Annotated in this window: 49 protein-coding genes, 4 tRNA genes, 1 pseudogene and 1 riboswitch (2 of these 55 only partly in view); of the genes and pseudogenes, 12 read left to right on the forward strand and 42 right to left on the reverse strand. The window is 57.8% G+C overall.

What is annotated here, in order from left to right:
- The 15 genes and pseudogenes from ACKXGA_RS06625 to ACKXGA_RS06695 form a co-directional block, all read right to left on the reverse strand.
- A protein-coding gene (locus ACKXGA_RS06625) for a cobalt-precorrin 5A hydrolase (RefSeq protein WP_423730327.1) crosses the window boundary here: on the reverse strand, positions 1-501 show its 5' portion. Its footprint begins 498 nt before the window's first position; 501 of the gene's 999 nt are visible here — the first part of the coding sequence; it begins with the start codon at positions 499-501; its stop codon lies beyond the left edge, outside the window.
- Positions 498-1259, reverse strand: a complete 762-nt coding sequence (gene cobM / locus ACKXGA_RS06630; protein WP_423730328.1) for a precorrin-4 C(11)-methyltransferase — start codon at positions 1257-1259, stop codon at positions 498-500. The genes ACKXGA_RS06625 and cobM overlap by 4 nt, the downstream gene beginning before the upstream one ends.
- Before the next feature lies 1 nt (position 1260).
- Complete coding sequence (gene cbiD, locus ACKXGA_RS06635; protein ID WP_423730391.1) at positions 1261-2571, reverse strand: cobalt-precorrin-5B (C(1))-methyltransferase CbiD; 1311 nt, start codon at positions 2569-2571, stop codon at positions 1261-1263.
- Between the two features lie 111 nt (positions 2572-2682).
- A pseudogene (locus ACKXGA_RS06640) lies at positions 2683-3177 on the reverse strand (ABC transporter ATP-binding protein); the annotation flags it as partial.
- Entirely contained in the window at positions 3174-4190 is a 1017-nt protein-coding gene (locus ACKXGA_RS06645) for a FecCD family ABC transporter permease (protein WP_423730329.1), read from the reverse strand. The gene ACKXGA_RS06645 and the pseudogene ACKXGA_RS06640, both read right to left, overlap by 4 nt.
- A gap of 3 nt (positions 4191-4193) precedes the next feature.
- Entirely contained in the window at positions 4194-5330 is a 1137-nt protein-coding gene (locus ACKXGA_RS06650) for an ABC transporter substrate-binding protein (RefSeq protein WP_423730330.1), read from the reverse strand.
- Positions 5330-6181, reverse strand: coding sequence for an iron transporter (locus ACKXGA_RS06655; protein WP_423730331.1), 852 nt, complete (start codon positions 6179-6181; stop codon positions 5330-5332). Before ACKXGA_RS06655 ends, ACKXGA_RS06650 begins: the two co-directional genes overlap by 1 nt.
- Positions 6182-6299: 118 nt before the next feature.
- Positions 6300-7535 (reverse strand): sirohydrochlorin cobaltochelatase, encoded by a 1236-nt coding sequence (locus tag ACKXGA_RS06660; protein ID WP_097773372.1) that lies wholly within the window; start codon positions 7533-7535, stop codon positions 6300-6302.
- 178 nt (positions 7536-7713) lie between these two features.
- A riboswitch (cobalamin riboswitch) is annotated at positions 7714-7932 on the reverse strand.
- Positions 7933-7970: 38 nt separating this feature from the next.
- Positions 7971-9242: a glycerate kinase type-2 family protein gene (locus ACKXGA_RS06665; protein WP_423730332.1), complete on the reverse strand. Its 1272-nt coding sequence runs from the start codon at positions 9240-9242 to the stop codon at positions 7971-7973.
- Positions 9243-9353: 111 nt separating this feature from the next.
- Positions 9354-9428: transfer RNA gene (locus tag ACKXGA_RS06670), tRNA-Pro, on the reverse strand.
- Positions 9429-9500: 72 nt separating this feature from the next.
- Positions 9501-10280 carry a ComF family protein gene (locus ACKXGA_RS06675; protein ID WP_423730333.1) on the reverse strand — a complete coding sequence of 260 codons (780 nt, stop codon included), beginning with the start codon at positions 10278-10280 and terminating at the stop codon, positions 9501-9503.
- Complete coding sequence (locus ACKXGA_RS06680) at positions 10280-12466, reverse strand: S-layer homology domain-containing protein (RefSeq protein ID WP_423730334.1); 2187 nt, start codon at positions 12464-12466, stop codon at positions 10280-10282. Before ACKXGA_RS06680 ends, ACKXGA_RS06675 begins: the two co-directional genes overlap by 1 nt.
- A 206-nt stretch (positions 12467-12672) precedes the next feature.
- On the reverse strand, positions 12673-13878 hold the full coding sequence (locus ACKXGA_RS06685) for an ABC transporter permease (protein ID WP_423730335.1): 1206 nt from the start codon (positions 13876-13878) through the stop codon (positions 12673-12675).
- On the reverse strand, positions 13875-14624 hold the full coding sequence (locus ACKXGA_RS06690; RefSeq protein ID WP_005935028.1) for an ABC transporter ATP-binding protein: 750 nt from the start codon (positions 14622-14624) through the stop codon (positions 13875-13877). Before ACKXGA_RS06690 ends, ACKXGA_RS06685 begins: the two co-directional genes overlap by 4 nt.
- Before the next feature lie 12 nt (positions 14625-14636).
- Positions 14637-16277, reverse strand: a complete 1641-nt coding sequence (locus tag ACKXGA_RS06695) for an HlyD family efflux transporter periplasmic adaptor subunit (RefSeq protein ID WP_423730392.1) — start codon at positions 16275-16277, stop codon at positions 14637-14639.
- A 239-nt stretch (positions 16278-16516) separates the two neighbouring features.
- Between ACKXGA_RS06695 and ACKXGA_RS06700 the strand changes: the two genes are divergently transcribed.
- Together ACKXGA_RS06700 and ACKXGA_RS06705 are read left to right on the forward strand one after the other, a co-directional pair.
- The gene (locus ACKXGA_RS06700) at positions 16517-17068 is read left to right on the forward strand and encodes a biotin transporter BioY (protein ID WP_035394764.1); all 552 of its coding nucleotides are present in this window, start codon (positions 16517-16519) and stop codon (positions 17066-17068) included.
- Positions 17065-17469: a DUF1284 domain-containing protein gene (locus tag ACKXGA_RS06705; RefSeq protein ID WP_005935032.1), complete on the forward strand. Its 405-nt coding sequence runs from the start codon at positions 17065-17067 to the stop codon at positions 17467-17469. The genes ACKXGA_RS06700 and ACKXGA_RS06705 overlap by 4 nt, the downstream gene beginning before the upstream one ends.
- Before the next feature lie 62 nt (positions 17470-17531).
- Here ACKXGA_RS06705 and ACKXGA_RS06710 read toward each other — a convergent pair whose 3' ends face one another.
- From ACKXGA_RS06710 to ACKXGA_RS06730, 5 genes are all read right to left on the reverse strand, one after another.
- Positions 17532-17894, reverse strand: coding sequence for a NusG domain II-containing protein (locus ACKXGA_RS06710; RefSeq protein WP_097771554.1), 363 nt, complete (start codon positions 17892-17894; stop codon positions 17532-17534).
- A complete protein-coding gene (locus ACKXGA_RS06715; RefSeq protein ID WP_423730336.1) occupies positions 17891-19810 on the reverse strand; it encodes a flavocytochrome c in 1920 nt (639 codons plus the stop codon). The genes ACKXGA_RS06710 and ACKXGA_RS06715 overlap by 4 nt, the downstream gene beginning before the upstream one ends.
- 125 nt (positions 19811-19935) lie before the next feature.
- Positions 19936-20934 carry a GGGtGRT protein gene (locus ACKXGA_RS06720; protein ID WP_097801401.1) on the reverse strand — a complete coding sequence of 333 codons (999 nt, stop codon included), beginning with the start codon at positions 20932-20934 and terminating at the stop codon, positions 19936-19938.
- Positions 20935-20951: 17 nt separating this feature from the next.
- Entirely contained in the window at positions 20952-21653 is a 702-nt protein-coding gene (locus ACKXGA_RS06725; protein ID WP_035394767.1) for an iron-sulfur cluster assembly scaffold protein, read from the reverse strand.
- A 276-nt stretch (positions 21654-21929) separates the two neighbouring features.
- A complete protein-coding gene (locus ACKXGA_RS06730) occupies positions 21930-23150 on the reverse strand; it encodes an MFS transporter (protein WP_423730337.1) in 1221 nt (406 codons plus the stop codon).
- Between the two features lie 259 nt (positions 23151-23409).
- On the opposite strand from ACKXGA_RS06730, the gene hisS reads away from it, so the two are divergent.
- The gene (gene hisS, locus ACKXGA_RS06735; protein ID WP_423730338.1) at positions 23410-24651 is read left to right on the forward strand and encodes a histidine--tRNA ligase; all 1242 of its coding nucleotides are present in this window, start codon (positions 23410-23412) and stop codon (positions 24649-24651) included.
- Between the two features lie 193 nt (positions 24652-24844).
- Here the strand turns inward: hisS and ACKXGA_RS06740 are convergent, their stop codons facing one another.
- From ACKXGA_RS06740 to ACKXGA_RS06750, 3 genes are read right to left on the reverse strand one after another with little or no spacing between them, the layout of a single operon-like run.
- Positions 24845-26341, reverse strand: coding sequence for a carboxypeptidase M32 (locus ACKXGA_RS06740; protein ID WP_423730339.1), 1497 nt, complete (start codon positions 26339-26341; stop codon positions 24845-24847).
- 17 nt (positions 26342-26358) lie between these two features.
- Positions 26359-27021: a metallophosphoesterase family protein gene (locus ACKXGA_RS06745; protein ID WP_317422668.1), complete on the reverse strand. Its 663-nt coding sequence runs from the start codon at positions 27019-27021 to the stop codon at positions 26359-26361.
- A 29-nt stretch (positions 27022-27050) separates the two neighbouring features.
- Positions 27051-28976, reverse strand: coding sequence for a BMP family ABC transporter substrate-binding protein (locus ACKXGA_RS06750; RefSeq protein WP_423730340.1), 1926 nt, complete (start codon positions 28974-28976; stop codon positions 27051-27053).
- 190 nt (positions 28977-29166) lie between these two features.
- On the opposite strand from ACKXGA_RS06750, the gene ACKXGA_RS06755 reads away from it, so the two are divergent.
- The 6 genes from ACKXGA_RS06755 (at position 29167) to ACKXGA_RS06780 (ending at position 31387) form a co-directional block, all read left to right on the forward strand.
- Positions 29167-29730, forward strand: a complete 564-nt coding sequence (locus ACKXGA_RS06755; RefSeq protein WP_005935043.1) for a DUF1643 domain-containing protein — start codon at positions 29167-29169, stop codon at positions 29728-29730.
- Positions 29731-29742: 12 nt separating this feature from the next.
- Positions 29743-30279, forward strand: coding sequence for a phosphatase PAP2 family protein (locus ACKXGA_RS06760; protein ID WP_423730341.1), 537 nt, complete (start codon positions 29743-29745; stop codon positions 30277-30279).
- A 143-nt stretch (positions 30280-30422) separates the two neighbouring features.
- Positions 30423-30496: transfer RNA gene (locus ACKXGA_RS06765), tRNA-Arg, on the forward strand.
- 9 nt (positions 30497-30505) lie between these two features.
- Positions 30506-30579 (forward strand) — tRNA-His (locus ACKXGA_RS06770).
- Between the two features lie 201 nt (positions 30580-30780).
- Positions 30781-30867, forward strand: a tRNA-Leu gene (locus ACKXGA_RS06775).
- Between the two features lie 268 nt (positions 30868-31135).
- Positions 31136-31387 carry a DUF6061 family protein gene (locus ACKXGA_RS06780; RefSeq protein WP_423730342.1) on the forward strand — a complete coding sequence of 84 codons (252 nt, stop codon included), beginning with the start codon at positions 31136-31138 and terminating at the stop codon, positions 31385-31387.
- Between the two features lie 19 nt (positions 31388-31406).
- Here ACKXGA_RS06780 and ACKXGA_RS06785 read toward each other — a convergent pair whose 3' ends face one another.
- Positions 31407-32462, reverse strand: coding sequence for a helix-turn-helix domain-containing protein (locus tag ACKXGA_RS06785; RefSeq protein ID WP_423730343.1), 1056 nt, complete (start codon positions 32460-32462; stop codon positions 31407-31409).
- A gap of 235 nt (positions 32463-32697) precedes the next feature.
- On the opposite strand from ACKXGA_RS06785, the gene ACKXGA_RS06790 reads away from it, so the two are divergent.
- Together ACKXGA_RS06790 and ACKXGA_RS06795 are read left to right on the forward strand one after the other, a co-directional pair.
- Positions 32698-34110 carry an MFS transporter gene (locus tag ACKXGA_RS06790; protein WP_423730344.1) on the forward strand — a complete coding sequence of 471 codons (1413 nt, stop codon included), beginning with the start codon at positions 32698-32700 and terminating at the stop codon, positions 34108-34110.
- Entirely contained in the window at positions 34107-36578 is a 2472-nt protein-coding gene (locus tag ACKXGA_RS06795; protein WP_423730345.1) for a glycoside hydrolase family 2 protein, read from the forward strand. Before ACKXGA_RS06790 ends, ACKXGA_RS06795 begins: the two co-directional genes overlap by 4 nt.
- A gap of 178 nt (positions 36579-36756) precedes the next feature.
- Here the strand turns inward: ACKXGA_RS06795 and ACKXGA_RS06800 are convergent, their stop codons facing one another.
- The 17 genes from ACKXGA_RS06800 to ACKXGA_RS06880 all read right to left on the reverse strand — a co-directional run bounded on the left by ACKXGA_RS06800 (position 36757) and on the right by ACKXGA_RS06880 (position 54593).
- Positions 36757-38481 (reverse strand): recombinase family protein, encoded by a 1725-nt coding sequence (locus ACKXGA_RS06800; RefSeq protein ID WP_423730346.1) that lies wholly within the window; start codon positions 38479-38481, stop codon positions 36757-36759.
- Positions 38478-38942: a hypothetical protein gene (locus ACKXGA_RS06805; RefSeq protein ID WP_423730347.1), complete on the reverse strand. Its 465-nt coding sequence runs from the start codon at positions 38940-38942 to the stop codon at positions 38478-38480. The genes ACKXGA_RS06800 and ACKXGA_RS06805 overlap by 4 nt, the downstream gene beginning before the upstream one ends.
- Positions 38943-39123: 181 nt before the next feature.
- Positions 39124-39534, reverse strand: coding sequence for a hypothetical protein (locus ACKXGA_RS06810; RefSeq protein WP_149794255.1), 411 nt, complete (start codon positions 39532-39534; stop codon positions 39124-39126).
- 90 nt (positions 39535-39624) lie between these two features.
- On the reverse strand, positions 39625-40011 hold the full coding sequence (locus ACKXGA_RS06815; RefSeq protein WP_242702813.1) for a hypothetical protein: 387 nt from the start codon (positions 40009-40011) through the stop codon (positions 39625-39627).
- A 497-nt stretch (positions 40012-40508) separates the two neighbouring features.
- Entirely contained in the window at positions 40509-40778 is a 270-nt protein-coding gene (locus tag ACKXGA_RS06820) for a hypothetical protein (RefSeq protein WP_423730348.1), read from the reverse strand.
- Between the two features lie 137 nt (positions 40779-40915).
- A complete protein-coding gene (locus tag ACKXGA_RS06825; RefSeq protein WP_423730349.1) occupies positions 40916-41881 on the reverse strand; it encodes a hypothetical protein in 966 nt (321 codons plus the stop codon).
- 12 nt (positions 41882-41893) lie between these two features.
- Complete coding sequence (locus tag ACKXGA_RS06830) at positions 41894-43429, reverse strand: relaxase/mobilization nuclease domain-containing protein (RefSeq protein WP_423730350.1); 1536 nt, start codon at positions 43427-43429, stop codon at positions 41894-41896.
- A complete protein-coding gene (locus ACKXGA_RS06835; RefSeq protein ID WP_423730351.1) occupies positions 43401-43835 on the reverse strand; it encodes a plasmid mobilization protein in 435 nt (144 codons plus the stop codon). The genes ACKXGA_RS06830 and ACKXGA_RS06835 overlap by 29 nt, the downstream gene beginning before the upstream one ends.
- 859 nt (positions 43836-44694) lie before the next feature.
- On the reverse strand, positions 44695-45030 hold the full coding sequence (locus tag ACKXGA_RS06840) for a PTS lactose/cellobiose transporter subunit IIA (RefSeq protein ID WP_242985038.1): 336 nt from the start codon (positions 45028-45030) through the stop codon (positions 44695-44697).
- A gap of 35 nt (positions 45031-45065) precedes the next feature.
- Positions 45066-46481 carry a 6-phospho-beta-glucosidase gene (locus tag ACKXGA_RS06845; RefSeq protein WP_117534382.1) on the reverse strand — a complete coding sequence of 472 codons (1416 nt, stop codon included), beginning with the start codon at positions 46479-46481 and terminating at the stop codon, positions 45066-45068.
- A 27-nt stretch (positions 46482-46508) separates the two neighbouring features.
- Complete coding sequence (locus ACKXGA_RS06850; protein WP_117534381.1) at positions 46509-48413, reverse strand: BglG family transcription antiterminator; 1905 nt, start codon at positions 48411-48413, stop codon at positions 46509-46511.
- Positions 48406-49191 carry a ChbG/HpnK family deacetylase gene (locus tag ACKXGA_RS06855; protein WP_097781467.1) on the reverse strand — a complete coding sequence of 262 codons (786 nt, stop codon included), beginning with the start codon at positions 49189-49191 and terminating at the stop codon, positions 48406-48408. The genes ACKXGA_RS06850 and ACKXGA_RS06855 overlap by 8 nt, the downstream gene beginning before the upstream one ends.
- A gap of 189 nt (positions 49192-49380) precedes the next feature.
- Complete coding sequence (locus ACKXGA_RS06860; RefSeq protein WP_274235757.1) at positions 49381-50319, reverse strand: nucleoside hydrolase; 939 nt, start codon at positions 50317-50319, stop codon at positions 49381-49383.
- Between the two features lie 34 nt (positions 50320-50353).
- The gene (locus ACKXGA_RS06865) at positions 50354-51706 is read right to left on the reverse strand and encodes a glycoside hydrolase family 1 protein (protein ID WP_423730352.1); all 1353 of its coding nucleotides are present in this window, start codon (positions 51704-51706) and stop codon (positions 50354-50356) included.
- 13 nt (positions 51707-51719) lie between these two features.
- Complete coding sequence (locus ACKXGA_RS06870) at positions 51720-52913, reverse strand: macrolide family glycosyltransferase (RefSeq protein WP_423730353.1); 1194 nt, start codon at positions 52911-52913, stop codon at positions 51720-51722.
- A gap of 100 nt (positions 52914-53013) precedes the next feature.
- Positions 53014-54279: a PTS sugar transporter subunit IIC gene (locus ACKXGA_RS06875; protein ID WP_117534377.1), complete on the reverse strand. Its 1266-nt coding sequence runs from the start codon at positions 54277-54279 to the stop codon at positions 53014-53016.
- Positions 54280-54284: 5 nt separating this feature from the next.
- Complete coding sequence (locus ACKXGA_RS06880) at positions 54285-54593, reverse strand: PTS sugar transporter subunit IIB (RefSeq protein WP_097781472.1); 309 nt, start codon at positions 54591-54593, stop codon at positions 54285-54287.
- A gap of 428 nt (positions 54594-55021) precedes the next feature.
- Here ACKXGA_RS06880 and ACKXGA_RS06885 point away from each other — a divergent pair, with 428 nt between their 5' ends.
- Complete coding sequence (locus tag ACKXGA_RS06885) at positions 55022-56500, forward strand: recombinase family protein (protein WP_423730354.1); 1479 nt, start codon at positions 55022-55024, stop codon at positions 56498-56500.
- 53 nt (positions 56501-56553) lie between these two features.
- Here the strand turns inward: ACKXGA_RS06885 and ACKXGA_RS06890 are convergent, their stop codons facing one another.
- A protein-coding gene (locus tag ACKXGA_RS06890) for a DUF4368 domain-containing protein (RefSeq protein WP_423730393.1) crosses the window boundary here: on the reverse strand, positions 56554-57400 show its 3' portion. It continues 710 nt past the right edge of the window; 847 of the gene's 1557 nt are visible here — the last part of the coding sequence; its start codon lies beyond the right edge, outside the window — the gene reads right to left on this strand; the stop codon is at positions 56554-56556.

Consider the following 57400-nt stretch of genomic DNA (forward strand, 5'->3'; position numbering starts at 1 on the left):
CCCGGCAATGGGGAATTCCGAGCGGTACCGCACCGGCCCGCCCGCCAGCAGTCTGCTGCTGACGCGCTTGATGCGCCCCGGCTCCAGCACAGCGCAGTTCTGGTGCCTGGCCCACGCATCCACGGCAAACACACCGTTGGCATCGGTGGCCGTGGTAATGACCGGCACCGCACCGCAGACCGCCGCCAGCGCCCGGGCCAGATCGTTGGCCCCGCCCAGATGGCCCGAAAGGATCGGCACCGCAAAATGACCGCACTCGTCCAGCACCACCACGGCAGGGTCCACCGCCTTGTTCCGGCAGTGGGGCGCAATGGCCCGCACCGCAATGCCCACAGCCCCCACAAAGATCAGGGCATCCGCATGGGCGAACTGCTCCGCAGCCCAATCGGCAAGGCCGGGCCCGCCATGGCCGCAGCGGGCCACGGTGCCGGGCAGGGCACTGGCCAGCTTTTGGGCCAGCGCCAGCCCTTTTTCCGTAAAGGCGAGATAGGCGCGGGTCACTGGTCTGCCCCCTTGCGGAACTCCGTCGTAAAGGTTGGGTCGTAGAGCTTGCTCCGCTCATACCGGGTGCCCAGAAACTCCCCCACCACGATGAGCGCTGTTTTGGTGATGCCGTTGGCGCGGGTGCTCCCGGCCAGCGTGCCCACGGTGCAGCGCACCACTTTTTGTTCCGGCCAGCTGGCCTTGTAGACCACGGCGGCAGGGGTCTCCGACGTGTAGGCTCCGCCCGCCAGCAGGGCCTGCTGCACCTTGTCGATGAGGCCGATGGAGAGGAAGATCACCATGGTTGCCCCATGGGCGGCAAGGCTGGCCAGCTGCTCCTTTTCCGGCACCGGGGTGCGCCCCTCCATCCGGGTGATGATCACGGTCTGGCTGATGGTGGGCAGGGTGTACTCGGCGTTCAGCGCCGCCGCCGCCCCGCAAAAGCTGGACACGCCGGGGGTATCATCGTAGGGGATGCCATCCGCATCCAGTGCGTCCATCTGCTCCCGGATGGCCCCATACAGGCAGGGGTCGCCGGTGTGGAGCCGCACGGTGGTCCCGCCTGCGGCATCCACCCGGTGCATCACGTCCAGCACCTGTTCCAGCGTCATCTCAGCGCTGTTGTATACGGCACACTCCGGCTTCGCCAGCCCCAGCAGGGCCGGGTTGACCAGACTGCCCGCATAAATGATGCAGTCGGCTTCCTGCAGCAGGGCCGCGCCCCGCCGGGTGATAAGGTCAGGTGCGCCGGGGCCTGCGCCTACAAAATGTACCATCTCAATGCTCCTTCCATTCGTTCAGCAGTTGTGCGGCAGTATCGGTGGCTCCCAGCGGGCCGTGCTGGTTGGAAAACAGCACAGCCCCCACCCGGAACGCCCCGCAGGCCCGCCGGTCAAGGTGGAGCTGGACTGCCCGCAGCAGGCTTTCCAGCACCGGAGCCCGCAGGCCGGCGCTGTCCAGGAGTTCCAGACAGGCATCGGTGGTGGCAGCGTTCATCAGGGCGGCGCAGACTTCCCGGGAAGCGCCGCAGAGCGCCGCATGGGTGCAGAACAGCTCGGTGCGGCAGTCAGCAGTGTGGGAATGGGTGTTCATAATACCGCCCGCCACCTTGACCAGCTTGCCCACATGGCCCACCAGAAGCACCTCTTCAAAGCGGGCCGCAGCAGCCATATCCAGCGTGTCTCCAATAAAGTTCGAGGTTTTCACCACCGGAACAGCGTGAAACTCCGGGTATCTTTCGTGCAGATAGTCCAGCCCGTAATTGCCGGGTGCCAGAATGAGCCGCCTGGGGCTGCCCGCCCGGAGAGCGGCCTGATTCATTTCCAGCTGGATGGTATCCAGGATCGCCTGCTGGCTCATAGGCTCCACAATGCCGCTGGTTCCCAGCACCGAAAGCCCGCCCTCGACCCCGATGTGGGGGTTGAAGGTGCGCTTTGCCACCTCTTCCCCGCCCTCGATGGAGATGGTCACGGCAAAGCCGCCGGTGTAGCAGGCGCTCTCGGCTTCCCTTTGCAGGGCCTCAGCGATCATCTGCCGGGGCACATGGTTGATGGCAGCTTCCCCCACCGGCTGGTCCAGCCCGGCCTTGGTCACCCGGCCCACGCCCTTGCCGCCGGAGATGCGGATCTCGGTGGTATCGGGCAGCAATTCTACGGCGGCGATCACGGGCAGGCCGGTGGTCACATCCACATCATCCCCGCCGTCCTTCTCAATGGCGCATTCGGCACCGGCTCCGGCGGGGCGGCAGTACAGCGGGGCCACCTCCACCACGATGCCCTTCGGCGTGCGCAGGGCAACGCTCTCCGGGGCATGGCCGGTGAGCAGGAGCCGCGCGGCCCCCGCCGCACCCAGCGCCGCGCAGGTGCCGGTGGTGTACCCGCAGCGGAGCAGCTTCTGTCCACTGCGGACGTAATGTTCAAACTTTGGCCCGGCAGGCTTTTCCGGGCCGAACACGGCCTCGTACTGCTCCTTGGTCAGGCTGTACAGCGCCCGGATGTTCTCCGGGGCAAAGGCCTCCTTTGGGGTCAGCACCCCCGAAACGCTGTGCGGGAACACGCAGACCACCGCATCCGCGATCTTCTGCGCCATGTCCAGCTCGTGCAGGCTGACGATCACGGCCAGCCCCTGCTCATGGGCCAGTTTCTGCAGGATGGTCAGCAGCTCGATCTTTCCCTTGACATCCAGAAAAGAGGTCGGCTCGTCCAGCAGCAGAACTCCGGGCTGCTGGCAGATGGCACGGGCCAGCAGAACGCGCTGGCGCTGGCCGTCGCTGATGCAGTTGAAATCCCGGTCCGCCAGAGGGGCAGCCCCCACCAGCTCCAGCGCATCCCGCACGGCCTGCCGGTCGGCATCGGACAGGATGCCCAGCCGCCCGGTATAGGGGATGCGCCCGGCGGCGGCAAACTCAAAGCAGGAAGTCAGCTCGGTGCGGCGGGTATGGGGCAGCATCAGGGCCAGCTTCCGGGCCCGGGCCGGGCCGGTGTAATCGGTCAGACTGCGGCCATCCAGCAGGACAGCCCCGCCCAGGGGGGCCAGCTGGCCCGCCAGCGTTTTGAGCAGGGTGGATTTGCCCGCGCCGTTTGGCCCGATGAGGGCCAGGATCTGCCCCGGCACCGCCCCCAGCGTGATGCCGGAAGCAAGGGGCGCACCGCCATAGCCGATGGCCAGTTCTTTCGTTTCACAGAGGTATTTCATCGCACACCCTCCTGACCCCGGCGCACCAGCAGCCAGATGACCACCGGTGCACCAAACACTGCCGTTACGGCGCTGATCGAAAGCTCGGTGGGGGCAAACATGCTGCGGGCGATGAGGTCACACAGCAGGCAGAAGGCCGCCCCGCCCAGGCAGCACCCGGGCAGCACCACCAGCGGCCTTGCGCTGCCGAACAGCTGCTTGACCAGATGGGGCACCGCGATGCCCACAAAGGAGATGGGCCCCGCAAAGGCCGTGACACAGGCGGCCAGCAGGCTGGAAAGCAGCACCAGCAGCCGGGAAAAGGCTTTGACATTGATGCCCACGCTCCGGGCGTAGGCCTCCCCCATCTGGTAGGCGGCCATGGGCTTGGAAAGGCAGAACGCTGCCGCCAGAGCGGGCAGCACCACCAGCGCCGCCGCCTGCACATTGCCCCAGGTCATGCCGGAAAAGCTGCCCTGAGACCAGTTGTGGAGGTTGACGATGTTGCTGTCCTGGGCAAAGGCCACCACAAACTCCGTAACGGCCGAGCAGATGTAGCCGATCATTACGCCGCAGATGACAAGGATGCTCATCCGCTGCACCCGCCGGGAAACCGCCAGCACAAAGGCCATGGAGGCCATGGCCCCCGCAAAGGCGGCTGTGATCAGGGTAAGGGAGCTGGTGAGCAGGCCATGGTTCAGAAAAGCCACCATGACCAGTGCCACGGCCAGCTTGGCCCCGCTGGAAATGCCCATGACAAAGGGCCCTGCAATGGGGTTGGCAAAAAAGGTCTGCAGCAGGTAGCCTGCCGCCGAGAGCGCCGCCCCCAGCAGCACCACCATCACGGCCCGGGGCAGGCGCAGCTGGGTGATGATGCCCACGCTCAGAGCGTCCTGCCCGCGGCCGGTCAGGGCCGCCAGCACTGCCCCCGGTGTCAGGGACACACTGCCCCAGAACAGGTTGGCGGCAAACAACACCGCCAGCAGCAGGGCAAGGATGCCGTAAGAAAGGATCAGGCGCTTTTTGCTGGTCATAGGTTACTCTACTTTCCTCAGAAATTGCAGGTCGGCGGGGTCGTTCTCCGTAAAGACACGGTGCAGGTCGAGCACAAAATCGACCAGCGCCGTGCTCTGCTGGAAAAAGCTCTGGGTGGTGCACCAGACACTGCCGCTCTGCACGGCCTTGAACTCGGCCAGCAGGGGGCATTTTGCCACCAGTTCCTCGGTGGTGTGCACCACGCCCTCAATGGTGCTGTTGTAAAGGAGCACATCGGCATCCTTTGCACCGGCGTAAAAATCCTCCAGCGGCAGGTTCATGGTGGAAAGGTTGTTGCCGTTGTCGGTCAGGTCCGCAAAAACATAATCACCGCCCGCCATCTCGATCATCTGGGCCACATAGTCGCCGCCCTTGCGCACATTGGCAAGGTTGTTGGCTGTGATGGAGAAAAAGGCACAGCGCTTGCCGGTGGAAGCCTGCCCGGCCAGCGGTGCAAGGCGCTCCACCTGCCGGGCGAATTCCTGTTCCGCCAGCTCCTCTTTCCCCAGCAGGATGCCCCAGAACTTGAGCCATTCCAGCCGGGCCAGCGGGCCGCTCTCATAGCTGGAGCGCTCCACCAGCACCGGGATGCCGAACCGTTCCAGCTGCTCCTTGACCTCCGGGGTGTGGTAGATCATGGTGTTCTCGATGGCAAGACCGCAGTTGGCCGCAAGGATCTTTTCATAGTCCGGGGCGCTGTACTTGCCCGCATAGGCAATGCGCCCGGCCTCCATGGCGGCTCTGGCCTCATCCAGATACCAGCCCTCCGCCCGGGTGCCGGAAAGAGTCACGCTGTCCAGCCCATCCAGCGCGAGGAACAGATCCATCACCGAGGTGGAGACAAGGTAGATGTTCCGGATGGGCTGACGCAGCACCGTCACGCTCTCGGGCAGGCCTTCCACCTCAGCGGCATCCTCCGGGGTCACAAGGAACTGCTCCCCCGATTCGGTCAGGGTCAGCATGGTATAGCCGCCCTCATAGCAGTCGGCAGTAAACTGTGTGGCGTAATCCAGCGGGCAGGCATGGTCAAAGACCAGTTCTTCTGTGCTGGCGGGCGCTGTCTCGGAGACGGCGCAACCCGACAGGGCCAGTACTGTAACAGGCAGAACGCGCAGGAATTGTTGTCTCGTCAGTTTCATCAGTTCAGCGCAAAGGTCAGCGTATACTCGATCTCATGGGGGGTGCTCATGGCTACGGTATCAGCAGTGACAGCCAGCGGGGTGCCCAGTGCAGAAACAGGGATCTCAAAGGTGGAGTTGCCCTCGGTGTTGGTGGGCAGATACTTCTCACCATCCACGATCATGTAATCATAATTGGGGCTGCTCCACAGGATGACAGCGGTCATTTTGCCATCCGCCACGGTCAGGACGGCAGGGCTTTCCACGGTGGCACGGCCAGAGCCGCCCTCCAGGGTCACATTCACGCTGTATTCACCGTCCGCAGGGGTCTCGGCAGCTTCCTCAGCCTTGGGCTGTGCATTGCGGATGCTCACGGTGTGGTCATACCACTTGCCCTTGGTCCCGAGGAGTGCCAGCTGGAAGTCCTGGTCCACAGCGGCCACGGGGATATCATAGCCGTAGACCTCCTCCGAGGTGCCGTCGGAGTAAGTGACGGTGTCGGTGGTGGGCAGCAGCCAGTCTGCCTTGTTGGCCTCGGCATCGGCAGCCATGCCAACATACAGGTTGACGATCTTCTTGGAGGCCAGACTGACGTGGAAGGTCATCTGCCCGTTCTCCACGGTCAGGGTGCCCATGCCATCGCAGGCTTCGTTGGCGTGGAACATGCCGCTGTCGGTGTCGAACTCAGCCGTGTACACGCCGTCCGGCAGGGCAGCTTCGGTGCTTTCGGAAGCGGCGGCAGCGCTCACGGCAGAAGCGGCTTCCGAGCTGACAGCAGAGGAAGCAGTGGAAGAAGCCCCGCTGCAGCCGGTGAGGACGGCGGCCAGCATCAGAGAAGCAACGGACAGGGAAACAAACTGTTTGCAGTGCATAAACAAAATACCTCAAAAATTCAGAATTTGAAATGGGAGTGTTTCTCCTCATGCGGGGAAGCTCTCCATAAAAAATGCCCGAAAAGATCTCTCCCTTCGGGCATTGGAATGCGGAATATTAGCCGTTCAGGGAATCAATGGCGGCTTTGGTGTGCTCAATGTAGCGCTGCTGGATGTCCTCGATCTCACCCAGACCGGCGATCTGGCACTCCACGGACGCGAAGTCACCGGAGGCCTGGAACTGGCTCAGCCAGGAATCGTCATCCGCACCGGCCATATCGTTGTTGGCGTGGTCACCGGCAACGACCATCAGGGGGCGCAGGATGACCTTGGTGTAACCGGCGGCCTTGACAGCCTCGATGACGTTCTCGCAGGCGGTCTCTTCGGGCTCACCCTCTACCGTGCCGATGAACACGTTGCTGTAGCCCAGGGTCTGCATGGCGGTCTGCATCTGGCTGTAGCTCACTTTTGCAGTGTGGGAGGTGCCGTGGCCCATAAAGACGAAGGCGACCTTCTCCTCAGCAGCGGCCTCCAGGCTGTCGAAACCGGCATCCTTCACAGCAGCAGCGGTAACGGCCTTGGCAACAGCTTCCTTGTCGGCGTTGATGACTGCAGCATCGGCACCAACCTCGCCCAGCAGGGGCTCGGCAACGGCGACGCTCTCGAACTTGTCCTTGTACTCGTCGATCATCTCCATCATCTCGTCGTACTCTGCACCGTGCATCAGGTGGGTGGGCTGGACGACCAGGTTCTTCACGCCGTTGGCCACAGCGCGGTCCAGAGCCTGCTGCATGTTGTCGATCTTCTCGCCGTCGCGGGCCTGAACATGGTTGATGATGATCTGTGCGGTGAAGGCGCGGCGGACAGACCAATCGGGATAAGCGGCCTGCAGCGCATCCTCGATGCCCTTGATATCCTTCACTCGGCTGTCGTTGAAGGAGGTGCCGAAGGAGACCACCAGCAGCTCATTCTCGCCGATGTCGTCCTGATTGCGGCTGTCGTCCTTGGAAGCATCGCCGGTGTCGCGGCCAAAGTAGTCAGGGTCAGCCTCTTCGCCCTCGACCAGCTCCTTCTGGGCATCGGTCAGGGCATCCCATGCGGCCTTGGCGGCCTCACACTGGGCATCGGTGTCATCGGTGCGCTCCTGCACATAGATGGCATCGATCAGGTCTGCAACGTTCTTTGCGGCCAATTCGTCAGCCTCCTCGCCGGAAACCTCGCTGCTGGCAGCAGATCCTGCCGTGCTGGAAGCAGTGGTGCTGCTTGCGGCACCGCCGCAGCCGGTCAGTACACCGGCGCAGAGGGCCAGAGCGGTCAGAGCGGCCGCTGCTTTGTGGATGGTGCGTTTTCTCATTTTTGTTCGTTCCTTTCCTGTTTTTGAACATAATTTTTGCTGAACAGAAGGTACAGGAAAGAGTGCCCGGCAAAACAAAAGGGGCCTTTCTGCTTGCGGGACGGCAAAGCAAAAAGGCCCTTTTCAGTTTTTTCAGGCTTTTTGGGTACAACCAATTCCTCGTGATCTGGGGCTTGCGCCCCCGTACCAACAGCGGGCAGGTTTCCTGGCTGAAAGCTCAACATCCACCGCCGCCTTCCCGGAACATACGTTCCAGTGACCGGTGCAGCTGCACCCTGGCGGTAAACTCCCTTATCACAGTGACGAGATCGTGCGGGATTTGCACCCGCTTCCCTTTTAACATACCTGCCCCCGGCCAGAGCCGCGGGCGGTACGCACCTGCTGTTTTCTATTCAGTTCGCTGTTCAGTATAACATACTCAACGGAGGAATGCAATCACCACTCCGGGGAAACTTCCGGGCTCACAGGCGGTGTTTTTTCCCCGATCAGGGCCACCGCCACATCGTTGACATTGGTGCCCGTTGCCCCGGTGATGATCAGGCCATCCACTGCTTTCAGGGCGTGGTAGGAATCGTTGTTCTGCAAAGCAGCGTATCCGCTCCAGCCCCCGGCCTCCAGCGCGGCAAGGGTATCCCCATCCACATAGCCGCCGGCGGCATCGGTGGGGCCGTCTGTGCCATCGCTGCCCACAGAGAACACCGCCGCGTTCAGCCCGGCAATGGCAGGCGCAGCCGCAAGGGCCAGCTCCTGATTTCTTCCGCCAAGCCCTTTTCCGGTCAGGTGAACGATGGTCTCGCCGCCCGCGATGTAGGCCAGCTTTTTCCCCTGCCCTGCCTGGGTGCGGACAATGGAGCCAAGAAAGCTGCCTGCTTCCCGTGCTTCGCAGCAGAGTTGGTCGGTCAGGAGAACTGGTTCATATCCCAGATTCCGGCAGGCACTGGCCGCGGCACGGCAAAGCTCCCGCACGCTGCCGGTGATCCGGGTGGTCACATTGTCCAGCGTTTTGGGCGTTTCCTGCGCCAGCAGGGCCCGGGCCTGTGCTGAGAGTGCCAGATGATACTTTTCGGCAACGGCAAGCGCCTGGGCGCAGGTGGAGGTATCCGGCACCGCCGGGCCGCTGGCGATCATATCCAGCGGATCCCCCAGAATGTCGCTCAGCACGATGCTGAACACCTGTGCAGGGGCACAGCGCTGCGCGAACCGCCCGCCCTTTACACCGGAAAGCCGCTTGCGGATGGTATTCATCTCCACAATGTCGGCCCCGCTGGCCAGCAGCTGGCTCGTGATGTCCTGCAGCTCTGCCCCGGGAACGAGCGGCTGCTCGAACAGCGCACTGCCGCCACCGGAAAGCAGGAACAGCACCGTATCCCCGGCGGTCAGCCCCTGCACCAGCTCCAGCGCCTTTTGGGTGGCCGCAAAACCGTTTGCATCCGGCACCGGGTGGCCCGCCTCATAGCAGGTCACACCTGGGATCTCACCTTTCACATGGCCGTACTTGGTCACGACCACGCCGCCATCCACCCGGCCCAGCGTTTCAACCGCCGCGTGTGCCATCTGCCAGGCCGCCTTGCCCGCCGCCACCAGAAGCACCCGGCCCTTCCCGGGCCGGAGATCCCGCAGCGCGCGGCGCACCGCCTCATCCGGCAGAACAGCGTTCAGGCTGGAACGAAGGATCACATCCGCATCCAGGCGCAGTGCAGCATTCATAGACTCGCCCTCCTTGCAGCGGTGCCCGCCCCTCCGGGACAGCGCACCGAAAACAGCCGAATAAAAAATCAAGACCGACGATCTCTTTTGAAATCGTCGGTCTTGTTTCAATCCGAGTGGCGAGAATCGAACTCACGGCCTCTTGAACCCCATTCAAGCGCGCTACCAAAACTGCGCTACACCCGGACATCTGATCGAGCTTGTCACTCACAGCTCAATCAGTATACCCGAAGAATGGTGTTTTGTCAAGCACTATTTTCAAATTTCTTCTTCATTTTCGGCAATGGCCGTTGTGCTGCCCACCGGCTGCGGAAACTCCACCGTAGCCAGCGCCACAGCGAACACGCTCTGCGCACCGGCATCCAGCAGAGCCTGCGCGCAGGCCGAGGCCGTGGCTCCGGTGGTCAGAACATCGTCCACCAGAAGGATGCGCTTTCCCTCCACAGCCTCCGGCCGGGCTACCCGGAAGTCACCCGCCACATTGGCCAGCCGCTCGTCAAGGGAAAGTCCTTCCTGCCGCCGGGTGGAGCGGGCACGGGTCAGCGCGTCTGTGACCACCGGCACGCCCACCGCCCGGGCAAGGGGCTGTGCCATCCGCTCCGGCACATTGTAGCCGCGCTTTTTGCTGGAGGCCGGTACTGGAAGGATGCAGTCGTAACCCCTATCAAGGCCCGGCACCGGTTCGGGCAGGGGCTCAGAGCCGCACATTCTGATCTCGCTGCCAAAGAGCAGGCGGGCCATCTCCACGCCCAGTTCCACAGCTGCCCAGGGCGCGCCCTGATATTTCGCCCGCAGCACCGCGCGGCGGACAAGGCCGGTGTATCGGTAGGGCGCGGCTGCCCCATCCAGCCGCCCCAGGTAGTGCTCGGAGCCGCGCAGCCGCATGGAGGGTGCACGGCGCAGCTCTGCCAGCCCATCGGCGCAGTCCGGGCAGGCAGGCTGGTTTCCCAGCACCCGATCACAAAAAGGGCAGCGGCGCGGGTAAAGCACCCAGCGCAGCTGCCGCAGTGTGCGGCTCAGGCCGCTGTAATAAAGCATCAGTCGTTCTTGACCGCAATGATGACGCGGACCTTTTTTCCGGCAGCGCAGCCGAAATTATCGTACCAGCCGGTCAGCTGGTAGCCGTCCGCATCCACCTGAGCCAGCTTGGTGGGGTAATACTGGCCCTTGTACCACAGGTAGACCTGCACATTGTCGGCCATCTCGTAGCGTTCATTGCCCGAGAGCACCGAGGCCGCGCCGACCTTGTCGATCTTCAGGGGCATCAGCTGCATCATGGCCTTGACAGAGCCGGTGGTCTCCTGCCGCACGGCAATGCCGCCCGCCAGCACCGGATACTTGATGGCCGTGGTGTAGCTGGCCACCGCGCCGTTGACGTAGCAGATATAGGTCGCCCCGCCGCCGATGTAATTGAAGATCTGCTTGAAGGGGGTGCCCGTGATCTCCGCGATCTGCTGGAAGCCAATGCTCATCAGGGAGCCGGTGTTGCTGGTCAGCTTCTGCCAGGCCGTGCTCAGGATATCGCCCGAAACGATGCCCCACAGGATCTCGCTGGTGGTTGGCACCAGCAGGTTGGACAGGCGGTCTACCGCCGTGGCACCGGTCACAGTGGTGGTGGTATCCGAGGTAGAGCCAGAGCCATCGGTGCCGCCCGTGGCCGCTCCGGTGGTGGTGCCTGTCGTGGTCCTGGTGCCGGAAGCGGAATCTCCCGCCGCAATGCTGGTGACAAGGCTCTTCAGGTCAGAATAATTCATGGCCAGATTTTTCACATCGTCCAGCACGCCGTAGCTCCACAGGTCGCCGGTTACATCGTTCAGGATGAGCCGGTCGATCTGTCCGGCATCGTTGACGGTATAGTAGCGGACATCGAGGTCACTCAGTGTTACCCCCGATAAGCGGCTGGGACGAACCGTCCCAGCCACACCCTCCGAAGTTGTATCCAGAATCTCTACATCGTCGGCCAGGGCGGCAGCGCCCAGCGCAGTGGCATTGGTATTGATGGTGCCGTTGACGCGGCGGTCATCGATGTGTTCCACGCTCTCGCCCTCCGGGGTGACCTTGATCTCTACCAGCCACCCCTGCGGAAAGTTCAGGCTCTTGTCCACGTTCACAATGCGGGCAATGCCATCGGTGCACATGACGGAGACTTTCTGCAGAACATCCGCGCCGTTCTCTTCCACCAGACTGCGGGTGGCGGTCTGCACGACACCGTAGAACACGCTGTCGGCTTCCTCGCCGGTCACGATCCCGGCAGCCTCATTGTTCATGCCCAGCAGCAGGGTGACGACCTCGCCCACGCCGCCGCCGTTGAGGGAGGACACCTGGGAGGCCACCGCAGAGGAACCCAGCGTATAGCTGGTGCCTGCCACCGTTACACTGGTGGGGGCGCTGGCACTGGGCGAAACTGCCGTGATGCGGCCAGCGGCGCGGCGGGTGTAGACCCACAGCGTCTGTAAACTCTCACTGTAATAATACACGTCGTATTTGTTCAGTTCCGCAGATTCCGACGCTTTATCGTTGCGGTAGACCATCTTGGGAACAAAGGGCAGCTGGACCGTATCGCCCGCCACAAAGGGGCCCTTCAGGCTCTTGAGCATGACGCTGGAGGTATCCACCTGACCGTTGGAGACCGTGAAGCCCAGGCTGCTGCCGTAGGCACTGCCGCTGGCGGTGTTGGCTGTCAGGGCGTTGTAGAACAGCAGGGCGCACTCCTCGTAGTTGAGCACCTCGCCCTGGCTGCGGTCCACCTGATTGCGCAGGCCCAGCTCACTGGCCTTGTTCAGCTGTGCGTTGGGGAAGGAGCCGCTCAGGTCGGTCATCTTATAGCCCATCAGCTTGAGGATGGCCGTGACCGCCTCTTCCAGCGTCACGGCATTGTCGGGCCGGAAAGAGCCGTCGGTGTAGCCGTTCATCCAGCCGTTCTGCACCGCAATGCGGACATAGGGTGCATAGGGCGAAGTGCCGGGCAGGTCGGTGAACAGGGTGCCCACCGTGCCCTGAGAGCCCACGCTCTCGCGGTAGGTGGAGTAGGACACCAGCATCCGGGCCAGCGCACCGCGGGTGACCACAGCGTTCAGAGCAGCCTGCTGGCTGCTGTCCATCGCGTTCAGCGTGATGGACAGCTGGACCGCCGTGTTGGCGTTGCCCGCTGCCGATGCCGGCAGCACCAGCATCGACACGGCAATGCTCACCGCCAGCAGAAATGCAAGGATTCGCTTTTTCATGGAAAATCCTCCTTAAAATAGTTTCTAATGTATTCCGGGTTGCGGCTCCCAGCGTCTGCTTCGTGCAAAGCCTTGCACTTGCATCCTGCTGGCCGCGGCCCCAACAACTCCTCCCTTCATCCGCCACTGGCGGCGGTCGTCGTTGTTGCCCCTATCAGGGGAGCTCCGTAAGGCGCTGGCAAAGCCAGACCGAAGCGGTAAGAGGTTTAATCATATCTCAGCGCTTCAATGGGGTTGAGCCTTGCGGCGCGCTTGGCGGGCAGGTAGCCGAACAGCACACCGATGCCCACTGAGATGCCAAAGGCCACCACGATGGAGTTGAACGAGGGGCTGACGGTCACATCAATGCTGCTGGAGATCATAGGCAGGATGCGGTTTGCCGCCATGGACACGATATAGCCAAGGACGATGCCCAGCACGCCGCCCAGTGCGGAGGTGGTGGCGGCTTCCACCACAAACTGCGACAGGATCACCCGCTCCTTGGCACCCAGTGCCTTGCGGATGCCGATCTCCCGGGTGCGCTCGGTCACCGACACCAGCATGATGTTCATAATGCCGATGCCGCCCACCAGCAGCGAGATGCTGGCAATGCCGGTAAGGATGATGATGACCATGTTGATCATCTCGTTCATCTCCTCCAGCCACTCACTGGCGCTGTAGATGTAATAAGCGTTGTCGCTCTTGAGCAGGTCGTACAGGCCGCTTTCCACCACCGCCTTGGCCTCGTTGGCCCGGCTCTCGTCCGTCATAATTGCAACAAAGTTTTTGGCACTGGACTGGTTTGAGAGCCGCATGGCCGTGGTGTAGGGCAGATAGACGCAGTCATCGTCTGAGCCCTGCTGCATGTTCTTGTCCGTCACCTTGGCGTTCAGCACGCCCACGATCCGGAACTTGTAGGCCCCCAGCTTGATGGTCTGGCCCACCGCGTTGCCGCCGTAGGCCACCCGGTTGAGGTAATCGCCAATGATGCAGACCTGCTTGTTGTCCTTGATGTCCATGTACTGCAGGCCGCGCCCCTGGGCGAGGGTATAGTTTTTCATCTCGGCGTAGTGCTCGTCCACACCGTAAACACTGGTGCCGTAGCGGTAGGTCGTGGTGCCCACCTTGGGGGTGTTGTTGCTGAAATCGATCTGGGGCGAGACTGCGGAGATGAGCTCCTTGTTCTTATCCGCGATCTTATACACATCCTCCACCGAGGCGGTGCGGGAGCCGTAGCCCCAGACCTGAATGGACAGGGCATTCGTGCCCAGCGCCGAAAAGCTGTCCCGCATGCTCTGGGTCATACCGTTGCCCAGACCCACGATGACGATGACCGCCATGACACCGATGATGATGCCCAGCATGGTCAAAAAGGTGCGGAGCTTGTTGCTCCACACGTTCTGGAGGGCCTGACGGAAGGTCTCAATGATCATTTGTTCCCCTCCTGTTCTGCCGGTTCAAAGTTCAGCGTCGGCTGGACGATGGCTTCCGGCGCGCGGGAGTCGCCATCGTAGACCACCTGACCATCCTCCAGCCGGATGATGCGGTCGGCCTGCACGGCAATGGAGTTGTCATGGGTGATGAGCACCACCGTATGGCCCTGTCCATGCAGGTCCTGCAGCATTCCCAGCACCTCGCGGCCGGTGTGGCTGTCCAGCGCGCCGGTGGGCTCATCAGCCAGAATGATCGCCGGGTTGCGCACCAGCGCCCGCGCGATGGATACGCGCTGCTGCTGGCCGCCCGAAAGCTGGTTGGGCTTGTTTTTCAGCTTATCGCCCAGCCCCACCTGCTCCAGCACCTCGCGGGCCCGGCGGTGGCGCTCGGCGCGGGGGATGCCCGCATAGACCAGCGGCACCTCCACGTTTTCCAGCAGGTTCAATTTGGGCAGAAGATTATACTGCTGGAAGATGAACCCCAGCATCTCGTTGCGGATGGAGGCCAACTCGTTCCGGCTCATCTTGCCCACATCCCGGCCGTTCAGCCGGTAGGTGCCCGCCGTGGGCACATCCAGACAGCCGATGATGTTCATGCAGGTGGACTTGCCGGAGCCGGACTGGCCCACAATGGCAACAAACTCGCCTTTTTCTATTTTCATGGTGATGTGGTCGGCAGCTTTTACCGTGGTGTCGCCCATCTGGTAATACTTGCAGACCGCATCAAATTCGATCAGAGCGCTCATTCCATCCTCCCATCAGAAGATCATCATGCTGCTGCCATCGTCATAGTAGTAGCTGTCGCTGCTGACCGAGTTGGGGTCGTAACCAATGGTGTCCCCCTCCTGGATGCCGCTGACGATCTGGGTGTAATCATCATCGCTGACACCGGTCTTGACGGCCACATAGACAAAGCCCTCGGGTGCCTCCATGGTGGTATCCGCCTTGGAAGCGCTGGGGGAATCCTGGGTCACCAGCACATAGCCGCCCCGGACGATGGCCGCATTGGGCACGGTCAGGGCATTGGCAGCCTCAGCCACCACGATCTCAGCGTTGGCGTTCATGCCCGGGCGCAGGCCGTCGGTCTCGTCAATGCGGATGGTCACCGGGTAGGTAGTAGTACCGCCGTTGGAAGCGCCCTTCATGGAGACGCGGGTCACAGTGCCCACATAGTTCTTATCCTGCACGGCATCGGCTGTGATCTGCACTTTCTGGCCCACAGACAGGGAGCTGATCTGCAGTTCGTCCACGTTGATGACCATTTCCAGATAGCTCAGGTCATAGATGACGCAGAGGGTATCGCCGGATTTGACCGCGTCGCCCACCTTGGCATCCTTTTCAATGATGGTGCCGCTGATGGGAGAGGTTACGGTATAGTTGGCCATGGTATCCTGCAGGTTCTGCAGGGAGATCTCAGCGCTGCGCAGGGTCTCAGAGGCCGACTGGATGCTCTCGGTCAGGTCATCGCCGCTCAGCTCGATCAGGATATCGTTCTTGGCAACAGTCTGGCCCTCCTGCACATGGATGGAGGTCACGGTGCCTGCGGCCTGTGCGGTCAGGGTACGCTCTGCCTGATAGCCAAAGGTGGCAGAGCCGATGGAGCTGACCCCGTTGATGGAGGCGGTGGCCGCCTGCGCGGTGGTCAGGCCGCCTGCATTCCGCACGGCAATGGTCACGGTGCGGGTGAGCAGGTTGCCGGTACTCAGTGCATCCGTTCCGGTCACGCTGGTCACGGTGCCGTCCAACTGCTCAAAGGTGCCGTCCAGCGTCACCTGGGCGGTCTGGCCCACGCTGAAATTGGCGGCATCAGCGGCGGGGAATTCCAGCGTCAGCAGCATTTTGGAGCTGTCGCGGATGATGGCGACCTCCTGCCCGCTGGTCACCTCGTCGCCCTTGGCGACCTTCAGGGTGCTCACGGTGCCATCCACTTCGGCACGCACATACTGGCGGTCCACCACCTTGTCATAGCTGCGCTGTGCCTGCTGCATGGCGATCTCGGCCTTTTCAAAATTGGTGGAAGCATCCGAGCTGTCCAGCGTGTAGAGGATGCTCCCCTCATCCAGCACATCGCCCTCCTCAAACTCGCCGGTGAGCACCTTGCCCTCCACCAGAGATTTCACGGTGTAGGTGTTGGCAGGGTTCAGGGTACCGGTGCCGCTCAGGGTGTTGGAGACATCCCGCACTTCAGGGCTGGCTTCCAGATAGCTGGGGTCCACGGCTGTGGTGCTGGCGCTCTTGGGCTTGAGCAGAAACACACCGCCCGCGATCACCACACAGACCACCGGCACGAGCCATTTCCAGTTCTTCTGCAAAAACAGCACCGGGGCCTTGGCAGTCTGTGCCGCAGACGTTTCCGTGCCCGGGTTCTCCGCGCCGTCCTTCTTCTTGTTCCAGATCATCATGTTCCTCCTATCAGATTCAGGCCCGCCGGAGGGCGGCCTGTCAGATTCCTTTCCTATGTATAGGTGTAGTGTATCGCATTTTGCCCGGATACACAAGCGTCCAAATTTCGTTTGAACGCTTTTCAGCAAATTTTCACAGATTGTAAACCTTTGCGCAAATCGCAAGTTGACCTGCCTGCCGCTTTCTGGTTTAATCGGGACGTTGTTTATACCAAATCAGAGGAGGATTTTTTACCATGAATCAGACCAGTAAGTTCTCGGTGCGCGATATCTGCTACGCGGGCCTGTTTGCCGCCGTCATCGCCGTGATGGCACAGATCTCCATCCCCATGCCGCTGGGCGTGCCCATGACCATGCAGACCTTCGCCATCACGCTGGCTGCCGTGGTGCTGGGCTCCAAGCTGTCCGCCATTGCCACGCTCGTTTACCTGCTGCTGGGCGCTGTGGGCGTGCCGGTGCTGGCCAACTTCTCCGGCGGCATCGATAAGTTTGTCGGCCCCACCGGCGGCTTCCTGATCTCCTTTCCCATCATGGCCTACATCATCGGCCTGGGCGTGGAGCACAGGGATGCCTTCAAGGGTGCTTTCCCCGTGGCGGTTGTCGTGGGCACTGTGGTCAACTATATCGTGGGTGTCATCCTGTTCGTGATCGTCGCCCACAGCACCGTGTCCGTGGCTGTTTCTGCCTGCGTTCTTCCCTTCATCCCCACCGCCATCATCAAAGCTGTGCTGGCCTGCGTGCTGGGCCTGAACATCCGGAAGCGGATCCCGGGGGTAAAAAAGGCATGAGCATCGTACTGCGCCCGCATCACCTGCTCTGCACCCAGGGCTACTCCGGCCATGGCTACAGCGAAGCCTTTGTGGAGCACATGAACGATGTCGTTCACCAGCTGCGGGAGGTGCCCGGGACGAAGATCCAGCTCACCTTCTCCACCGACACCCTCTGTTCCTGCTGCCCCAACAAGCTGGGCACCGACCTGTGCGACACACAGGAAAAGGTCAAGCGATACGACCGCAAGACCGTGGAGTATTTCGGGCTGGAGGAAAAGGAATACGACTACCAGGCCCTCATCCGGGAGATCGATGCAAAAGCCACCCCCGAGATGCTGGCCGATATCTGCCGGGACTGCTGCTGGTTCCCCATCAGCGCCTGCTGCAAGAATATCTGCGAAGGCAAATACGTGAAATAACATTTTCCCCTATACAAGAGGCCGCCGTGCAGGAGATGATCCTGCACGGCGGCCTCTTTGTTTTATTCTGTTTCTGCGGCCTGCACCGTTACATAGACCCCGGCGGGGACACAGGCGGCCCAGGCATCCTGCTCGCTCAGCCAGCCGAATTGCTCGCACACATGGTCCGGGCACTGACTGTCGAGGAAGGCAACGGCCCCATCTTTTACCTGCAGATGCACGATGTAATCGCCCACATCATACAGATAATCGTGGTCCTCGTCCAGCGGGATCGTTTCGGTGATGCCGTCGCCGAAATCGACCACGGCCACCAGCGGCTCCGCTTTGGGGGCGTTGGCGCGGTACAGCACGAACAGGAGTGCTGCCGCGGCCAGCACCACGGCCGCAAAGATCAGATTTTTCTGCCAGCTTTTCAGGCGTTTCATGCAGCGTACTTGCTGGCAGCTGCGCCTGCAATGCGGCCAAAGACAGTGAAGTCAGCCACGGCGTTGCCGCCCAGGCGGTTTGCACCGTGGACACCACCGGTCACCTCACCTGCTGCGAACAGGCCGGGGATGACCTCGCCGTTCTCGTTCAGGACTTCGGTGTTGGTGTTGATCTTCAGGCCGCCCATGGTGTGGTGCACGCCTGCGGTGACCTTGATGGCATAGTAGGGAGCGGTATCCAGCTTGTTTGCAAAGCTGGTGCGGCCAAAGTCGGGGTCGTTCTTGGCCTCAACATAGCCGTTCCAGGTGTTCATGGTCTCGGCAAAAGCAGCCTCATCAACGCCCATTGCCTTGCCCAGTTCCTCATAGGTCTCACCGGTCACGGTGTAGCCCTTCTTGATGTAGCCCTGGATGACACTGGAAGCATCCACCATAGCCTGATCCACCACCAGCCAGCTGTAGCTGCCGGTCTGAGCGATCTCGGCAGCGGAAACCACATCACGGGTACCGACTTCATCAATGAAGCGCTTGCCCTCGGCATTGATCAGCACAGCACCGTCGCCGCGCAGGCCCTCGGTGATCAGGGCAGCGGTGTTAGCCTCCACGGTGGGGTGGATCTGGATCTGATCCATATCCACGGTGTCAGCACCGATGGCCTGTGCCATCTTGATGCCCTGGCCCAGGATGCCGGGGGCGTTGGTGGTCATAAAGCCCTTCAGCTCGGGTTTGTACTCAACGACCATATCGAGATTTGCGCCGAAACCGCCGGTGGTCAGCACCACAGCCTTGGCATTGATGGTGATGGTCTCACCGGAAGCACCGGTGGCCTTGATGCCAACAGCAGCGCCGTTGTCATCGGTCAGGATCTCGGTGGCGGTGGTGTTCAGCATCATCTGAACACCAGCCTTCTGGCAATTCTCCTCCAGCAGAGGGATCATGTAGGAACCCACGGAAAGAGTCTTGCCCTCAGCGTCCACCGGGCGGTGGATTCGCTTGACGGATGCGCCGCCGAAGCTGGAAACACTGTGCAGGGTGATGCCCTGCTCACCCAGCCAGTCGATGGCATCAGCGCTGTTGGAGCACAGGGTCTCCACCAGAGCAGGGTCATTGATACCCTTGCCGCCGATCATGGTATCCAGCTCCATCAGCTCAACGCTGTCAAAGTAGCCGGTGGGGTTGGCCTGGTAGGCAGCCCACTGCTCGGCCACGGTAGCAGCCAGAGCGGTGATGGTCTCGTTGTCAGCATACTTTTCAGCAGCGGTCTTCAGGGTCTTTTCGACACCGGCAGACTCGCCGAACTCGTTCTCATCCTGATACACGGTCTTGCCGGCGTTCATGCCGCCGGTAGCGCGCACGGAGTTGCCGCCCACCACGGGCTGGCTCTCCACGACGACAACGCTCTTGCCCTCGCTGGTGGCAGTCAGGGCAGCGGTCATACCTGCGCCGCCTGCGCCCACGATGACGATGTCGGTATCAACGGTAGAGTCCTCAGCAGGCTCAGCGTTGTTCTCCACAGCGGTCTGGAAATCCTCAGGCTTCAGACCAGCAGCGGTAATGGCAGCAGCGGCTGCCTCCTTGATGGCATTGGAGGTGATGGTTGCGGTAGACACGCCGTCCACGGCAATGCTGCCGCTCTCGGCGATCTCGCCGGGCAGCTGCTCGATTGCCTTGGAGCCCACGCCCTCGGTCTCATCGGCACCCTCAGCGGTGCAGCCGGTGATCTTGCCGTCGGTCAGGGTCAGGGTAACGGTAACATCGCCGCCAAAGCCCTTGGCAGTGCCGGTAAAATCGCCGGTAGCACCAGCGCCGGTGGTGGAGGCGGGCTTGCTGCCGCAGCCGTAGCCCAGCAGGCTCACTGCAACGACAGCGGCCATGGCCAGCGCTGCAATGCTCTGTTTCATCTTCGTATTTTTCATGGTTTCTTCTTTTTCCTTCTTAGTTGAAGCAACGTTGCAGGCAGTTAGCCTGCGCGAACATATCTCAGCATAAAAAGGGGGCTGCCCATTCGGAAGGCAGCCCCCTTTGCCGAACTAGGAAAAGATCAGGCGTTGGCCTGTGCAGCAGCAACAGCGCAGGCAACGGTAGCGCCGACCATGGGGTTGTTGCCCATGCCGATCAGGCCCATCATCTCAACGTGTGCGGGCACGGAGGAGGAACCTGCGAACTGAGCATCACCATGGACGCGGCCCAGAGAGTCGGTCAGGCCATAGCTTGCGGGGCCTGCAGCCACGTTATCGGGGTGCAGGGTACGGCCCGTGCCGCCGCCGGAAGCGACGGAGAAGTACTTCTTGCCGTTCTCGATGGCCCACTTCTTATAGGTACCTGCAACCAGGTGCTGGAAGCGGACGGGGTTGGTGGAGTTGCCGGTGATGGAGCACTGAACGTCCTCCTTCTTCATAATGGCAACGCCTTCCATAACGTCGTTTGCGCCGTAGCACTTGACAGCAGCGCGCTCACCCTCAGAGAAGGGGATCTCCTTGACGACGGTCAGGGTCTGGGAGGGGATATCGTACTCGGTCTGCACATAGGTGAAGCCGTTGATACGGGAAATGATGTAAGCTGCATCCTTGCCCAGGCCGTTCAGGATAACACGCAGGGGGGTCTTGCGGACCTTGTTTGCAGTGCGGGCGATACCGATAGCACCCTCAGCAGCAGCAAAGGACTCGTGGCCTGCCAGGAAAGCGAAGCAGGTGGTGTCCTCGCTCAGCAGACGAGCGCCCAGGTTGCCGTGGCCCAGACCGACCTGACGCTGCTCAGCAACAGAGCCGGGGATGGTGAATGCTTCCAGACCTTCGCCGATGGCAGCAGCGCACTCGGCAGCGTCGGTCAGGCCGCGCTTGACGGCGATGGCGGTGCCCAGGGTGTATGCCCAGACAGCGTTATCAAAGCAGATGGGCTGCACGCCGCGCACGATCTTGTCGCAGTCGATGCCCTTAGCGAGGAGCATCTCGTTGCAAGCGTCCAGAGACTCCAGGCCGTTGGCCTTCAGGCATGCCTCGATTTTCGGCATACGGCGATCCATAGATTCAAAAGTTGCCATGAGTTGTTCCTCCTCTCTTATTCCTCACGCGGGTCAATGTACTTGACAGCGCCCTGCTCCTTGCTGAAGCGGCCGTAAGTACCCACGTTCTTCTCGTAAGCCTCGTTGGGGGTCTTGCCGTGACGGATATCCTCCATCATCTTGCCCAGCTTGACGAACTGATAGCCGATGACCTCATCGTTGGCATCCAGAGCCAGCTTGTTGATGTAGCCCTCGGTCAGCTCCAGGTAACGGACACCCTTGGCCTTGGTGGAGAAGATGGTGCCGGTCATGGAGCGCAGGCCCTTGCCCAGGTCATCCAGACCTGCGCCGATGGGCAGACCGTCCTCAGAGAAAGCGGTCTGGCTGCGGCCGTAGACGATCTGCAGGAACAGCTCGCGCATTGCCACGTTGATGGCATCGCACACCAGGTCGGTGTTCAGAGCTTCCAGAATGGTCTTGCCGGGCAGGATCTCGCCAGCCATAGCGGCAGAATGGGTCATGCCGGAGCAGCCGATGGTCTCCACCAGAGCCTCCTCGATGACACCGTTCTTGATGTTCAGAGACAGCTTGCAGGTGCCCTGCTGGGGTGCACACCAGCCCACACCATGGGTGTAGCCGCTGATGTCCTTGATCTCATAGGCCTTGACCCATGCGCCCTCTTCGGGGATGGGAGCCGGACCATGCTTAGGACCTTTGGTGATCGGGCACATATTCTGTACTTGCTGCGAATAGGTCATAATCATACTCTCCTTTTGACAAATTGATGCCATTGGCAGGGGGTGTCCTGCCGTTTGCATTGACCGGCTGCGCCGCTCTCTTCCGCGCCACGCCGGTACTACCACGCATGATTTTATTATAGAGAACCTTGGCGGAATTTGCAAGACGTTTTGCGGATTTTTTCACAAGCATTTTTAACGGTTATATTCCACTAACTAGCACTTTCACCGCTTTCACTGCCCAGTTCGTCACATTTCTATCATATTTGTCAAAAGGAATATCTTGCGCTGTCCGGTTCAGTTTTTTCTGGGCGGTTGTTGGGCCCTGACAGGCCGGAGCGCCCAGATGCACACAAACCCCGCCGCCGCGCCTGCCATGGCCAGCCAGTGCCGCCCGGTGGCAAGACCCCACAGGTTCGCCGCAAAGGGGAAGGCAAGGCTGCCCACGCTCTGTCCCAGCGCCAGAAAGCCGTAGTTTACCCCGGCATGGGGCAGGCCGAACAGGTCGGTGGAGAGGGAAGGCAGCACCGCCGCCAGCGCCGAATAACAGAAGGTGAGCCCTGCGTACACAGCCACAACGAGCCAGCCCTGTGCGAACAGGAAGGCCGCTGAAAGCCCCAGCGACACGCCGAACAGGATCAGGTCAGTGGGGCGGCGGCCGATCCGGTCGCTGAGCAGGGGCATCAGCAAGCGGCCCGCCGCGCTGCCCACGCTGCCCAGCACCACACTCCACAGGGCAGCGCCCTCGTCCAGGCCCCGCTCCATGCCCAGCTTTAAGATGATGGGGCTGAACAGCAGCACCGCCGGGGTGGAACAGCAGACCGCTCCGGCGCAGAGCCAGTACTGTTTTGTTCTGAGCATCTGCAGCGGGGCAAGGTCGAGGGCCGGGGTGCCCTTTCCCCTGCCCTGCTCTTCGGGCTTCTGCTTTGCCGGGGGCGGGTCGGTGAGCAGGGCACTGCCCACAAGGCAGACCGGCAGCGTGAGTGCCCCCAGCGCCCAGAACGCCCCCCGGATCCCCTGCACAGGGCCAAAGCCCTTCAGCGCCGTGCGGACGAATCCGGTCAGGAACGCACCGCTCAGACCCACCGCGCCGCCAATGACCCCCGTGGCAAGGCCCTTGCGCCCGGCGTACCATTTCTGGGCACAGGACTGGATGGACGGGTAGAGAAACGCCGTGCCCAGCCCCGCCGGAATGCTGAACACTGCCCAGAACCATACTCCCTTCTCCCCGGGCAGGAGGGCCGCCGCAAAGAACCCGCCGCAGAGCAGGCCGGTGCCCCACAGCGCCGCGCAGCGCGGGCCTTTTTTATCCTGCAAAAAACCACCGATGACGCATCCCACCCCGAACGCTGCGATCAGGATGCCGAACGCATAGCCCGCGCCGTCCTCGGTCAGGCTGAACTCGTCCATCACCGGCTGCTGGAACACGCCCCACGCCGCAGGCAGGCCCGTCAGGATCTGAATGGCCGCCCCCGCCGCCAGGATCGCCCAGGGGTGTTTTGCTGCAAACTGCTTCATCTGTTTTATCACCTCGTTCTGTCAGTGTGCCCTTTTTCATTGACAAAACGGCATGATTCTTTATAATTAAAGATGTTCAAATTAAAATAACTTCACCCTCTCCGTCAGTGCTGACGCACTGCCACCTCCCCCAAAGGGGGAGGCTCTGGCGGTTCTTTGAAAAGCCTCATCTGGGATTGCCCTTGGCTCTCCCTTTGGGAGAGCTGTCGAGCGAATGCGAGACTGAGAGGGTGAGGATGCTGAGAAAGAGGAACCAACTATGAAATCACAGGCATTGAAGGGTATGCGCGACCTGCTGCCCGCTGAGCAGACCCTGCGCGACTACATCCAGGGCAAGATCCTGGAGACCTACCGTGCTTCCGGCTTTGAGCGCATCTCCACCCCCATGCTGGAGGATATGGAGAACCTGGACAAATCCGATGGCGGCGACAACCTGAACCTCATCTTCAAGGTGATGAAGCGCGGTGACAAGCTGACCAGCGCCCTGGGATCCGGCGACCCCAAGCAGCTCTCCGACATGGGCCTGCGCTATGATCTGACCCTGCCCCTGAGCCGTTTCTACGCTGCCAACAAGGACAAGCTCCCCCACCCCTTCAAGGTCATCCAGACCGACCGCGTGTTCCGCGCCGAGCGCCCCCAGAAGGGCCGCCTGCGCGAATTCGTCCAGTGTGACATCGACATTCTGGGCGACGAGAGCCCCAATGCCGAGGTGGAGCTGATCGACGTGACTGCCCGTGCCCTGCTGGGCATCGGCTTTACCGGCTTCACCGTGAACATCAATGACCGCCGCATCCTGCGCGGAATGCTGGAGAGCATGGGCTTTGCCGCCGACACACTGGACTCTGTCTGCATCACCTTTGACAAGATGGATAAGATCGGTGCCGAGGGCGTGAAGGCCGAGCTGACCGAGAAGCAGCTGCCCGATGCTGCCATCAACGCGCTGGCCGATTTCATTGCCGCCGGTGATGTGACACTGGAGTCCGTAGCTTCCCGCTGCGCCGACCCCGCCATTGCCGATGACCTGAAGTATGTGCTGGCCACCGCAAAGGCCATGGCCAACGGCCGCTTCGATGTGGCCTACTGCCCCAGCCTGGTGCGCGGCCAGGGCTACTACACCGGCATGGTGTTTGAGATCACCTGCCCGCAGTTCAGCGGTGCAGTGGCTGGCGGCGGCCGCTACGACAACATGATCGGCAAGTTCCTGGGCACCAAGGTGCCCGCCGTGGGCTTCTCCATCGGCTTCGAGCGCGTCTGCGGCATCCTGCTGGAGCAGGGCTACCAGATCCCCGGTGCCAAGCAGAAGATCGCCCTGCTCTACAACAGCGACGTGGACTTCCCCGCCGTGCTGGCCAAAGCCGCACAGCTGCGCGATACCTACAACGTCACCGTTCTGCCTCAGGCCAAGAAGCTGGGCAAGCAGCTGGGCCAGCTGGAGGCTTCCGGTTTCGCCGGTGCCGCCTTTATGGACAAGGATGAAGTAAAGATCTTCGCACAGCAGTAACAGACGGGCGGCGGGAAGTTTCCCAAAGCAAGTGTCCGCTGGGGTGGGACCCTGTTGCCGCAGGCAATAGGGCGGGCGATGGAATGGCCCGTTTCACTTGCGCGGGAAAGCTTCCCGCTGCCCTTTGCAACAGCATATATAACAAAGCCCTCTCAGCCGATTGGCCGGGAGGGCTTTGTTTTGCGCAATTCAATTACAAGTTGTACAGTTCCGTATACTTTTTGGTCAGATAATCCAGATAGTAGTGTGCATCGAAGGTGCCGCAGGCGTTTCTGACGACTTCAGCAGGCTCCAGCAGGTGGCCGTACTGGTGCACCTTTTCCCGCAGCCAGCCGGTGACGGCGGAGAGATCCCCGTGGGCCACGCCGCCGTACACATCGAATTCCTGCTCCATATTGTGGAGCATCTGGGCACCGTAGGCATTGCCCAGAGCGTAAGACGGGAAGTAGCCGAAGGAGCCGCCCGACCAGTGGCTGTCCTGCAGGCAGCCCTCGCGGTCATTGGGAACCTCCACGCCCAGATACTCCTTGTACAACTCTGCCCACGCGGCAGGAACCTCCTTTGCCGTCAGGGTGCCCGCAATGAGCTGCTTCTCGATCTCGTACCGCACCATGACGTGCAGGCAGTAGGTCAGCTCATCGGACTCGGTGCGGATGAGGCTGGGCTCCACCTTGTTCACGGCGCGGTAAAACTGCTCCGCAGTCACATTTCCCAGCTGTGCGGGGAAGAATTCCTGCACCTTGGGATAGATGGCCCCGATAAAGGCGCGGGAACGGCCGATGAGGTTCTCGTAGAAGCGGGACTGGCTCTCGTGCACGCCCATGGACACACCGCCGGTCAGGCAGGTGTACTGCAGGTCATCCCGGATGCCCAGCTCATACAGGGCATGGCCGCCCTCGTGGAGAACGGAGTACATCGAGGAGGCCACATTGTGCAGGTCGTAGTTGGTGGTGATGCGGACATCCTTGTTGTTGAACTCCAGCGTAAAGGGGTGTTCGGTCTCACCCAGGCCGCAGTGGCCCCGGTCAAGGCCCATGACCTCCATGAGATAGTCCGCAAACGCCTTCTGCTGCTCGACCGGATATTCCAGATGCAGGAAGCTGTCATCGATCTGGGGCTTCTCGCCGATGGCCCGGATGAGGGGCACCAGGCCCTTGCGCAGGGTGTCAAAGAACACGTCCAGCTGTTGAGTGTCCACGCCCCGCTCATACTCGTTCAGCAGGGCATCGTAGGGCGCTTTTTCCGCATCATAATAGCCCGCGAACTTCCGGTTATACTCCACCAGCTCCTGCAGGATGGGGCAGAAGGAGGCAAAGTCGTTTTCTTCCTTGGCCTTGTGCCAGACATCACTGGCGCGGTTGGTCAGCTCGCTGTATGCCATATACTCCTCGGCGGGGATGCGGGTGAGCTGCCGGCAGCTGCGGCGCAGCTCCTCCACCTCGCGGCGGTGGAGGGTGTCCAGCGTCTCCCGCCGGGCATAGAGCTCCTCCACCAGTGCAAGGGTCTCGGGGGCGGTCATCAGCTTCTGCATCTCACCGGCCAGAATGCTCAGAGCCACACCCCGGCCCTCGGCCGTGTTCTTGGGGGCCACGGTCACAGCGTCCAGATACAGGCTGTTGGAGGCGCAGTTGTAGGCGTACAGCTTCTTCTGCAGGGTCTCCAGCGCCCGCAGCTTCTCATTTTGTTCCATTGGGTGTTTCTCCTTTTTCAGTTTTTGGTGGGAAATGCCGGGTCATTCCAGAAAAAGCGCCTCCGGGCCACCGGGTCCGGGTCCGGGATCTCAAACGTATAGCGCTCCGTTGCATTGATGACCGTGGTCTGGCCGTGGGTGCACACCCGGGGCAGATTGGCATTATAGCTCAGGTGGACATGCCCGTGCACGAACCACTTGGGCTGGTACTCCTCCAGCAGGTCGTTGAAGCAGGCAAAGCCCTTATGGGCCCGGTCATTGCCATCGTTCAGGCCAGCCGCCGGGGAATGGGTCAGCAGCAGGTCGATGCCGCCCGCCCGGTGGGCCTTGAACCAGAGCCGCCGCATCCGGCGGCGCATTTCCTTCTCCGTGTACTGGAAGGTCTCCTCGCAGTTGTAGCGGATGCTGCCGCCCAGACCCATGATGCGCAGCCCTTTCCAGACATACACCTGATCGTCCACACAGATGCAGCCGCCCGGCTCGCCCTCTGTGCGGTAGCAGCCATCGTGGTTGCCATGGACATACAAAATGGGGGCCGCTGTAAAATTTGTTATATATTCGAGGTATTTTTTTGGCAGATCCCCGCAGGAGAGGATCAGATCGACCCCGGCCAGGCGTTCCCGGGAGCAATAGTCCCACAGCGCCTTGGAGGGGGTATCGGAAATTGCAAGTATCTTCACGTCCGCAACACTCCGTTCTGTTGAGCTTTTTACAGCGTCGTCTCTTTCAGGCTGCTCAGGCCGTTGATCTCCAGCAGGCCCAGCGTTCTGACATCCAGCTGATCGTACCGGGGCAGGCTGCCCTCCACGCACTCGCCCAGCCAGTCCATCTCCATCAGTTCCTTGGGGGTGTAGGTGTCTGCGGTGGGTGCCTTGGGGATATGCCCCTGCGCAAAGATGCCCGCCGGGAAGATGGGGAACTCGTTGGCCGCAAGGTTCTTTTCCAGCAGATCGAGCAGCTGCTGCGTGCCCTTGGGCAGGGTCTCGTAGTAATCCAGCCGCTCCGCGTCACTGCGGAAGCCCCACCAGTAGTTGATGGCCTTGCCGCTGGAACCGCTGTCCCAGGTGCCCTCGAAAATGGAGCGGATGATGCCGATATAGAACACTTCCCACTTCCAGACCGGCAGCGCCACCGGCTGGATGCTGCCATCCGGCATCCGGCGGCACAGGCCGTATTCCCTGGCGCTGCCGGTGGGCTCAAAGGGGCTGCAGGCGTAGAACAGCTCGATATCCGGGCAGTCGGAGAAATCCAGCGGCTTTCCCGGCTCCTGCAGGCAGGCCCAGCGCAGCAGGATATGGCTGTTGGGCCGCACGGTGCGCAGGCCCCGGGCAAAAGCATTGACGGCCGCAGGCACACCATAAACGGGGTTGGCCGCCACATAGCCCACCCGGTCGGTCAGATTCAGGATACCCGCCAGCATTCCCAGCAGGTAGTTGGCCTCATAGGTGCGGGGATAATAGGTGCGCACCAACGGATGGGGCGCGTTCAGGCAGCAGTTCAGGAACCGGGTCTTGGGGTGCTGGGCCGCCACCTTGAGGCAGGCGGGCCGCATCCGGATGCTGGTGGTGAACACCACGTCCGCGTTGTCGTGGGCCACCTCTTCCATGATCTGCTCCGCGTCCACCTCGGGGGAGACATTTTCCCGGTTGGTGATGATGAGCCGGTCCGGGAATTCCTTTTTCAGGGCCTCGATCCCCTTTTCGTGGCCCCGCACCCAGGCGCTATTTTTAGCATTGTACTCGTGCAGGAACACCACCTTGAGCTGGCTGGGCTTGCTGAAGATGTTCAGCTTGTTCAGCAGCGGCTCACTGCCGGGCTTTGGCTCCAGCGAAAGCTCCACGGCGTGGGGCTCCGTCAGGATCTTGATCTCATCCCACAGCTTGGCCAGGTTTTCCCGCACCTGGCTGGGGGTGGACTGGCAGGCATCCGAATACCGGTAGACCGAGAGGTACACCAGCAGCGCGTCGCCCGGGGTCAGCCCCAGGGCGGAGCCGCCCAGCGCATAGAACTGCTGGCTGAACATGGTATACAGGGCCGAGAAGTTCAGCCGGTCGTCATCCGACCATACCTCGCTGGCGGCCTTGCAGACCAGCGTCTGTAGCTTTGCATAGCCGCCCAGCCGGGAGAACTGGACATTGTTGATCTTACTCAGCTTATAAAAATCGAGAAACTCGTAGTAGATCTTGTTTTCCAGCGTGTCGTTCCGGGCCGGAACAAGCCGGGTGACCGTGCCCGGAATGGTGACCGCCTCGTAGTATTTGAGGACAGACACCCGCTTGTTGCCCTCCTGCACATAGAACTTGTTCAGGTATTCGTAGGCAATGATGGGGGTGTGGATGCCCTCTTCCAGATGGGCCTCGCAGAGATTCGACCACTTGACGGCAAACTCGGTGTCCTCTTCCAGCAGAGGCATAAAGTTGGCCGCAAAGGCCGTGTGCCGCCCGCTGGTCTTGGTGCCCACAATGCTCTCGGCGGGGATATCCACCAGCCCCAGCGGCTCCTGGGCAACGATGTTCACCCCGTTCAGGATATCATCCAGCACCGCAAGGTACGGCGACTGGCCGCGCGCCACGCAGGCACGGTAGGCACGCTGGCCCGCGCGCAGGGCGCTTCTATAATCTTCTATCATGGCCATAGCAGAACTCCCTTCTTCAATGGCTCCTGTTTTCCTTTCCCGGCCCGCGCCGCCGTGTATGCGGCACAGGTCCAAGAACAGTATAGCATGAAATTCGGATTTATGGGAGACTTTCTCCGGCAAAGGTGTTGATTTACAGAATTTTTTCAGGTACGATAAATAGGAAACCATATTTGTGAGGTACATTTTCATGCAGACTGAACAGCTGCCCCGCCTGGAAGCGGGGGAATACCCCGGCGGCATCTGGTACTACGAGCCCCACACCTACCTGCCCTACCGCTATGTGCTGGGCCGGGTGGGCAGGCACCCGCTGGTATGCATCGGCATCAACCCCAGCACCGCCCAGCCCGGCGCGCTGGACCCCACCTTAAAGAGTGTGGAGCGGCTGGCCAACGCCAACGGCTTTGACAGCTGGATCATGTTCAACGTATATCCCCAGCGCGCCACCGACCCCAACGACATGGACCGGGTGCCGGACCGCGCCCTCTGCGACGAGAACCTGCGCTGGCTGCGGGCCGTTCTGGCCGAGACCGAGCCCACCATGTGGGCCGCATGGGGCACCCTGATCGAAAAGCGGGACTACCTGCCCGGCCTGATGCGGGAGATGGTGGCCCTGACAAGGGAGCGGGACATCCCGTGGGTCACCTTTGGCAAGCGGAGCAAAAAAGGCCATCCCCATCACCCGCTCTACCTGCGCAAAGATTCCACACCCGAGCCGTTTGATGTTGAAAACTATCTGGACACCTGTTTTTGAGGGAGGGATACCATGACCCCGGAACGCTACCAGGCCCTGCTGCGCTGGCTGGAGACCCGCCCCGCCCTGAAAAAGCTGGTGATCGCCCTGAACCGCTGGCTGCCTGCCGTGCCCTTTGCCTGCTACCCTTTGCTGCTGGTGCTGCTGAATGTCCGGTGGTTCCGGCTGCTCTCCGCAAACCGCGCCGCCGCTCTGGATTTTATGCAGCTCATCGCCCGGGCAGTCTTTGTGCCGGCCTTCGTCTTTCTGGGCGGCACGCTCCTGCGGGCCAGGCTGAACTTTCCCCGCCCGTATGAGCAGCCCGGCTTCACGCCGCTGGTGCCCAAAGAGACCCACGGCAAGTCCTTCCCCTCCCGCCACGCCCTGAGCGCCGCCGTGCTGGCCGCCGTGTGGTGCTACTTCTACCCCGCCGCCGGGGCCTGCATGGTGGTGGTGGCCCTGCTCATCTGCGCCCTGCGGGTACTTGCCGGGGCGCACTATGTCCGGGATGTGGCCGCCGGTGCTCTGCTCGGCTTTGCCCTTGGGGCCGCCGGAATGTGGCTGCTGTGACCCCAAAATGCCCCCTGCGCCGGAAAATCCAAAAAAATTTGAAATTCCGCTTGACAGAAGCCTATGCGTATGGTATTATACTTCTCGCAGCGTGTGCCGAACGCACACTGCCGCCAGATAAGTACCCCATGGGATAACAACGTGCGCCCGTAGCTCAGGTGGATAGAGCAACTGCCTTCTAAGCAGTGGGCCGGGGGTTCGAGTCCCTTCGGGCGCATATTATGTGGTGCCTTTAGCGTAGTCGGTTAACGCGCCAGATTGTGGATCTGGAGACCGTGGGTTCGAGTCCCACAAGGCACCCTGCTAGGAATCAGGCCGGAAGCCGAAAGGTTTCCGGTCTGATTTTTTGCCTTTTTCTTCCCATTTTGCAACGCATTTCCGTTGTTTTTTGTTTTCTGCCAAAAAGTACAACTTTTTTTGAAATTGTGCTTGACAATTCCGGATTCCATGGTATAATAACTAACGTTCCGAGCCGAACGGCACACGAACAAAACAGAATATGCGGATATGGCGGAATTGGCAGACGCGTTAGATTCAGGTTCTAATCGGGGCAACTCGGTGGAGGTTCAAGTCCTCTTATCCGCACCAAACCATGAAAATCCGAACCTTTTCTCGATAGGAGAAGGGTTCGGATTTTTTGTTTTCTTCGGAAAGCAAAATGCCGCGGTTGCGCAGCAATGAAAGCCCCAGTGGGGCTTTTAAGCGGCAGAGCGGTCTTGTGTAAGCAAGATGGAGGGGCCTTGCTCCGACAAGCTCCGGCTCCTTCCCGACGGCTGTGTGTCCAAAACCTTATCAGAAAAAACGCGTAATGAAAGTCACAACTGTAAAGGTGCCGTAAGGCGGAAAGGACACAAACATGAAGTACGATGCAAGAGCCTGCCATTTCAACATGGATACCGGCTGTGTGGAGCTGCTGCTCCGGGATGGGAGAAAGATTTCCATCAATTGCACCGGGGTCGAGGATGCGCTGGATGTGACCATGGCGCAGCAGACGGAGCTGGATTACCTTATTTACAATGACCCACTGGGCTATGCGGATTTGATTCTGAACGGCAATCTAGAAGAATACTTGAAAAACGTAACCGGGAGCCATGGGCTAGAAGATTAAGAGAAAAGCGCAGAGCACCTTATTCAGAGTGCTCTGCACTTTTCTGCATCTTGCGCCATTGTTGCGGAGTCATGCCGTACTTTTGCCGGAACAGTTCGTAGAAGTGGGTGCGGTTGGTAAATTTGAGTTGTAGGGCGATCTCACTGACGGAAAGTGTTGTTTCCCGCAGCAGCCGTTCAGCCTTCTGGAAACAGAAGGTCATGCCGTAATCGAAAAGACACAGACCGGTGCGGCGCTGGACGATGGAATTGAGGTAGCTGCCATTGTAATTCAAAAGCCGTGCCAGTTCGCTGCGAGGCAACCGACCATCTGTATCTTCCAGCAAACGGCTGATACGCAGAAAGAGCAGGCTTTCGGGGCTGCTGCTCAGGTGCACCGGGGTGACATAGAACCCGGACGACAGAAAATCGAACAGTTCGCAAAGTGCGCCCTTCAAATAATAGGTGGCGGCGGCACTGGGTTCGTGCAGGATGTGGGTCATGCGGGCGATGAGCGCTGTCAGGGCTTGAACGCTATCGGTGTTTTCCGGTGTGGGGAAAAGATCCTGATATTCCTTTCGGAGGTCCTGTCCCAGATTTGCCAGCATGAACTGCAAAACGGGATTTTCCGGCAGATGACGCTCGGCTTCAAATAATTGCAGGGATGCAGATTCCGTCAGGCTGCGGACAAAATCTACGGACAGACCAATAAAACAGAGCTTGGCAGGGCCTGTGAACCGTTCGTTATGGAGGATGCTGCGGTTCACCAGACAGCAGGTCCCGGCACGGTAGGGGTATTCTTTTTCCTCGATCTGTTGGATGACCTCCCCTTCCAACACCAGCATCAGTTCAAAATAATCGTGGCGGTGCAGCGGACGGGAGCTGAGCGCACGAAACAAAGCATCCATAGAGTTTTCATGCAGCCAGCAGCCATTCGGTGAGAACATCTGAATGCTGTATTGGTCGGTTTCCCCCAGACCGGTACAGGACTCCAGCGTGATCTGCACCGGGGACATGATCTTGTAGAAGGTAGAGAGCTGACTGCCCTGATTTTCAACCTCCAAAATATTCTCGTAGCTGGTGGAATCCGGTTTCATGAAAGCGTCTCCTTTTCTGTAATGTGCGAATATGATACAATCTGATGAATGCGGCACACGATGCTGTCATTGTGGAATGTGAACGGAATTGCTAAAATATAGGCACAATACAAAAACATTCTGTAAAAGCTGTGCGGCCGATGGCTTTATTATAGAGTGCTTTTGAAAAAATGTAAAGCGACAGATGCATTCTGTCGCTGCGAATGATACAGCACGTCTTGAAAGGAGAATTCCCATGTCTGCACCTGCAACGACAGAGAAAAAATATCTGAAATGGTATCAGAAGCTGGCCTACGGTTCCGGCGATCTGGCCTCTAACTGCTCCTATGGTCTGGTTTCCAGCTTTGTACTGCTTTATCTGACCGGAACACTGGGTCTGGACAGCGCCATCATCGGCTCTTTGATGCTGGCTTCCAAGGTTCTGGACGGCATCAGCGATGTGATCTTTGGCACCCTGATCGACCGCACCCACTCCAAGCTGGGTAAGGCACGTCCGTGGATGCTGTTTGGTCAGGTAGGTGTTTCCCTCTGCCTGTTTTTGCTGTTTGCCATCCCGGCTGGCAGCACAACCATGCAGTATATCTACTTCTTCATCGTGTACACGGCACTGAACGCAGTGTTCTATACTGCCAACGGCATTGCCTATTCCTCTCTGGTGGCGCTGATCACCAAGAACAACAATGAGCGTGTGCAGCTGGGCTCCTTCCGTTTTATGTTTGCAGTCGTCACCAACATCTTCATGGGCTTTGCCGTTACCGGCATGGTGGAGCAGTTCGGCAGCGGTGCCGCAGGCTGGCGTACCACGGCTCTGATCTTCGCGATCGTTGGTCTGGTGGTCAACACCATCAGCTGCCTTGCTGTTAAAGAGCTGCCGGAGGAGGAACTGAGCGATAACACCTGCGAAGCCGCAGAGGAAGGCAAAGCAGTTGCCAAGGAGAAAAAGCATGGCTTTGCCGAGACCGCTAAGATCCTCATCCACAACAAGTATTACCTGATGATTCTTGCCATCTACATCGTATACTACATCATGAGCAACCTGACCACCGGTGCCGGTGTGTTCTGCGCCACCTATTACTGGGGCGATGGCAGCCTGCTGGGGCAGTTCTCCATGATGAAGATGTTCCCCGTTATCATCGCACTGGCCATTGCACCGGTCCTCATCAAAAAGACCGGCAGTATGCAGAAGGTCAACTTCTGGGGCTACGCCATCAGCAGCGTGCTGGGCATTCCCATGATCTACTTTGCCATGCAGAAGAACCTTTCCATGTTCCTGCTGTTCATGTTCATTAAGGGCATCTTTGCAGGTACCCTCAGCGGCTCTTTGAATGCCCTGATCGCTGAGGCCAGCGGCTACACCACACGCACCACCGGCATCCACATGGACGGTATGATGTACAGCTGCTCCTCTCTGGGCGTGAAGGTCGGCGGCGGCATCGGCACTGCTGCTGTGGGCTGGCTGCTGAAGCTGGGCGGCTTTGTGGGCACCGCAACGGTCCAGAGCGAAAGCGCCATTCGGATGATCTTCAACCTGTACATCACCTTCCCCTTCGTGATCGGCATCATTATCACGGTGCTGCTGGCTTTCCTGGATGTGGAAAAGGCCAATAAGAAGTGGGATGCTGAACACCAGAAAGAGGCACAGGCATGATTCGACAGAATTTCAACGCAGATTGGACAGTAGAAAAGGGCGATGGCAATTCCCGGATGAATTCCTTTCTGGGAAACACCCAGACCAAAACCGTGCATCTGCCCTACGATGCCATGATCCACGAAGCCCGCACCCCGGACACGAAAAACGGTGCACAGACCGGTTTCTACCCCGGCGGCGAGTACATTTTTCAGAAGCATTTCACTGCACCGCAGGCGTGGCAGGGCAAGCCGGTATCGCTGGTGTTTGAGGGCGTATACCAGACGGCGCTGGTCTACCTGAACGGCTGGCTGCTGACCCGGAACGTGAACGGCTATGCGGAGTTTACCGTGGAGGTTGGCCCCTACCTGAAATATGGTGCCGACAACCTGCTGAAGGTTATTGCAGACAACAGTCTGGAACCCAACAGCCGCTGGTATACCGGCAGTGGCATCTACCGCCCGGTGCGGCTGCTGGTGGGCAACAAGGTCTATCTGCCGCAGGATACCGTGCGTATCACCACCCGGGAGGTGGGCGAGGGCTTTGCCCTGCTGGATGTGACGGCACAGGTGCAGTCTGCCAGCACCGTTACAGAACGGGTGACCCTGCAGCAGACCATCTGCTGGGAGGGCACGGCAGTGCTCACCGACCGGCAGAACCTCCTGCTCCAGCCCGGTGAAAGCAGGACCGTCTCCTTCCGGTACTGCGTGGACAGCCCGGCTCTGTGGAGCCCTGAGGACCCCAACCTCTACACCAGCATTATGCAGGTGCTGGAGGGCGAGGAAGAACTGGACCGGGAAGAGACCAGCTTTGGCATCCGTACCCTGAGCATTGATGCAGCGCATGGGGTACGCATCAATGGGCAGACCGTCAAGTTGCGAGGTGCCTGCATCCACCACGACAACGGCATTCTGGGTGCAGCTACCCTGCCCGATGCCGAGGAGCGCCGCATCCGTCAACTGAAGGAAGCAGGCTTCAACGCCATCCGTTCCTCCCATCACCCGGCAGGGCGGGCGCTGCTGGATGCCTGCGACCGGTACGGTGTGCTGGTGATGGACGAGCTGAGCGACGTATGGAACCTGCGGAAGAATCCCTACGACTATGCCCTGTACTTTGAGCAGGACTGGAAGCAGACCATTCAAAAGATGGTAGCCAAGGACTACAACCACCCCAGTGTTATTTTGTACTGTGTAGGCAACGAGATCTCCGAGGCAGGCTCGGAAAGCGGCGCAGAGACCAACCGTCGGCTCTGCAACACCTTCCGGGAGCTGGACCCCACCCGCTACACCACCAACGCCCTTAACGGTCTGATGGCAGCCGGTTACCGTCTGCGGGAGATCATGGGGGATGTGATGCGAAAGTTCCCAGCACAGCCCGGTCCCACCGGCGGCGATGGCGGCGGCAGCAATGCCCTGAACAGCTTTATGAGCCTGATGTCCGGGGAAAAGGGGGACTACTTTGCCACCCATCCGCTGCTGACCGAAGCGCTGTCCGGCTGCGAGGATTCTTGCGATGTGATCGGTCTGAACTACCTTACCGGACGCCATGTGCTGGAGCATGAACTGCACCCCCACAAGGCAGTGCTGGGCACCGAGACCTACCCGGCAGACATCGTGCGGCTGTGGCGCATCGTGGAGGAGAATCCTCACATGATCGGCGACTTCACATGGGCCGGCTACGATTATCTGGGAGAGGCCGGCTGCGGCATCTTCCATTACGATGGCGGTGCCAACTTCAGCAGCATTTACCCGGAACGCACTGCCTACATTGGAGATCTGGATCTGCTGGGCAACCGCCGCCCCATCAGCTATCTGCGGGAGATCGTTTACGGTCTGCGGAAGGCCCCCTATCTGGCAGTGCTGCGGATGGAACACAACGGTCAGACCTCCAGCAAAACGCCTTGGATGTTTAAAGATAACCTTTCCAGTTGGACATGGCCCGGTTTTGAAGGACAGACGGCTTCGGTAGATGTGTACTCCGCCTCGGAGGAGGTGGAGCTGTTCCTGAACGGTGCTTCTCTGGGTCGCCGTACCGTGGTGGATTTTACCGCCACCTACAGCGTGCCCTACGCTTCCGGTGAGCTGAAGGCTGTGGGCTATACCGGCGGTGTGTGTGACGGCGTGTTCACGCTGCGCACCGCACAGGATGCACAGATGACTCTTACAGCAGACCGTAAGACCCTGCAAGCCAACGGCGAAGATGCCGCCTTTGTGATGATCCAATTTGTGGACGCAAATGATACCGCAGATCTGCACACCAAGCACACCCTGAAAGTGGAGCTGGAGGGTGCAGGCATTCTGGAAGCCGTAGGCAGCGCAAACCCCTGCTCCGAGGAGCGTTACGACACCCCGGAAAGCGAGACCTTTGACGGCTGCTGCATGGCGGTGGTCCGTGCAGGAGAAGCTGCCGGCGAAATTCATCTGACCGTCACAGCAGATGACAGCGTTCAGAAGCAGCTGACGATTCTGGTTCAGAAAGCAGAGGGCTGAGGCTCAAAAAGCCGGTGAAGGCTCAAAATAAAAACAGGGTGCGCCCCTGAATAGGACGCACCCTGAAAAATCCACATACGATAGCGATATGTACAACAGGGCGTTCCCCGTAGCAGAGTTCCCATAAAACAGTATTTGCAAAAGCTCCCGAAATGGGGAAGATTTGGCGTGACTTCGGTCACGCCTTTTCTTTTGCTTCCAGTTCATCCAGAGGAATGTACCCCAGCCCATCGTACTTGATATGGATGTGCTGCACCCGTTTTCCGCTGGACTTATCCGGGGCATCCACATAGATGGCCGATACCAGTTCACGGAGAGCATATGGGGTGAGCTCTTCAATATGAACGTACTTGTGTGCTTTCTGGACGAATTTTTCAATATTTTCGATTTGCTGTTCCTGTACTTCGATTTCCTGTTGGATAGAGAGAGCTTCCTCTTCTAGATGCTTCTGTTCGGCATCGTAGCTCTGGCTCATCATGTCAAAACGTTCATCGCTCAGCTTTCCGCTGGCGTTGTCCTCGTAGATTTTCATGAACAGCCGTTTGAGGTCTGCAATCCGCTTCTCATTCCGGGCAAGCTGCTTCTTCAGGACGGTCAGCTTTTCGGTGCTTTCCACCCGAAGCTGCTCCTCCATGACCTTGCGGAAGTAGTCCTCATGACGGAGAATGTAGTCCGTCACCCGCTGAACATGGCTCAGCACACGTCCTTCCAGAACCTTTACCCGGATGAAGTGTCCCTTGCACTTGCTCCCGTTCTTCTTGTGCAGAGAGCAATCAAAGAAGTCTTGACTGAAGTCCCTGTTATTGGACGAACCATATTGCATCTTGGAACCGCAGTCAGCGCAGTAGACCATACCGGAGAAAATGCTGCTCTTGCCTGTCCGGGTCATGCGGTGACGCTGGTTACGAATCTCTTGAACCTTTTCAAACACATCATCGTCAATAATGCGCTCATGTGTATCTGGGAAGATAGCCTGATTTTCCACAGGATTCAGATGTCTCTTTTTATCCCAGATAGAGTTAGTATAGGTCTTGAAGTTGACTGTGCAGCCAGTGTACTCCAGGCGTTCCAGAATCAAACTTACTGCTCTTTTATCCCAGCGATAAGGGTCTTCCGGGGCAGGTGCGTTTGTACTCCGGCCATGGCTCAACTTGTAGGCGGTAGGATTCAGAACTTTATCTTCCCACAGTTGGTTCGCAATTTGGGTCGGCCCACGTCCCTCCATGCACATGGAGAAGATGCGCTTCACAATCGCAGCCGCTTCCGGGTCAACAAGCCAATGCTTCGGGTTCTCCGGGTCTTTTACATAACCGTACGGCACATTGACCGTCAGCGGCACTCCACGCTCTCCCTTGGCCTTCTGGACAGCCCGAATCTTTCGGCTGGTATCACGGGCGTAAAACTCGTTGAACCAGTTCTTAATGCCTGCAAAATCGTTGTTTACACTGTTCGGGTCAATGGTGTCGTAATTATCGTTAATGGCAATGTAGCGAACGCCATACTGGGGAAAGGTGAAGTTTGTGTACAGTCCCGTCAAGGCAGAGTTGCGCCCCAGTCGGGACAGGTCTTTCGTAATAACGATTCCTATACGCCCTGCTTCAATCTCGGCCAGCATACTCTGAAAGCCGGGGCGGTCGTAGTTCGTGCCAGAATAGCCATCATCCACAAAGAACACCGGGTTCGAGAAGTGGTTCTTTTTAGCGTAGTCCAAAAGGATATCCTTCTGGTTCTCGATAGAAAGACTTTCACCGAGTCGCGCGTCCTCCTGTGACAGTCGGCAATAAAGTGCGGTGATTTTATTCGTTGCTCCAGACATTGTTGTGTCCTCCTTACTCTGTGGAGCAACTGTCAGTACAGGATTGGTTACCGGGTCAAGTATAGCAGAATTGGGCGCAGTTGTCATTCGTCTGCACCCTCATCTTCAAATTTTTGCTGGGCGTTCTTGGCAACAATGCGCTCCAGCTTCTTCAAAAAGGATTCCTTACCCTCATAGCTGCCGGTCACGGTGTAGGTGGTGTGACCGACTTTCTCCGTGGTGGTCAGTTCAGGAATCCAGAACGCGGACAGGTTCTTGACGTGGAGATTGCCGTTCTCGTCCACATAAGAGCTGTGTTTCTTCTGCTCTTCGGTCAAGGGCTGCCGCTTGAAATAGATTTCATTTTCGGAGATGCTCACGGTCTCGCTGGCCTGCTCCTTCGGGGCATCGTCATACAGCTGGGCGAAAAATGCCAGTGCATCTTCGGGCGGGTCTTCCTCCATGAGCTGCTCGAAAACCTGCTGTTCCTCTGCCGAGAGGTTGTTCCATGCGGCTTCCAACTCCTGTTCGTTGGCTGCATTGACAAAGGCTTCGATTTCTTTTTTCATGGTTCATCCTCCTTTGGCTGTGAAAAGCGGATTTTCAAAAAGCATAGGTTTTCGTGAGAGCAAGAATCGTCCCGTGGCCACAAATTTTCAATTCTTGAAAATTCTTGCCCCTTTGGGACAGCTTCTTGTTGGGGCGTGCCTGCCCCAAACCCTGCTAGAAACAAGTACGGCAAACTGGAATTTATCTGCTACCACTTTCTTCTCGTTTTCCAATTCCTTTTCTGTAATTTTCCATAAGCCTAACACAATGGTCTGCTATATTCTTCATTCCAAGTTTCTCGAAAAAAGCAACCTGCATTCCCATCATTTCTTCACAAACAACCATTTTCTGCTCATCTGCATTACTAATAGCGAGCCATGGGAATGCCTTATATCTTTTAGTGTCACCAATGAGAAAATTGTACCCTATCAACTTTTCTTCGCGAAAAACAAAATAGAATTGAGGTCCTGAACCCGGAACCGATTTTTCCATAATTCGCTGCATTGTTTTCACTCCGCCGTATGCTGGAATAAAACCTATTTGCGCAAGAGCGTTTAGAATATCAGTTCTTTTATCTGTAGGTATGTCTCTATAATTGATGATCTGCTCCATTTGCTTTGCCCTTGTTGGATTCCGATTTTTTGCTCTATTTGTTCTCCGCTAAATAGGAAATTAGCTTTCTGTTTAAAAGGCTGGAAGCTGTCACTTTATTTTTTGTTGAATCTTAGCCAAAATACTTTCTATTACAAGTGTTACCGTTATAAAGGCTCCTACAAAGGTGTAGTAGTTTAAACCATACATCAACGGCAAAAGAGAAACAACTACTGTAATAATTGAAAGGACAAACAATGCTTTGAGAACACTGTTCTTCTTCAATGAAAACAATGAAAGCAAGAAGATGGCAACGGTAAGTATGGCTGTAATAAGTGGGGCAAAATTTGCATAGCCAAACGGTGTAAGGCTAAAGTATGAGAATGTTTCTTTTACTCTTTCTGTTGGAGATGTTGCAAAAATGCAAACTGCTCCCAAAGGCAGCGATTCTAACACTATTGTTAAAGCCGGCAAAACCACTAAGCAAACTTTCTTCATGTTGTACATCTCCTTTACAAATTCCGATTTACTGGGCCAAACCAAGTATACCATATTCTCCAATGAAAGAATACCCCTATATAGGAGAATTTGGCCGATTTACTGCGTACATACGTACCAGAACCCTGTACGCACGTACGTAGCGATTTGCCCGAAACGCACTCTATACAGCCGTTCCCCCTCGGAGAGCCCACTACACTTTGCAGACCGCAGGGATGAAAGTGTCATAGTGGGTTATTACACTTCCGCAGAAGTGCCTTTTCCTCGCCGCAGACAGCCCGGTGCACCTTTGTGAGAGCTTTCTGTGCGGCGAATCCACATCGCCCACAGGCGATGTGAGCAGGGATTCCAAGGGGTGCAGCACACCCTTGGCACACGACTTTGGTACAAAGTCTAGTGTGTTACACCTTGGTAGAGGTGTATACGCTCCTGATATGCAAAAAGTCCCATGCCCAACACCTTTGCGGTGCGGACATGGGACTTGATGCTTCCTCGGCTTAGCCGGGTACTCGTAACCAATCCTGACAGGCAGTTGCTGTGTCATTTCTCGAAAACTGTTTTACGGATACCCAGCAGTCGGGAACGCTCTGTTTTTCTTTGCCAGAGAGATGAGCCTGTTCCGCCTGCCACGCGGCAAACTCCCGCTGGCCTTCCTCGCTGTTCCAGCAGGCAAGGATGGCCGGATAGAATGCCCGTGCCAGACGGTCGATGACTTCATCGGGGTAAGGGGAAGTGTTTGTGGACTTTTTCTTTTTGTTCAAACGCACGCTCCTTTGATCGTCCCACCGTGGCAAAGCCGGGTGAGAAAATCAAAGTTCCAATTTTTATCAGGCGCAAGGGCGCGGATGCTTTCCGCCCTGCACTTGTGGCTGGTGGCTCGTTGATGGCTTACAGGTGTCTGCTGTTATGCGGTCTTTTCTTCTTCAAGGGCTTCTGCAAGAGCCTTTTCCAGATAGGTTTCGATTTCAGTCAGGTAGTTAGCAGGTCGCTGCATTGCGAAGCGGAGAACCTTCTGCTTTTCCGGGTCAGTGAAATAGCTGGGATTGTTTTTGAGCGTTTTCTTCCATGAGTTTTTCATCATTTCGGTCGCACGGCTCAAAGATTTGTAAACCTTCATAAACTCGTCCGGTACATGATAGCACCGGAATTCTTCTGTTTGTGGTGTGGGCATGGGAACGGGTTCCGCTTTTTCAGGTTCAAATTCTGCGCTGGCAGATTCCAACACTTCCAATGCCTCTGGATGCAGGATTTGAGCAAGGACATCTGAACGATGCTCGACACTTGCCTGCACGAGTTTGGACATTTCTTCGTTGGTGAACTTTACTTCGCCGGAAAAGACTTTCTGCTTGATGTCGGGAGAGAGATTATCTGCGATGTCGATGCCTCGTGTATAGTGGCTGGCACGAAGAACAGAGGCACGGCTGACACCGTTTTCTTCTGCGATCCGGTCGCAGGTTTTCTTCCCGGAGTGGTGGTTATCATCGTGAGCACCACCACTTTTCTTTGCTAAAGTGTATTGATTGCCCCGAAAGATTTTTGCAGCCTTCTTCTCGGCTTCGTACTGCTTCCCAAGCAGATAGCGTTTCTGTTCGGGACTCAGGTTTCGCCGTCCCAACTGATTCCGGCAAATCCACGCAATGGCTTCTTCGCGGTTCTCAAATCGGAGCGGCATGGTGGAAAAATAAATCTCAGGATGCTTCTGGAGAATGGCATAGCGATTATGTCCATCAACAAGGGTATTACCCCAGACAATCAAAGGAGAAATCAGCTTGCCTTCCTTGAGGATATTTTCTTCAAGCTGCTTAAATTCATCATCGGTCAGAGGGGGAATCTGGGACTGGAACTCCGGGTCGATTTTCAGATTGATCATACGCACACTCCTTTATCTCTCCTGCTGCGTCTGTTCTTCCTCCCGGAAAAAGGACGCAACATTCTGCTTTGCGGTTTTCAGCTTGAGCAGTTCCTCTTTGGCTTCCTTGTACTGCTCGTAGAATTTTGCCTTTTCGGATGCCAGCTGCGCATACTCGGCTTCCAGTTTCTTCGGGCTGGGCAGCTTGGTGATATCATTTGCCTTGAAATAGGCTGCTGCCGCCCGGTGCGCTGTCAGCTCTGCACGGTGCTGTTCTTCAAAGGCTGCGGGTCGTTTTGCAGCTTTTAACTGCTGTGCAACGCTCTTGGTGCTGGTGTAGGCTGCGACGTGATAGCGCAGCTCTTTGTTGGCTTTCATGCGACCTTCGAGGTCTTTCACTACGGTCAGTGATTCATGGAACTTGGTGTCAAGCTCTGCGATTCTCTGGTCGAGTGCGTCCTCGTCAGTCAAGCCCTTTTCTTCTAGGAGAATCAAGGTCTGTGCCATGGCTTTGAGGTTGTGTTTTTTCGCCCAACGCTCGTAGCCGATGCCCTTGCCCTGTTTCAGCTTCGCCTGAATATCCACCAGTTTCCCGATAGTATCCTGCTTGAACTGCGCCTTGGGTTTGCGTTCGGCGTTTGCTTGCAACGTGACAAGCACTACCGCCTTATCGAACTTGTCCCCGAGATGTTTCGCCCGGATGAACCTTGTTCTGCCAGAGGGCAGATAGCTGAGTTGTCCACGGCTTTCCTTGACGGCGATGCCGTACTGCTGCATGAGCTTGTCAGAGAAATCTTCAAAGCTGGTGGCACGGTACAGCACCGAAGAAATCTGTCTCCGTAAAGTGTCTTTCACGGTTTCAAACTTCTTCTGCTTGGGTTGCTGTCCATCTGCGGTGAGGGCTGCGTTTTCACGGTCAAGTTTCAACTGGCCACGCCTACGCGCCCAATACTCAGCTTCGCCGACACGCTCTTTCGAGCCGTTGAGCAGGTCGATCTGGTACAGTCCGGCACCCTCGCACAGCTCCATGACCTCGACACGCAAGTGCCTCATGGTCTGGGCTGTGCTGGAGTGCTTCATGCCCTCACGCCAGTCGCGGGGCTTTTGCATATAAGGCTTGCGCTCCACTTCCCGTGTTCGGATGCTGCCGATCACGATGTGGACATGGATGTTTCCCGAATGGTTGTGCCCATCCGGGTGAGTGCAGACGATGGCGGGATGACCGGGGAAGTTTTCTTCGCAGAATTTCAGGCCAAGTGCCTGTGCCTTTTCCATGGTCAAGCCGTTGTCGGCTGCATCTCTTGGGTCAAAGCTGATGATATACTGGTGGCTCTTGATATCATCCGGGTGGTTGTTCTTGTTGTACTTTCGATTTGCCAGCAAACAGGCAGTTGCAAACGAGGCCTCGCCACATTCAAGAGTGTCGAGCAGGTGCGATTCCCGCAGCATGGGTCGGCCTTGTTCGTCCAGAATTACCTTGCCGGAAAATTCATCGTGCTGGTAAACGAGGTACGCTTCGATGGCAGAGTAGTCCGAATTTTTAGAGGCGATATGCTTGAGCGTTGCCATACAGTTCACCCAGAACTTTCTCGGCGTGGAGCCGGAAGGCAGTCAGGTCTGCAAGTTCGTCAAGGATTTTCGCCCGCAGGTGTTCGGTGTCTGCGCCGCCGGAGTTAAAGTGTCGTGCGAGTTGGTTGAGGTTGCCTCCTACCTTACTGCACTGGGCAAGCAGGGTGGAAACGGCGGTCAGGGTTTCTTCGCCGCCGCCTGCAACGATGATTGTTTTCTCGATCTTGACGTTGTGGATGGCGCGGCGGATAAAAGTGGAGAGGGAGAGATTCAGGAGTTTGCAAGTGAGTTCCAGTGACGCTTTTTCCTCCGCTGTCACACGGAACTTGATGATGTGCGTTTTGTTGTTCGGCGTGTCGTGGTGCTGGGAATTGCTAGGGGTCGATTGAACATTCGTTTTGGTCATTGTACCTCCTGTCTATTCGATAACTCCTCGGTGAAGTTATGTAAAGCACGACACGCCGTTGCTGTTCGCACCGTCAGGTGCGAACCATGAGCAGGGTTTGGGGTGGGACCGCGTTTGCGTAGCGCAGCGGAGCAATGAAAGCCCCAGTGGGGCTTTTAAGCGGCAGCGCGGTCTGCGACAGCAGATGGAGGGGCGTTGCCCCGACAAGCGCTACCCCAACAAGATCACTTCGGAAATGCAGACGCATTGAAGAAGTGAAGTCCCGGTGGAGCACAACATTTTCAAGAATTGAAAATTTGTGGCCACGGGACGGTTCTTGCCCTCTACCGCTGCGCTCAAAATCAACTTTCGACAAATGTTTCCGAATTGTTAAGACGCAAAAATAAGTAGAGGTAGTGCTGCTCATGTAAGGGAGTCACCGTTCACACCGAACGAAGTTCCTGCCCCTGTTTTGCAGCGGCGTTGACGAAAAGTCGGTATCACGTTCGGTCGGCTCATGCAATTTTCAAGGTTCGGGTATGAAGAATTGCAGGCCGGTCGCCCGGCTGCAAATTCTCTCGGGAAATAAAGAAAACCGCCCCGCAAAAGACCAAAGGATTTTGTCGGAGGAAAGCGGCGGCAAAATGGTTCGGTGCGGTTGCGGGGCGGCTGTTTAGCATACTAAAGTGGCCGGGATGGGTAAGAGAATACCATGAGAGGTGGTATTCTGTCAAGCAGGTAACTTGCAATTTAACAGAGACCACAAAGTGTAATCTTTTCTATTGTTAAAGATGCACGAAGATTTTCTGGACCTGTTACAAAAAGCAGCCACCTAGGCAACGCACAGCATTGCTCGCATGGCTGCGGAAACGGGAGATTTTTACTTATTTTCCAGCTGATCCAGCTTTTTGTAGAGGGCGATCATCTCCTCAACCATCGTCTTGGTCAGCTCGGCGCTCATTAGCTGATCCTCGGCATGTGCCAGTACCAAGCGGACGGTGGTCTCGACGCCCTGGCCCTCAGCCTCGATCATGGCTGCATGGGCGTGGTGTCCTTCTACAAAGTAGCCGTCGGCTTCTTTGAAGAGATTTTCGGCCTCATCGTATTTGCCCTCTTTGGCCTTATAAAGGGCCTCCATAAAGGTGCTCTTGGCGCTGCCAGCTGCGGTGATTAATTGAAAAACTTGCAGCTCTTCCTGTTCCGTCATTTCTGCCATAGTTATATCTCCTTTGTACCGTTTTTACGTATTGTTTATGCGAGGTCTTCGCCGTTGGAAGCGATGACCTTTTTATACCAATAGAAACTGTCCTTGCGGCTGCGGGCCAGGGTACCATGGCCCGCATCGTCCCGGTCTACATAGATGAAGCCGTAGCGCTTTTTCATCTCGCCGGTGCCGGCCGAGACCAAGTCGATGCAGCCCCAGGGGGTATAACCCATCAGAGGGATGCCGTCTTCCTCCACCGCGGCTTTGAAGGCCCGAATGTGCTCTCGCAGGTATTCGATGCGGTAACTGTCGTGGATGGAACCGTCCGGCTCGACGGTGTCCGCTGCACCCAGGCCATTCTCCACGATGAACAGCGGCTTCTGGTAGCGGTCGTAGAGCAGCCGCAGCGTCAGCCGCAGGCCCATCGGGTCCACCTGCCAGCCCCACTCGCTGGAGGGCAGGTAGGGGTTGACCACGCCGGCCACCACATTGCCTTTGGCTTGGCCTGCCTCGGTGGGACGGCCTGCCTGCACCATCGACATATAGTAGCTGAAGCCGATGTAATCCACCGTGCCGCGGCGCAGCAGGTCGAGGTCGCCCGGCTCCATCTGGATAGCTATGCCGTGGCGCTCCAGATTTTTTAGCAGGCGGGGCGGGTATTCGCCGCGGGACTGCACGTCGGCGAAGGCCAGCATGGTGGACATCATGTCGTCGGCGGCCTTAGCATCCAGTGGGTGACAGGTTTCGGGGTAGACCACGCCGAACAGGGTCATGCAGCCGATTTTGTTTTCCGGATCGATCTGGTGGCCCAGCAGCACCGCTTTGGCGCTGGCTACAAACTGGTGGTGGGCTGCCTGGTAGATGACCTGCTCCCGGTTTTCGCCGGGAGCGATCAGTAGGCCGGCCGGGTTCCAGGGGCCGAACTCGATGGCGTTGATCTCGTTGAAGGTCATCCAGTATTTGACCTTGCCTTTGTACTCAGTAAAGATGACGCGGCAATACCGCTCGAAGAAATCCACCAGTTTGCGGCTGCGCCATGCGCCGTATTTCTGCACGAAGCCGAGGGGCATCTCGTAGTGGCTGATGGTCACCACCGGCTCAATGCCGTACTTATGACACTCGTCAAACAGGTTATGGTAGAATCGGATGCCGGCGGGGTTGGGAGAGGGTTCATCCCCCTGAGGAAAGATGCGGCTCCACGCAATAGAAGTACGGAAGCACTTGAATCCCATCTCGGCAAAGAGCTTGATATCCTCCTTGTAGCGGTGGTAGAAGTCGATCCCTTCGTGGTTAGGGTAGTAAAGGCCTTCCACCACGCCGTCGGTGATCTGGCGCTTTTTGTCCTTGCTGCCGGCGGTCATCACGTCGGCGACGCTTAGACCCTTGCCGTCCTCGCAGTAAGCACCCTCGCACTGGTTGGCGGCCACCGCGCCACCCCACAAAAAGTCTTTGGGCAGGCTCATGGATTTTGCTCTCCTTTCGTTTTCGGCTTATTCTTGGAACAGTTTCATAAAATGGAGATACTGCCGCCGACTGATGATCCGCTTGACCCGCACTTCGTCGGTGATCAGGGCGGTGGTCAGCTGGTAAAACTTCTGGGTTTGGGCCGAGGCGGAGTCATAGATAGCCACTAGGATCACAAGCTGGACCTTGTTGACCGACCAGAGGACGGGCTTGTCCAGAATGCCGACGCAGACCACGTTCTCATTGACTAGGTTGTCAGCCGGGTGTGGGATGGCCACCAGGTGGCCGAAGTCGGTGCCGCCCATCGCCTCCCGCTCCAGCACCGAGTCACAGAAGCCCTCAGGCAGGGGGTAAACTTTGCCCATCAGCTGACACATCTGCCGGATGACTTCCTCCCGTGTGTTTCCCTGCACATGCGGGAAGAACAGATCGGGCCGATAGTAGTCTTTCAGGAAGTTGACGCTGCCCAGTTCCAGCTGCCTGCGGACCTGCGGCACATCGCTGGCGTCGAGGAAGTTGCCGATCTGGTAGATAGGGACGGCGGTCGCGGTCTGCAGCGGCACGGTAGTAAAGACGTAGTCCACCCGGCTCAAGTCATATCGCTCGAATTCGTACATGCTACACACATCCAGTCGGTCGATGTAGACTCCGAACTCGTTGCGGAAACGGAAGGCCAGCAGTCGGCTGCTAGCCTTGCCCGTCATACAGACCAGAAGGATGTTCTTTTTCTCAATCTGCGCTTTAAGAGATTCCAGTGCCATTTCCAGAATAATGGCAAAGTATCCCGTCTCGGATTCGGGCACTGGCCTGCTATAGAATTTTTCGTACTCAGCCATAGCACGCTGGGCCATCGCAAAGGCGAAGGGGTAGTTCTGCTTGATCTCTTCCAGGATGGGGTTCTCCATCTGGATGCCGTACTTCATCCGTATGTTGAAGGTGACGATATGGTTGTACAGCGAGATGCGGACGTTGAGATTATCGCGAAAATTAAGGTTGTAGACCCGCTGCACGCAATCCAGCAAGATGGTGGTCAGCCGGTTGACGTTTTCCTGGACCACTGGACTGGACTGGGGATGGTAGCCCTCGCCCAAGCTGCGCCGTCCTGCGATGTAAATGGCAATGTACATCGTCTCGGCCGGTTCCGGCGCAATTTCGATGCCCGCCTGACACAGCCTGTCGGCCAGCATCAGAGCGGCCTGGTATTCAGGCATGGCCTGCACCTGGGCCAGCTCGCCGGGCTTGGCGGCAGCTAGGTGGCCCGCGCCGCTGCGCAGGAAGGCTACATACAGATAGATGACGATGTTCTGAAAAGCTGCCTCCGTAAATTTGATCCGCTGGCGTATCATCATGTCCAGCAGAACCTCGCCGATCCTGGGCAGCATCTCGGCCTGGTCACGCTGGTCAGCAAAGAGGGAGTTTTGAGACTGGACCAGGTAGTCCATATAACAGCGGCGGCGGTCAAATTCACTGCCATGCGCACGCACACCGTAGTGAGGTTTACGCTTCAAGGTAATGTTATACTGCCCCAGAACGAACTCCACCTGCCTCAGCTCGGCCGACAGGGTCTTGCTGGATACATACAACTCCTCGCTGAGGTCATCGAGCTTGAAGTATTCCTCGCCGTCCAAAAAGCAGGCCAGCAGGAAGCGGAAGCGATCCTCTACTGTATTGGGGACGGCGGAGGCCAAAGAGTGCCGGTTTTCGTTGTACCATGTCTCGTAGGCGTTGCGGTCCTCCACTCGGAGGCGGTAGCCGTGGCGTTGGCGCGACTCAACAGTTGCACCGTGACCTTCCAGTTCCGCGCGCAGTTGCCCGATGCGGGTCTGCACAGTACGGCTGCTGGCGCCACTTTTGACAGCCAATGTTTGGGCTGTGAGATAGTCGTTCTCCGACAAAAGAGTGAGCAGGCTCATGAGGTTGCTGTCAAGCATGGCGTTCTTCCTGTTCTTTTTTCACTTCGGCAGCCCGGCGGGCGAAAGTGGTCCGTTCCACGTAGTTGGCAGCCAGCCAATCTTTCAGTTCCTGGCTGCACAGAAAATCGGTCTCCATCGGGCGGATGAAGGTATAGGAAGAATGTTCCAGCAGATACTGGTCCAGCCACCCTGGATGAAAAACCAGCACCGAACACTCTTTGCCGCGCAGCCCGGCCTCGTCCTCAAAAACAAACTTGCGCACATCGTAGAGGCCGCGCTCGTCGAGTCGATAGAAAGCAGAGCACTGGATGCCGTGTTCGACCGACCACTGCGGATCCACCGGGTCGCAGTAGAGCAGGCCATTACGGGCAGCCACATTCTTCAACCCCTGGAAAAAGTTGGGTGACATAACCGCGTGTCCTTCGAAGTAAGCGGGATCCCGCCCGGTGATGGCGCGGAAGCGGTCGAGCTGCGCCTGAATCTCCAGTTCCACTTCTTCCAGGACGATGGTATCCTGTTTTCGGGCGCGTATTTCGCGGCTGGTACAGAATTCGCCGCTGGGCTGTACCAGGGAAGGAATACGGGCCGAATCGGTCAGTGGTCGGCCTACGCAGATATTGGTGTGTTGGCCCACCTCGACGCCGGTGTCCTTTACTAGCGCATAACCAGCGGCTGCATACGGCATATTGGGCATCAGACCGGTACAGGTGATGACCCCGTCTACGATGGCCTTGCGGATGCCATAATTGACCGCCTCACTGAAACCCAGGTCGTCGGCCCGGAAAATGATCTTCATTTTTCCCTACTCCTTTCGATCACGCACACTCTTTTCTGACACTACCAGTGTACCAGTTCCGCGCCGGTTTTTCCACGAAGTTTTTTGCCGCCGTCAAAGACGATAGCCGGCCCTGCACGTCCTTGGCTTCGTCATTTTTGACAGGAAACAGGAACAGGATTCGTCAGTTTGCACCCAAGCGGCGCGGCTTCACGCTTTGTTTGTCCTCGGCCCATAGCAGAGAGCGAGCTTTGCAAAAAAGTCCTCCAGCAAAAAGCGCACGTCCACTGAATCGTAGACCCGGATAGCCCGCCCACTCCCAGGCAGATAGCGCCCACCGTCCGCGAGGACGGGGGCGGGTTCCATGTGGAAATTCTGCCGCCAGTCGCAGCCCAGCAGGGCCGCCACCACCGGCGAATCGCCAAAGTTCCAGCTCTCCCCCTTGCGCAGAGTATACGGCTCGTTGTTGGTGAGGTTATACTGCTCCATCATGTCGTACAGGTAGCGCCCAACTGTTCCGCAGGGGCGGATTTTGTGGGCTATTTCGGCCATCGTCACCTCCACCGTACCGTAAACATTGACCGGGAGCTGCCAGAGCGCTACCTCGCTGCCAAAGACAGCGCGTGCGGCTGCCAGGTCCTGCTTCATGTTGAAGTCGCAGCCCCCCTTGGGGTAAGGCATACCGCCGATCCAGACCACCGTCATCTTCCCGGCAATGGCCGGGCAGCGGTTGAGAGCAGCGGCCACGTCGGTCAGCGCGCCCTGTACTGTCACATAGAGGGGACGGGGATCGTCACGCTGTGCTTCCTCGATCAGGAAACGGACCCCCTCTGCGTCCGGCGTATCATGCTCACCGGCAAGTGGGGTCGCGCAGCCGCGCAGCATGGGCACGTCAGTCATCCCGGTGGCTTCCATCAGGGCGGTCAGCATCCGGTAGCTGTTCTCCATCGACTGCCGGTCGCCGTGAGTCTTGCCCTCGTAGTGGGCGGCGATCACCCCGCGCACATCGAAGATGGGGGTCAAAAGCTGATGGACAATGGCAAAGGGATCATCCGCCTCGTTGCTGACGTCGCTGGAGATGACAACGCGAATCTGCTTGCCTTGCGGCAGACACAGGCCCATCCGGTCCAAAATTTCTTTGCGTTTCATTGTAATAAGCCCTCACTTTTCAAAATATGATGTTTTACAAGTTGCTGCCGTTCCCGGCAATCACATCCCGGTACCACCAGCCGGAATCCTTGACGGTCCGTTTCAGTGTCGGGTAGTCCACATAGATCAGGCCATAGCGGCAGCTGTAGCCCGCCGCCCACTCGAAGTTATCGAACAGGCTCCAGACCGAGTAACCAATCACCGGGATACAGTCCTCGATCGCGTGGGCCACCTCCCGCAGATACCGGTGCAGAAAGTCGATGCGCTGCGGGTCATGGACTTTGCCGTCCAGCATCACATGATCCAGCCCCGAATAGCCGTTTTCGGTGATAAGGATAGGCAGATGATACCGCTCATACCAAAACTTGCTGGCGTAATAGAGCACCTTGGGGGTGATGTTCCAAGCCGTGGCCGTCTGGGGACTGCCCTGGTAGGCGTATTCGTCGTATCGGGACGGGTCAGGCACCAGGTCCACCGTGCCCTGATAGCAGTTGTAGGCGTAAAAGTCCAGCGGCTGGGAGACAAGCGCCCATTCCGCATCGGTCATGGTGTAAAGCAAACCGCCGAATTTATCTGCCGCCCAGTCGGGATAGCGTCCCAAAAAGACGGGGTCTGCCCACCAGGTGTTGGACATGATATAGCCCGGATATTCGGACAGAGATTTTTGCCGGGCTTTCTCCACTTCTTCGGGGGAGTCGTCTTTGGGCAGGCAGCAGTCGCCGGTAGGGGCCATACCCACTTTGGCGCCGGGGCAGTTTTTCCGCAGAATCTTCACCGCCCGGCCATGGGCCAGCAGGATGTTTTTAGTCACCGCCATCATGGCGGCATCGTCGTTGTGCTCAAAGGGGGCGTGGACTCCGGCCACCAGTCCCAGCCCACAGAACATCTGCGGCTCGTTGAAGGTCATCCAGTAGGAGACACGGCCGCTGAGGGCCTTCGAGGCCGCGTCCACATAGTTGGCAAACCATTCGACGATCTCAGGGTTCTTCCAGCCGCCTTTTCGATAGAGAGCAGTGGGAAGGTCCCAGTGATAGAGGGTCACCAGAGGCTGGATGCCGTTTGTCAGCAGCTCGTCACAGAGGTCCTGGTAGAATTTCACCCCTGCCTGATTGACCTGGCCCATCCCCTCGGGCAGAATGCGAGGCCAGCTGATCGAGAAGCGGTAGGCTTTCAGGCCCATCTGTTTCATCAGGGCCACGTCCTCTTTCCAGCGGTGATAAAAGTCGATGGAGGTGTCGGCATTTTCGCTGTGGGCGATGCGGCCAGTGCCGTCATGAACCAGCGTGTCCCAGATGGACTCGCCCTTGCCGTCGGCGTTCCAGCCGCCCTCGATCTGGGTGGCCGCAGTGGATGCGCTCCACAAAAAATTTTCAGGAAATTTCGGCATAGTTCTTTCTCCTTTACGGCTTGCTGAGGAAATGCAGCAGCGCCTCTGCCGATGCTTTGGCTCCGCCCAGGGTCTTCATGTCCGCGCTGAATTGCTCCGCCGCAGCCTTGTAGGAGGGCTCAGTGAGAAGCTTCTGGATGGCAGTTTTCAGCGCCTCGCTGGTGATGGCGCTCTTATCCAGAAAGGCAACGCCCAACCCCAGTTTCTCGATCTGCCGGGCGGTGATGGCCTGCTCCTCCATCTGCGGGATAGCGATCATGGGCACGCCGTAATAAATGGCTTCGCCGGTGCCGCCCATCCCGGCATGGGTGATAAACACCGACGCCTGAGAAAGGATGTCCAGCTGAGGCACCATCTGGCCGACTTCCACATTGGCCGGGATGTCTTTCAGGCTGGCCGGGTCGATGGAGCCGAGGGCGGCAAACACATTGATATCCAGATCCCGGACTGCATCAAACAGGATGGGATAGTATTCGGGCCAGTTGTTGAAGGCGGTGCCCAGGGAGGAATACAGCAGAGGTTTGCCGTTGTCGGGGGCTTTCCAGCTGCCGAAGGCGGTCCGCTTGCCAATCTGAACGCCGGTGAACACAAAACTGTCATCGAAGCTCTCGTAATTGGGCACCAGTTTTTTCTGCATCATGACCAGGTTGAAATCCCCGTGTCCGTCAAAAATCTCTTTTACGGTCATGACCCGGCAGCCATACTTTTCGGCGTAGCCTGCCGCAATACCGGCGGCAGCCTCGCGCAGCGGATGGTCTGCAGGGCAGCTTTCAAAACCGGCGGCCACCGAATAGCTGTCGTTGGAAGGGTAACTGGTGTACAGCATGACATTGGGCACGTTCAGGTTGTCGGCGGCGATGGTGCCGGCGATGCCGGCAAAGTCGTGGACGATGGCGTCGGGCTTATCGTCATGGAGGGTATCGAGGATGGTGTCGATGTAGGCTCCGGCCTCGTTCAAAAAGAGGAAAGGCACCGCAGCTGCCACACCGCCGTCGTCCTCTTTTTTCTCGCCGTCGTTGTGCTTGTCGTTTTCCGCCATCCAGGATGGGACGGCGACAAACTTTGCGCCGGTGGGTTCAATAATGTTCCGAAAAGCCTCGGTCGTAAAATAAGTTACCCGAACGCCCTGTTTGACCAGCTCGGTGACAAGGGCCAGAGTGGGGTTAATATGGCCAAAGGCCCCAAGGGATACAAACGCAATGTGCATCGTAGAATCCTTTCATTAAAATCATTAAAAGCAGCCATGCAGGCAGCGCACGGCGTCGCCCACATGGCTGCGGGGAAAAAGAGAATAAGAGAAACGCGCGTTATTGTTCCGCTTCTGCCGCTGCCTTTTCTTCAGCAAGGTACTTCTTATCCTGGATGCGGACAAAGGGCATGAAGATCAGGATGTCGATGATGCAGACCACGACCTCCAGAATGGCGATGGTGAAGCTGCCATTCAGGATACCCGTGACGCCCATCGGGAAGTTAAAGACAGTGACGCCGGCGTATCGAGCGACCAGGCCAGAGGAGCAGGCCAGCCAGCCCAGCAGAACATTAACCGTTGGGGAGATAATCCAGGGGATGGCCATAAAGGGGTTCATAACGACGGGAACGCCGAACATTAGCGGCTCAGAGATGCCGAAGAAGGCGGGTGCGATGGAAATTTTGCCGACGGTCTTAAGCTGATTCGACTTGGAGAAGATCAGGACGGCCAGCGCAAAGGCCGGGTAGAGGACGGCAATGGTCATCGAGTAGGAAAAGGCCATACCGATGATGTTGGGAATGGGCTGACCGGCAGCGTAGGCAGCCTGGTTCATACCGTCCAGACCGAACATGATGGGGCCGGTCGCGCTGGTGAGGAAGCCGGGGTGGATGCCGAGGGCCCAGCATACCTGGCCGATGATCTGCAGGATCATTTGAGAGATGACGTTGCTGCCGATCAACGCGGTCAGAGGAATCTGCAGCAGGTTGTACAGGCAATCAAAGATGTTGCCCCAAGGAGTCAGGCTGAACAGACCGCGTAGTACCATGGCGGCGATTACCACGATAAAACCAGGAATCAGGGAGACGAAGGTGTTCGAGACGTAGTCCGGGGTGCCGGCAGGCATCTTGATGACGATGTTGGCGTCCACGATGGCCTTGTACAGCCGAACCGTGAGGAAAGCCAGTAGAAAGCCGACAATCATGCCGGAGGTGCCCATATAGCTGGTGCTGGGGGTAGTGGTGCCGGTATCCAGAGTAGCGGTGGGCAGCAGGGCAATGTAGACCACCAGGGCCAGGATGACAGCCACCTTGTTGGTGATTTTGAGCTTTTCGGCGTAGGCAGAGGCGACGCCGTAGGTAAAGAAGACGCCCAGCATGTTGGTGGTCGCCGACACGACGGCCGCCAGAATGCCGGAAATGCCGGTGGACTGGATGAAGTTTTGCCAGAAATTCACCGGTAGGCCGCTGAACAGGCTGGCGAACGAACCGATGATGACGACGGGCAGCATACTCATGCAGCCCTGCGAGATGGATTGCAGGTAGATATTGCGGCTGACCTTGTCACTGGCAAGCGTCAGCGTCTCGGAGAAGTTTATCTTTGCCATGATTATTAGACCTCCTCGCCCATCATCTTGCGGGCGGCCTTGAGGACGGCTACGCCGTTCATCATGCCATAGTCTTTCATATCAATGGGGGCGGCGGGGATGCCGGGGCAGGCAGCCTGTACCTCGCCCAGCTTGTGTTTGACCTGAGGTCCGATCAGAATGCAGTCGGCATCGGCAGTCACCTCGCTGGCGGCAGACAGAGCATAGGCCGCAATAGTACAGTCATAACCAATCTTTTTGGCGGCTTCCTTCATCTTTGCCACCATCATGCTGGTGGACATACCATTGCTGCAAAGCAGGATGATCTTCTTCATAATTGATTACCTCCATCAATGAATGATACCGTGCATCCATACAGCCACAGGCTGCTTGAATCCAATACTGTGCGTCCGAGAGCAATATCTACAAAAGATGCTAACGACGAGTTCTTTTGTTTGTGCCCTTTGGACGCATTCAGTGTACCATGTTCCCACAGGAGTGTCCACGAAATAATTTGCGGCAATCAAAAAGGCAAAAGAACTATAAAACAAAGCCTTTTCGTCAATCTGTATGATTTTTATGGTGCTACTTTGGGGGTTTTAACAAGAATTGCTTTATCTGTAGCAGTTTTCTTCTGGATGCTCGCGTTTTCTTCGCTTTTTTTAGAAAAATGTCTTGTAATGCCTCATAAAATATGGTATATATTATACGAAATATACTGTGGCTACATTTATCTCCATACAGAGTGAAAGGAGCCCCCACCATGACCGCTGTGATCTATGCCCGCTATTCATCGGATAACCAGCGTGAAGAATCCATTGAAGGCCAGATCCGGGAGTGCACGGCCTATGCGGAAAAGAATGGCATCACCATCGTCAAGCACTACATTGACCGTGCTATCTCTGCCAAGACAGACAACCGCCCGCAGTTCCAACAGATGATAAAAGACAGCGACAAGAAGCTGTTCGACATCGTTCTGGTCTGGAAACTTGACCGCTTTGCCCGGAACCGCTACGACAGTGCCCGGTACAAGACCCAGCTGAAGAAGAACGGCGTCAAGCTTATGTCGGCAACGGAAATCATCTCTGAGGGGCCGGAGGGCATCATTCTGGAATCGGTGCTGGAGGGCTATGCGGAATACTACTCTGCCGACCTGTCGGAGAAAGTGATTCGCGGCATGACGGAGAATGCCCTCAAGGGCAAGTTCACCGGCGGTGCAATCCCTTTTGGATACACCATCAATGCCGACCGCCGTTTTGAAATCGACCCACTGACTGCGCCTTTCGTAGCTGAAACTTTTCGGCGTTATAACGATGGTCAGACCATGCGGGAAATCCGGGACTGGCTGAACGAGAAAGGCATCAAGAACCAGCGCGGCGGGCCGATGACCTTCAACACCATCCAGCACATGCTGAGCAACCGCCGATATATCGGCGAGTTGAAGTACCGGGACGTCCTGATTCCCGATGCGATTCCACCTATCGTGTCCGTAGAGCTTTTCAACGATGTACAGGAGAAGATGTTGAAAAACAAGAAAGCCCCTGCCCGTAGAAAGGCAGAGGACGACTATCTGCTCACCACCAAGTTGTTCTGCGGCTACTGTGGGGCGTTGATGTTTGGAGAGAGCGGCACGAGCCGGACGGGCGAAGTCCACCGCTATTATAAATGTGCTACTGCCAAAAAGCACAAGGGCTGCAAGAAAAAGACCGTCCGTAAACAGTGGCTGGAAGATCTGGTGGTCAATCAGACCATGCAGCTTGTCAAGGATGATGCCGCTATGGAATCCATCATCGCCAAGGTGATGGAGCTGCAAAACAAAGAAAACACCAACATTCCTCTTTATGAAAAGCAGCTTCGAGATGCAGAATCTGGTATCCAGAATATGCTGAATGCGATTCAGGCCGGCATCCTGACCAGCTCCACCAAGGAACGGCTAGAGCAGCTGGAAGAAACCAAGCGTGAGCTTGAAGCCCGTATTGCGGAAGAAAAGCTGGCAAAGCCGAAAGTGACTGAAGAGTTCATCCGGTTTTGGCTGCTGCGGTTCCGCAAGCTGGATATGAGCCTGAAGGACCAGCGGCAGGCACTGGTGGATACCTTCATCAATGCGATTTACCTGTATGATGATAAGGTTTTGATAACCTTTAATTATAAAGAAGGAACACAGACCGTCACCTTTGGAGAAGCGACAGAAGTCGCATCAAAGGGAAATGGTTCGGATTTGGATTGCATTCCTGCACCATGACGAATGTTCTTACAGCATTTAGCTGTCAAAGAACATTCGTCATTTTTTATTTGCTAAATAGCGACATCACAAGGGGCGTAGTTCACAACTACGCCTTTTCTTGTATTCACCGACACATCGGGTGTCGGCAAAGGAAGTGCGCTTGGAATCTCGATGGTGCCCACGCAGTTGTAGTGAATGCGGAGCCGCTGCTCCCATACACCGTTGACCTTTTCTGCATTGAACACTTCGATTTTTTCAACCAGTTCATTCAGCATCCGGGGTGTCAGCTTTTTTGCTCTGGTGTACTTGCGAACCAGACTGATGAACATATCCGTTGTCATGGTGCAGCTGCTCTGCTTTTCGATTTTGGCGCGGAGCTGTTTGATTTTCTCGGTCAGCTCCTTTTGCTCGTCCTCATATCTCCGGGACATTCTGGAAAAGCGTTCATCAGAGATTTTGCCGGAAACATTGTCCTCATAGATGCGCTCAAAGAGGCCGTCCAGTTCTTCATCACGGGCAAGGAGAGCTTTCAACTCTTTCTCTTTCAGCTTGCGGTCGGCTTCGTCCGCCTGCTGGGAGTGCCCGATAACAGCTTTCAGAAAGTCGTCCTCGTAGAGGCTGGCAAACTTGGTCAGCCGCCGAATCTCGCCCAACACCACTTCTTCCAGAAAGTCTACCCGGATGTAGTGGGTGGATTGACAGGTGCCACGGTTGCCCTTGTAGTTGGAGCAGTTGAAATACTTGATTTCCGGGTTGCCCTGATTGAAGTGGAAATGCAGATTGCAGCCGCAGTCTGCGCAGACAAGCAGGCCGGAGAACATATTGTGTTCTCCGTTGCTGGTACGGCGTTTGCGCATCTTTCCACGCTTCTGCTGTACCTGCTCAAACACGGCACGTTCAATAATGGGTTCGTGAACA

It is taken from the genome of Faecalibacterium hominis (ex Afrizal et al. 2022), assembly GCF_049545105.1.
Lineage (GTDB): Bacteria > Bacillota > Clostridia > Oscillospirales > Ruminococcaceae > Faecalibacterium > Faecalibacterium duncaniae.

Bases quoted from the DNA above. Each gene is read 5' to 3' on its own strand.
- cobM (WP_423730328.1), bottom strand. From the start codon at position 1,259: ATGGTACATTTTGTAGGCGCAGGCCCCGGCGCACCTGACCTTATCACC.
- cbiD (WP_423730391.1), bottom strand. From the start codon at position 2,571: ATGGCGCAGAAGATCGCGGATGCGGTGGTCTGCGTGTTCCCGCACAGC.
- ACKXGA_RS06645 (WP_423730329.1), bottom strand. From the start codon at position 4,190: ATGACCAGCAAAAAGCGCCTGATCCTTTCTTACGGCATCCTTGCCCTG.
- ACKXGA_RS06650 (WP_423730330.1), bottom strand. From the start codon at position 5,330: ATGAAACTGACGAGACAACAATTCCTGCGCGTTCTGCCTGTTACAGTA.
- ACKXGA_RS06655 (WP_423730331.1), bottom strand. From the start codon at position 6,181: ATGCACTGCAAACAGTTTGTTTCCCTGTCCGTTGCTTCTCTGATGCTG.
- ACKXGA_RS06660 (WP_097773372.1), bottom strand. From the start codon at position 7,535: ATGAGAAAACGCACCATCCACAAAGCAGCGGCCGCTCTGACCGCTCTG.
- ACKXGA_RS06665 (WP_423730332.1), bottom strand. From the start codon at position 9,242: ATGAATGCTGCACTGCGCCTGGATGCGGATGTGATCCTTCGTTCCAGC.
- ACKXGA_RS06675 (WP_423730333.1), bottom strand. From the start codon at position 10,280: ATGCTTTATTACAGCGGCCTGAGCCGCACACTGCGGCAGCTGCGCTGG.
- ACKXGA_RS06680 (WP_423730334.1), bottom strand. From the start codon at position 12,466: ATGAAAAAGCGAATCCTTGCATTTCTGCTGGCGGTGAGCATTGCCGTG.
- ACKXGA_RS06685 (WP_423730335.1), bottom strand. From the start codon at position 13,878: ATGATCATTGAGACCTTCCGTCAGGCCCTCCAGAACGTGTGGAGCAAC.
- ACKXGA_RS06690 (WP_005935028.1), bottom strand. From the start codon at position 14,624: ATGAGCGCTCTGATCGAATTTGATGCGGTCTGCAAGTATTACCAGATG.
- ACKXGA_RS06695 (WP_423730392.1), bottom strand. From the start codon at position 16,277: ATGATCTGGAACAAGAAGAAGGACGGCGCGGAGAACCCGGGCACGGAA.
- ACKXGA_RS06700 (WP_035394764.1), top strand. From the start codon at position 16,517: ATGAATCAGACCAGTAAGTTCTCGGTGCGCGATATCTGCTACGCGGGC.
- ACKXGA_RS06705 (WP_005935032.1), top strand. From the start codon at position 17,065: ATGAGCATCGTACTGCGCCCGCATCACCTGCTCTGCACCCAGGGCTAC.
- ACKXGA_RS06710 (WP_097771554.1), bottom strand. From the start codon at position 17,894: ATGAAACGCCTGAAAAGCTGGCAGAAAAATCTGATCTTTGCGGCCGTG.
- ACKXGA_RS06715 (WP_423730336.1), bottom strand. From the start codon at position 19,810: ATGAAAAATACGAAGATGAAACAGAGCATTGCAGCGCTGGCCATGGCC.
- ACKXGA_RS06720 (WP_097801401.1), bottom strand. From the start codon at position 20,934: ATGGCAACTTTTGAATCTATGGATCGCCGTATGCCGAAAATCGAGGCA.
- ACKXGA_RS06725 (WP_035394767.1), bottom strand. From the start codon at position 21,653: ATGACCTATTCGCAGCAAGTACAGAATATGTGCCCGATCACCAAAGGT.
- ACKXGA_RS06730 (WP_423730337.1), bottom strand. From the start codon at position 23,150: ATGAAGCAGTTTGCAGCAAAACACCCCTGGGCGATCCTGGCGGCGGGG.
- hisS (WP_423730338.1), top strand. From the start codon at position 23,410: ATGAAATCACAGGCATTGAAGGGTATGCGCGACCTGCTGCCCGCTGAG.
- ACKXGA_RS06740 (WP_423730339.1), bottom strand. From the start codon at position 26,341: ATGGAACAAAATGAGAAGCTGCGGGCGCTGGAGACCCTGCAGAAGAAG.
- ACKXGA_RS06750 (WP_423730340.1), bottom strand. From the start codon at position 28,976: ATGGCCATGATAGAAGATTATAGAAGCGCCCTGCGCGCGGGCCAGCGT.
- ACKXGA_RS06755 (WP_005935043.1), top strand. From the start codon at position 29,167: ATGCAGACTGAACAGCTGCCCCGCCTGGAAGCGGGGGAATACCCCGGC.
- ACKXGA_RS06760 (WP_423730341.1), top strand. From the start codon at position 29,743: ATGACCCCGGAACGCTACCAGGCCCTGCTGCGCTGGCTGGAGACCCGC.
- ACKXGA_RS06780 (WP_423730342.1), top strand. From the start codon at position 31,136: ATGAAGTACGATGCAAGAGCCTGCCATTTCAACATGGATACCGGCTGT.
- ACKXGA_RS06785 (WP_423730343.1), bottom strand. From the start codon at position 32,462: ATGAAACCGGATTCCACCAGCTACGAGAATATTTTGGAGGTTGAAAAT.
- ACKXGA_RS06790 (WP_423730344.1), top strand. From the start codon at position 32,698: ATGTCTGCACCTGCAACGACAGAGAAAAAATATCTGAAATGGTATCAG.
- ACKXGA_RS06795 (WP_423730345.1), top strand. From the start codon at position 34,107: ATGATTCGACAGAATTTCAACGCAGATTGGACAGTAGAAAAGGGCGAT.
- ACKXGA_RS06800 (WP_423730346.1), bottom strand. From the start codon at position 38,481: ATGACAACTGCGCCCAATTCTGCTATACTTGACCCGGTAACCAATCCT.
- ACKXGA_RS06805 (WP_423730347.1), bottom strand. From the start codon at position 38,942: ATGAAAAAAGAAATCGAAGCCTTTGTCAATGCAGCCAACGAACAGGAG.
- ACKXGA_RS06810 (WP_149794255.1), bottom strand. From the start codon at position 39,534: ATGGAGCAGATCATCAATTATAGAGACATACCTACAGATAAAAGAACT.
- ACKXGA_RS06815 (WP_242702813.1), bottom strand. From the start codon at position 40,011: ATGAAGAAAGTTTGCTTAGTGGTTTTGCCGGCTTTAACAATAGTGTTA.
- ACKXGA_RS06825 (WP_423730349.1), bottom strand. From the start codon at position 41,881: ATGATCAATCTGAAAATCGACCCGGAGTTCCAGTCCCAGATTCCCCCT.
- ACKXGA_RS06830 (WP_423730350.1), bottom strand. From the start codon at position 43,429: ATGGCAACGCTCAAGCATATCGCCTCTAAAAATTCGGACTACTCTGCC.
- ACKXGA_RS06835 (WP_423730351.1), bottom strand. From the start codon at position 43,835: ATGACCAAAACGAATGTTCAATCGACCCCTAGCAATTCCCAGCACCAC.
- ACKXGA_RS06840 (WP_242985038.1), bottom strand. From the start codon at position 45,030: ATGGCAGAAATGACGGAACAGGAAGAGCTGCAAGTTTTTCAATTAATC.
- ACKXGA_RS06845 (WP_117534382.1), bottom strand. From the start codon at position 46,481: ATGAGCCTGCCCAAAGACTTTTTGTGGGGTGGCGCGGTGGCCGCCAAC.
- ACKXGA_RS06850 (WP_117534381.1), bottom strand. From the start codon at position 48,413: ATGCTTGACAGCAACCTCATGAGCCTGCTCACTCTTTTGTCGGAGAAC.
- ACKXGA_RS06855 (WP_097781467.1), bottom strand. From the start codon at position 49,191: ATGAAGATCATTTTCCGGGCCGACGACCTGGGTTTCAGTGAGGCGGTC.
- ACKXGA_RS06860 (WP_274235757.1), bottom strand. From the start codon at position 50,319: ATGAAACGCAAAGAAATTTTGGACCGGATGGGCCTGTGTCTGCCGCAA.
- ACKXGA_RS06865 (WP_423730352.1), bottom strand. From the start codon at position 51,706: ATGCCGAAATTTCCTGAAAATTTTTTGTGGAGCGCATCCACTGCGGCC.
- ACKXGA_RS06870 (WP_423730353.1), bottom strand. From the start codon at position 52,913: ATGCACATTGCGTTTGTATCCCTTGGGGCCTTTGGCCATATTAACCCC.
- ACKXGA_RS06875 (WP_117534377.1), bottom strand. From the start codon at position 54,279: ATGGCAAAGATAAACTTCTCCGAGACGCTGACGCTTGCCAGTGACAAG.
- ACKXGA_RS06880 (WP_097781472.1), bottom strand. From the start codon at position 54,593: ATGAAGAAGATCATCCTGCTTTGCAGCAATGGTATGTCCACCAGCATG.
- ACKXGA_RS06885 (WP_423730354.1), top strand. From the start codon at position 55,022: ATGACCGCTGTGATCTATGCCCGCTATTCATCGGATAACCAGCGTGAA.